Source organism: Pseudomonas sp. WC2, from assembly GCF_050586545.1.
Lineage (GTDB): Bacteria > Pseudomonadota > Gammaproteobacteria > Pseudomonadales > Pseudomonadaceae > Aquipseudomonas.
On the sequence record NZ_JBOBDR010000012.1, the window covers coordinates 1 to 57,671 of the forward strand.

At 60.2% G+C, this 57,671-nt stretch carries 46 protein-coding genes and 2 tRNA genes (1 of these 48 running past the window's edge); 31 read left to right on the forward strand and 17 right to left on the reverse strand.

Annotated features, from left to right (window positions below):
* Positions 1-91 precede the first annotated feature (91 nt).
* The 7 genes from ACQ4OE_RS15910 to ACQ4OE_RS15940 all read left to right on the forward strand — a co-directional run bounded on the left by ACQ4OE_RS15910 (position 92) and on the right by ACQ4OE_RS15940 (position 8,567).
* The gene (locus tag ACQ4OE_RS15910) at positions 92-700 is read left to right on the forward strand and encodes a YqiA/YcfP family alpha/beta fold hydrolase (RefSeq protein ID WP_430947176.1); all 609 of its coding nucleotides are present in this window, start codon (positions 92-94) and stop codon (positions 698-700) included.
* Between the two features lie 41 nt (positions 701-741).
* Entirely contained in the window at positions 742-2,649 is a 1,908-nt protein-coding gene (gene parE / locus ACQ4OE_RS15915) for a DNA topoisomerase IV subunit B (protein ID WP_122593833.1), read from the forward strand.
* Positions 2,649-3,638, forward strand: a complete 990-nt coding sequence (locus ACQ4OE_RS15920; protein WP_430947177.1) for an esterase-like activity of phytase family protein — start codon at positions 2,649-2,651, stop codon at positions 3,636-3,638. The genes parE and ACQ4OE_RS15920 overlap by 1 nt, the downstream gene beginning before the upstream one ends.
* Before the next feature lie 237 nt (positions 3,639-3,875).
* Positions 3,876-4,883 carry an esterase-like activity of phytase family protein gene (locus tag ACQ4OE_RS15925; RefSeq protein WP_430947297.1) on the forward strand — a complete coding sequence of 336 codons (1,008 nt, stop codon included), beginning with the start codon at positions 3,876-3,878 and terminating at the stop codon, positions 4,881-4,883.
* Positions 4,880-5,404: a retropepsin-like aspartic protease family protein gene (locus ACQ4OE_RS15930; RefSeq protein ID WP_430947178.1), complete on the forward strand. Its 525-nt coding sequence runs from the start codon at positions 4,880-4,882 to the stop codon at positions 5,402-5,404. Before ACQ4OE_RS15925 ends, ACQ4OE_RS15930 begins: the two co-directional genes overlap by 4 nt.
* A gap of 7 nt (positions 5,405-5,411) precedes the next feature.
* Entirely contained in the window at positions 5,412-7,676 is a 2,265-nt protein-coding gene (gene parC / locus ACQ4OE_RS15935) for a DNA topoisomerase IV subunit A (RefSeq protein ID WP_122593830.1), read from the forward strand.
* Between the two features lie 177 nt (positions 7,677-7,853).
* Positions 7,854-8,567, forward strand: coding sequence for a PqiC family protein (locus ACQ4OE_RS15940; protein ID WP_430947179.1), 714 nt, complete (start codon positions 7,854-7,856; stop codon positions 8,565-8,567).
* A 408-nt stretch (positions 8,568-8,975) separates the two neighbouring features.
* On the opposite strand, the gene ACQ4OE_RS15945 is transcribed toward ACQ4OE_RS15940, so the two are convergent.
* Complete coding sequence (locus tag ACQ4OE_RS15945; protein WP_430947180.1) at positions 8,976-10,490, reverse strand: AhpA/YtjB family protein; 1,515 nt, start codon at positions 10,488-10,490, stop codon at positions 8,976-8,978.
* Between the two features lie 134 nt (positions 10,491-10,624).
* On the opposite strand from ACQ4OE_RS15945, the gene serB reads away from it, so the two are divergent.
* Complete coding sequence (gene serB, locus ACQ4OE_RS15950; protein ID WP_034151661.1) at positions 10,625-11,839, forward strand: phosphoserine phosphatase SerB; 1,215 nt, start codon at positions 10,625-10,627, stop codon at positions 11,837-11,839.
* A 104-nt stretch (positions 11,840-11,943) separates the two neighbouring features.
* Here serB and ACQ4OE_RS15955 read toward each other — a convergent pair whose 3' ends face one another.
* The 4 genes from ACQ4OE_RS15955 to ACQ4OE_RS15970 form a co-directional block, all read right to left on the reverse strand.
* Positions 11,944-13,695, reverse strand: a complete 1,752-nt coding sequence (locus ACQ4OE_RS15955) for a molecular chaperone (RefSeq protein ID WP_430947181.1) — start codon at positions 13,693-13,695, stop codon at positions 11,944-11,946.
* A 69-nt stretch (positions 13,696-13,764) separates the two neighbouring features.
* Positions 13,765-14,625 (reverse strand): archaetidylserine decarboxylase, encoded by an 861-nt coding sequence (gene asd / locus ACQ4OE_RS15960; protein WP_007915786.1) that lies wholly within the window; start codon positions 14,623-14,625, stop codon positions 13,765-13,767.
* A gap of 18 nt (positions 14,626-14,643) precedes the next feature.
* Entirely contained in the window at positions 14,644-15,459 is an 816-nt protein-coding gene (rhdA, locus tag ACQ4OE_RS15965; protein WP_122593826.1) for a thiosulfate sulfurtransferase, read from the reverse strand.
* A gap of 42 nt (positions 15,460-15,501) precedes the next feature.
* The gene (locus ACQ4OE_RS15970; RefSeq protein WP_430947182.1) at positions 15,502-17,040 is read right to left on the reverse strand and encodes an HDOD domain-containing protein; all 1,539 of its coding nucleotides are present in this window, start codon (positions 17,038-17,040) and stop codon (positions 15,502-15,504) included.
* A gap of 166 nt (positions 17,041-17,206) precedes the next feature.
* Here ACQ4OE_RS15970 and motA point away from each other — a divergent pair, with 166 nt between their 5' ends.
* The gene (motA, locus tag ACQ4OE_RS15975; RefSeq protein ID WP_007915795.1) at positions 17,207-18,058 is read left to right on the forward strand and encodes a flagellar motor stator protein MotA; all 852 of its coding nucleotides are present in this window, start codon (positions 17,207-17,209) and stop codon (positions 18,056-18,058) included.
* A gap of 3 nt (positions 18,059-18,061) precedes the next feature.
* The gene (gene motB, locus ACQ4OE_RS15980; protein ID WP_430947183.1) at positions 18,062-19,138 is read left to right on the forward strand and encodes a flagellar motor protein MotB; all 1,077 of its coding nucleotides are present in this window, start codon (positions 18,062-18,064) and stop codon (positions 19,136-19,138) included.
* Positions 19,139-19,180: 42 nt separating this feature from the next.
* On the opposite strand, the gene ACQ4OE_RS15985 is transcribed toward motB, so the two are convergent.
* From ACQ4OE_RS15985 to rsgA, 4 genes are all read right to left on the reverse strand, one after another.
* A complete protein-coding gene (locus ACQ4OE_RS15985) occupies positions 19,181-19,666 on the reverse strand; it encodes a toll/interleukin-1 receptor domain-containing protein (protein ID WP_122593823.1) in 486 nt (161 codons plus the stop codon).
* Positions 19,666-20,625: a caspase family protein gene (locus ACQ4OE_RS15990; protein WP_430947184.1), complete on the reverse strand. Its 960-nt coding sequence runs from the start codon at positions 20,623-20,625 to the stop codon at positions 19,666-19,668. Before ACQ4OE_RS15990 ends, ACQ4OE_RS15985 begins: the two co-directional genes overlap by 1 nt.
* Positions 20,626-20,627: 2 nt before the next feature.
* Entirely contained in the window at positions 20,628-21,035 is a 408-nt protein-coding gene (locus ACQ4OE_RS15995) for a TIR domain-containing protein (protein WP_122593821.1), read from the reverse strand.
* 211 nt (positions 21,036-21,246) lie between these two features.
* Positions 21,247-22,278 carry a small ribosomal subunit biogenesis GTPase RsgA gene (gene rsgA / locus ACQ4OE_RS16000; protein ID WP_430947185.1) on the reverse strand — a complete coding sequence of 344 codons (1,032 nt, stop codon included), beginning with the start codon at positions 22,276-22,278 and terminating at the stop codon, positions 21,247-21,249.
* A gap of 106 nt (positions 22,279-22,384) precedes the next feature.
* Between rsgA and orn the strand changes: the two genes are divergently transcribed.
* Both orn and ACQ4OE_RS16010 read left to right on the forward strand, forming a co-directional pair.
* A complete protein-coding gene (gene orn, locus ACQ4OE_RS16005) occupies positions 22,385-22,927 on the forward strand; it encodes an oligoribonuclease (RefSeq protein ID WP_430947186.1) in 543 nt (180 codons plus the stop codon).
* An 85-nt stretch (positions 22,928-23,012) separates the two neighbouring features.
* The gene (locus tag ACQ4OE_RS16010) at positions 23,013-23,624 is read left to right on the forward strand and encodes a trimeric intracellular cation channel family protein (protein WP_095120635.1); all 612 of its coding nucleotides are present in this window, start codon (positions 23,013-23,015) and stop codon (positions 23,622-23,624) included.
* On the opposite strand, the gene queG is transcribed toward ACQ4OE_RS16010, so the two are convergent.
* The gene (queG, locus tag ACQ4OE_RS16015; protein ID WP_430947187.1) at positions 23,582-24,685 is read right to left on the reverse strand and encodes a tRNA epoxyqueuosine(34) reductase QueG; all 1,104 of its coding nucleotides are present in this window, start codon (positions 24,683-24,685) and stop codon (positions 23,582-23,584) included. The two genes, ACQ4OE_RS16010 and queG, sit on opposite strands and share 43 nt — an antisense overlap.
* Before the next feature lie 63 nt (positions 24,686-24,748).
* On the opposite strand from queG, the gene ACQ4OE_RS16020 reads away from it, so the two are divergent.
* From ACQ4OE_RS16020 to ACQ4OE_RS16075, 12 genes are all read left to right on the forward strand, one after another.
* Positions 24,749-26,248, forward strand: a complete 1,500-nt coding sequence (locus tag ACQ4OE_RS16020; RefSeq protein ID WP_430947188.1) for an NAD(P)H-hydrate dehydratase — start codon at positions 24,749-24,751, stop codon at positions 26,246-26,248.
* Positions 26,236-26,706 (forward strand): tRNA (adenosine(37)-N6)-threonylcarbamoyltransferase complex ATPase subunit type 1 TsaE, encoded by a 471-nt coding sequence (tsaE, locus tag ACQ4OE_RS16025; RefSeq protein ID WP_430947189.1) that lies wholly within the window; start codon positions 26,236-26,238, stop codon positions 26,704-26,706. Before ACQ4OE_RS16020 ends, tsaE begins: the two co-directional genes overlap by 13 nt.
* The gene (locus ACQ4OE_RS16030; RefSeq protein WP_430947190.1) at positions 26,707-28,137 is read left to right on the forward strand and encodes an N-acetylmuramoyl-L-alanine amidase; all 1,431 of its coding nucleotides are present in this window, start codon (positions 26,707-26,709) and stop codon (positions 28,135-28,137) included.
* A gap of 8 nt (positions 28,138-28,145) precedes the next feature.
* Positions 28,146-30,047, forward strand: a complete 1,902-nt coding sequence (gene mutL, locus ACQ4OE_RS16035; protein ID WP_430947298.1) for a DNA mismatch repair endonuclease MutL — start codon at positions 28,146-28,148, stop codon at positions 30,045-30,047.
* Positions 30,047-31,018: a tRNA (adenosine(37)-N6)-dimethylallyltransferase MiaA gene (gene miaA, locus ACQ4OE_RS16040; RefSeq protein ID WP_430947191.1), complete on the forward strand. Its 972-nt coding sequence runs from the start codon at positions 30,047-30,049 to the stop codon at positions 31,016-31,018. The genes mutL and miaA overlap by 1 nt, the downstream gene beginning before the upstream one ends.
* A gap of 95 nt (positions 31,019-31,113) precedes the next feature.
* Positions 31,114-31,374 (forward strand): RNA chaperone Hfq, encoded by a 261-nt coding sequence (hfq, locus tag ACQ4OE_RS16045; protein ID WP_007902656.1) that lies wholly within the window; start codon positions 31,114-31,116, stop codon positions 31,372-31,374.
* 12 nt (positions 31,375-31,386) lie between these two features.
* Entirely contained in the window at positions 31,387-32,688 is a 1,302-nt protein-coding gene (hflX, locus tag ACQ4OE_RS16050; protein ID WP_122593812.1) for a ribosome rescue GTPase HflX, read from the forward strand.
* A gap of 96 nt (positions 32,689-32,784) precedes the next feature.
* The gene (gene hflK / locus ACQ4OE_RS16055; RefSeq protein WP_430947192.1) at positions 32,785-33,960 is read left to right on the forward strand and encodes an FtsH protease activity modulator HflK; all 1,176 of its coding nucleotides are present in this window, start codon (positions 32,785-32,787) and stop codon (positions 33,958-33,960) included.
* Positions 33,960-34,829 carry a protease modulator HflC gene (gene hflC / locus ACQ4OE_RS16060; RefSeq protein WP_122593810.1) on the forward strand — a complete coding sequence of 290 codons (870 nt, stop codon included), beginning with the start codon at positions 33,960-33,962 and terminating at the stop codon, positions 34,827-34,829. Before hflK ends, hflC begins: the two co-directional genes overlap by 1 nt.
* Positions 34,830-35,142: 313 nt before the next feature.
* Entirely contained in the window at positions 35,143-36,330 is a 1,188-nt protein-coding gene (locus tag ACQ4OE_RS16065; protein WP_007915833.1) for an ATP phosphoribosyltransferase regulatory subunit, read from the forward strand.
* A 54-nt stretch (positions 36,331-36,384) separates the two neighbouring features.
* Positions 36,385-37,674 (forward strand): adenylosuccinate synthase, encoded by a 1,290-nt coding sequence (locus ACQ4OE_RS16070; RefSeq protein ID WP_430947193.1) that lies wholly within the window; start codon positions 36,385-36,387, stop codon positions 37,672-37,674.
* A gap of 139 nt (positions 37,675-37,813) precedes the next feature.
* Positions 37,814-39,748, forward strand: a complete 1,935-nt coding sequence (locus ACQ4OE_RS16075; protein WP_122594143.1) for a methyl-accepting chemotaxis protein — start codon at positions 37,814-37,816, stop codon at positions 39,746-39,748.
* A 91-nt stretch (positions 39,749-39,839) separates the two neighbouring features.
* Here ACQ4OE_RS16075 and ACQ4OE_RS16080 read toward each other — a convergent pair whose 3' ends face one another.
* From ACQ4OE_RS16080 to ACQ4OE_RS16100, 5 genes are all read right to left on the reverse strand, one after another.
* Positions 39,840-41,405: an ABC transporter permease gene (locus ACQ4OE_RS16080; RefSeq protein WP_430947194.1), complete on the reverse strand. Its 1,566-nt coding sequence runs from the start codon at positions 41,403-41,405 to the stop codon at positions 39,840-39,842.
* Positions 41,405-42,415, reverse strand: a complete 1,011-nt coding sequence (locus ACQ4OE_RS16085; RefSeq protein ID WP_430947195.1) for an extracellular solute-binding protein — start codon at positions 42,413-42,415, stop codon at positions 41,405-41,407. Before ACQ4OE_RS16085 ends, ACQ4OE_RS16080 begins: the two co-directional genes overlap by 1 nt.
* 12 nt (positions 42,416-42,427) lie before the next feature.
* Positions 42,428-42,586, reverse strand: coding sequence for a hypothetical protein (locus ACQ4OE_RS16090; protein ID WP_430947196.1), 159 nt, complete (start codon positions 42,584-42,586; stop codon positions 42,428-42,430).
* Positions 42,587-42,608: 22 nt separating this feature from the next.
* Positions 42,609-42,695: transfer RNA gene (locus tag ACQ4OE_RS16095), tRNA-Leu, on the reverse strand.
* Positions 42,696-42,875: 180 nt separating this feature from the next.
* Positions 42,876-42,962, reverse strand: a tRNA-Leu gene (locus tag ACQ4OE_RS16100).
* 224 nt (positions 42,963-43,186) lie between these two features.
* On the opposite strand from ACQ4OE_RS16100, the gene rnr reads away from it, so the two are divergent.
* From rnr to dnaB, 7 genes are all read left to right on the forward strand, one after another.
* Positions 43,187-45,817, forward strand: a complete 2,631-nt coding sequence (gene rnr / locus ACQ4OE_RS16105; RefSeq protein WP_430947197.1) for a ribonuclease R — start codon at positions 43,187-43,189, stop codon at positions 45,815-45,817.
* Complete coding sequence (gene rlmB, locus ACQ4OE_RS16110; protein WP_108224401.1) at positions 45,814-46,584, forward strand: 23S rRNA (guanosine(2251)-2'-O)-methyltransferase RlmB; 771 nt, start codon at positions 45,814-45,816, stop codon at positions 46,582-46,584. The genes rnr and rlmB overlap by 4 nt, the downstream gene beginning before the upstream one ends.
* A gap of 239 nt (positions 46,585-46,823) precedes the next feature.
* Complete coding sequence (gene rpsF / locus ACQ4OE_RS16115; RefSeq protein WP_003236224.1) at positions 46,824-47,246, forward strand: 30S ribosomal protein S6; 423 nt, start codon at positions 46,824-46,826, stop codon at positions 47,244-47,246.
* Between the two features lie 28 nt (positions 47,247-47,274).
* Positions 47,275-47,505: a 30S ribosomal protein S18 gene (gene rpsR / locus ACQ4OE_RS16120; protein WP_002551829.1), complete on the forward strand. Its 231-nt coding sequence runs from the start codon at positions 47,275-47,277 to the stop codon at positions 47,503-47,505.
* Between the two features lie 36 nt (positions 47,506-47,541).
* Complete coding sequence (locus tag ACQ4OE_RS16125) at positions 47,542-48,435, forward strand: hypothetical protein (protein WP_122593803.1); 894 nt, start codon at positions 47,542-47,544, stop codon at positions 48,433-48,435.
* Positions 48,436-48,454: 19 nt separating this feature from the next.
* Positions 48,455-48,901 (forward strand): 50S ribosomal protein L9, encoded by a 447-nt coding sequence (rplI, locus tag ACQ4OE_RS16130; RefSeq protein WP_003221136.1) that lies wholly within the window; start codon positions 48,455-48,457, stop codon positions 48,899-48,901.
* 120 nt (positions 48,902-49,021) lie between these two features.
* Positions 49,022-50,419 carry a replicative DNA helicase gene (gene dnaB, locus ACQ4OE_RS16135; RefSeq protein ID WP_122593802.1) on the forward strand — a complete coding sequence of 466 codons (1,398 nt, stop codon included), beginning with the start codon at positions 49,022-49,024 and terminating at the stop codon, positions 50,417-50,419.
* Positions 50,420-50,461: 42 nt separating this feature from the next.
* On the opposite strand, the gene ACQ4OE_RS16140 is transcribed toward dnaB, so the two are convergent.
* Positions 50,462-55,111, reverse strand: coding sequence for an NEL-type E3 ubiquitin ligase domain-containing protein (locus tag ACQ4OE_RS16140; RefSeq protein ID WP_430947198.1), 4,650 nt, complete (start codon positions 55,109-55,111; stop codon positions 50,462-50,464).
* Positions 55,112-55,202: 91 nt separating this feature from the next.
* Positions 55,203-57,671, reverse strand: partial view of a hypothetical protein gene (locus ACQ4OE_RS16145; RefSeq protein WP_430947199.1) — the 3' portion only. The gene runs 96 nt beyond the window's last position; only the last 2,469 of its 2,565 coding nucleotides appear in the window; the start codon falls outside the window, past its right edge — the gene reads right to left on this strand; it ends in the stop codon at positions 55,203-55,205.

Genomic DNA, 57,671 nt, shown 5'->3' on the forward strand with positions numbered 1-57,671 from the left:
ACAGGATGCAGGCAAGGGGCATTTGTATGGCCCATCCTGCCCTGACTCCCTGTAAACTCCGCTATCTTTCGCCGACACTCAGGGAGCTCAAATGTCCGGTTCGATCCTCTATATCCACGGTTTCAACAGCGCCCCGGCCTCGAAAAAGGCCTGTCAGCTGGTCGCGGTGATGGAGCGGCTGGGTTTGAGCGAGCAACTGCGGGTTCCGGCCCTGCATCACCATCCGCGCGAAGCCATCGGTCAGTTGGAGCAGGCAATCGCCGAGCTTGGCAGCCCATTGCTGGTGGGAAGCTCCCTCGGCGGCTACTATGCGACTCACCTGGCCGAGCGCCATGGCCTGAAAGCCCTGCTGGTCAACCCGGCGGTCAGCCCGCACCGGATGTTCGACGGCTATCTGGGCACGCAGAAAAACCTGTATACCGATGAAACCTGGGAATTGACCCACGACCACGTCACGGCCCTGGCCGAGCTGGAAGTGCCGGCGCCTCAGGATGCCCAGCGCTATCAGGTCTGGTTGCAGACCGGCGATGAAACACTGGATTATCGCCTCGCCCAGCAGTATTACCGCACCTGTGCCTTGCGCATTCAGGCCGGCGGCGACCACAGTTTCCAAGGCTTTGCCGGGCAATTGCCGGCGTTGCTGAGTTTTGCCGGCATTGGCGCCGATGTGTATCAGGCAATCGATTTCACCGCACTGTGAAGTCTTGCCCCTATTTCATGAATGACTGACGACGAGACCCTATGGCCACTCCCAGCGCTAGCTCTTATAACGCCGACGCCATCGAAGTCCTCTCGGGCCTCGACCCGGTGCGCAAACGCCCCGGCATGTACACCGACACCAGTCGGCCGAACCACCTCGCCCAGGAAGTCATCGACAACAGCGTCGACGAAGCCCTGGCCGGCCACGCCAAATCGGTGCAGGTCATCCTGCACGCCGATCACTCGCTGGAAGTCAGCGATGATGGCCGTGGCATGCCGGTCGACATCCACCCGGAAGAGGGCGTGTCGGGCGTCGAGCTGATCCTCACCAAGCTCCATGCGGGCGGCAAGTTTTCCAACAAGAATTACCAGTTCTCCGGCGGTCTGCACGGCGTGGGTATTTCTGTGGTCAACGCCTTGTCGACCGAAGTCCGTGTGCGCGTAAAGCGTGACGGCAACGAATACCAAATGACTTTCGCCGATGGCTACAAAGCCACTGAACTGGAAGTTGTCGGCACCGTCGGCAAGCGCAACACCGGCACCAGCGTTTACTTCGCGCCGGATCCGAAATACTTCGATTCACCGAAATTCTCCATCAGCCGCCTCAAGCACGTGCTCAAGGCCAAGGCCGTGTTGTGCCCGGGCCTGTTGGTCAGCTTCGAAGACAAAGGCACCGGCGAGAAAGTCGAATGGCATTACGAAGACGGCCTGCGCTCGTATCTGGTCGACGCCGTCAGCGAATTCGAACGCCTGCCGAACGAGCCGTTCTGCGGTGCTTTCGCCGGTAATAAAGAAGCGGTCGACTGGGCGCTGCTGTGGCTGCCCGAAGGTGGCGACGCGGTACAGGAAAGCTACGTCAACCTGATCCCGACGGCGCAGGGCGGTACCCACGTCAACGGTTTGCGTCAGGGCTTGCTCGATGCGATGCGTGAGTTCTGCGAGTTCCGCAGTCTGCTGCCGCGCGGCGTGAAGCTGGCGCCGGAAGACGTCTGGGAGCGCATCGCGTTCGTCCTGTCGATGAAAATGCAGGAGCCGCAATTCTCCGGCCAGACCAAAGAGCGACTGTCGTCCCGTGAAGCCGCGGCGTTCGTCTCCGGTGTGGTCAAAGACGCCTTCAGCCTGTGGCTCAACGCCAACCCGGAAACCGGTCTGGCCCTGGCCGAACTGGCGATCAACAACGCCGGTCGTCGTCTCAAGGCGAGCAAGAAAGTCGAGCGTAAACGCGTCACCCAAGGCCCGGCGTTGCCTGGCAAGCTGGCGGATTGCGCCGGGCAAGACCCGATGCGTTCCGAGCTGTTCCTCGTCGAAGGTGATTCCGCCGGTGGTTCCGCCAAACAAGCGCGGGACAAGGAGTTCCAGGCGATCCTGCCGTTGCGCGGCAAGATCCTCAACACCTGGGAAGTCGACGGCAGCGAAGTGCTGGCCAGCCAGGAAGTGCACAACATTGCCGTGGCCATCGGCGTCGATCCGGGCGCTGCAGACATGAGCCAATTGCGTTACGGCAAGATCTGCATCCTCGCCGACGCCGACTCCGATGGTCTGCACATCGCCACGCTGCTCTGCGCGTTGTTTGTCCAGCATTTCCGCCCGCTGGTGGATGCCGGTCACGTCTACGTCGCCATGCCGCCGCTGTACCGCATCGACTTGGGCAAAGAGATTTACTACGCCCTCGACGAAGCCGAGCGCGACGGCATTCTCGACCGCCTGGTCGCCGAGAAGAAACGCGGCAAACCGCAGGTCACCCGATTCAAAGGTCTGGGTGAAATGAACCCGCCGCAGCTGCGTGAAACCACCATGGACCCGAACACGCGGCGTCTGGTGCAACTGACGCTGGGCGAAGACTTCGCCCAAACCTCGGAAATGATGGACATGCTGCTGGCGAAGAAACGCGCCGGCGACCGCAAGACCTGGCTCGAATCCAAAGGCAACCTCGCTGAGGTGCTGGCCTGATGCGGTTTGGCTGGGCCTTGGTGGGTGCGTTACTGCTGACCTCCGTTTCGGCGCTTGCCGAGCCGGTGCAGGAATTGCGCGTGCTTTCCGAGCATCCGGTCGAGGGCATGCGCGGCGGGAACCTGTCCGGGCTGGCCATGTGTGGCAAAGAGTTGTGGACGGTGTCGGACCGCGATGACGACCAGATCTATCGGCTCAATACCGCCGATCAGGTCTGGCAGGCCGAGGCCGTGCACATCGACGTGCCGCTGGTGCCGGACACCGGTTTGCCGTGGGGCTTGCGTTCGCGCAACTGGGCGGCGTCGTTCGTGCGCGGTGGCGATCTGGATTTCGAAGGCATCAGCTGCGACAGCGCTGGCAATCGCTACATTGTCAGCGAAGGCCATGCGGCGGTCTTGCAGGTGCCGGTCAGCGGCCCGGCCAACTGGCTGAAGATCTCGCCGATGATGGTGCGCGAAGCGCGGGCCAGCGGCCTGCTTCTGCATTTCAACGCGATATTCGAAGGCTTGGCGATCAACCCGGCGGGCGATCAGCTGTGGCTGGCCGCCGAGCGGCAAAGCCGCGGCTTGCTGCTGATCAAGCGCCAGCAAACGGTGTGGGATTGCGACGGTCGCTGCGTGCTGCTCAGTGAGGGCGGCAAAGAGATGCAACCGCCGCAGTTTCCCCACGCCAAAGCGGTCGATAAGGATTTTTCCGACATTTCATTGTTCAACGGCAAATTGTTTACCCTGGAACGCAACGCGTTCCAGATTTGCCGTCGCGATGCGCAGACCGTCAAGGTCGAGCAGTGCTGGTCGTATGCTGCCGAACTGTTGCAGGCCAACCGTCGCTACTCGCAGAACTATGGGCTGGAAGAGGCGCTGATCGTTGACGCTGACGGTGCGTGGATTGGTGTCGACAACAATTTTGGCCCGCGTGCCGACGGTGAGATTCGCCCGGTCGTCTGGCGCTTCGCTGCGCCTGACGGTGGCTGGAGTGCCAAGCACTAGGGGGGCAGGTCTTTCGCTGGGGAGTGTTCGGCAGTTTGTGAGCAGTTTGAGCAACAGCTGTAATACTGTGATGACTTAAAGGTTTGCTGCGCTGGTCAGTTAGAGGAGTCTTGGCCGTGATGCGCAGGCAATGAAGCTCTGAAGCAATGCTGTCGAGAAAGTAGTGTGTTCGTTGAATTCCGGCATGTCGTGCAACGCTCAGGGAAACTTGAAACGCCGACTGCGAGAGATTCAATGATGAAACTCAACCTCTTTACTGCGGTTTTTTTGCTTGTCTGGAGTTCAGTGGGACTGGCTGCAGACCCTGAGCTGAGGATGCTCTCAGAGCACCCGGTGGATGGGATGCGTGGGGGTAATCTGTCCGGGCTAGCCAAGTGTGGTGGGGATCTGTGGACAATATCGGATCGAGATGATGATCAGATCTACAAGCTCGATACACGAGCCACAGAGTGGAAGGCGGAGGCTGTTCTGATTGATATTCCACCGGTTCCTCAAGACTCCGGGCGCACACTGGCGATGAAGACTCAAAGTTTTTTTCGATCGCTTGTAGGTAACGGAGCGTTGGACTTTGAAGGCATCACCTGTGACTCTGGCCAGAACCGTTACATTCTCAGTGAAACGTATTCAGCCATTCTCAAGATCTCACCCACGGGAGGGACGGCTTGGTTACCTATCTCGTCGCGGATGCTGACTACGGTGCGGGACGCCGGACTGGCCACGCACGCCAATGCGTTGTTTGAGGGGTTGGTGGTTACCGGCCTTCTTGGCAGTGAAATCTGGTTGGCTGGAGAGCGGCAAAAACGAGGGTTGGTAAAAATCAAGCGCCGACTTGCTGTTCCCGTTGATTACACGTGGTATTGCTTTATCGGTTGTGTGTTGATGGCCGAGGAAGGGCTGGCGCCGCAGCCACCCCAGTTTCCAGGTTCCAGATTGGTAGAACGGGATTTTTCTGATATTGCGCTGTTCAATAAAAAGTTGTTTCTGCTGGATCGCAACGCTTTCAAAGTCTGTCGCCATGAAATGCTGACAGGCCAGCAAGAGCGTTGCTGGTCATTCGCGGCTGATGCGTTGGTGCCGCACCGCCAGTACTCATCTCGCCACGGTCTCACCGAAGCGTTACTGGTCGATGCTGATGGGGCATGGATCGGTGTCGACAATAATTTCGCAACGCGCGCCGATGGCGAGTCCCGCCCGGTCGTATGGCGTTTTGCTGCTCCCGAAGGTGGCTGGGATGGCAATCCTTGAGTCAGCAACCTCCAGGTAAGCGCGCCGGACGGGTATTGATGATTCTGGCCTGGTGCGCGGCGCTGTTTCTGGCCACGCGGTTTTTCGGCCAGTGGGAGCAACGCCAGCAGAATCCGAACGTCGTGGTCAGTTCGCAGCAGGGCGAAGGTTTTATTGAAGTGAAACTGACCGGCAACGCCCAAGGGCATTTTGTCGCCAGCGGTCAGATCAACGGTGAGCCGGTAGAGTTCATGCTCGACACTGGCGCCACTGACGTGGCGATCCCGGCGGATCTGGCCAAGCGTTTGAAGCTGGAAGAAGGCTTCGGCGTGACCCTGAGCACGGCCAACGGCTTGAGCCAGGGTTATCGAACCAAAATTGCCCGCCTGCAACTGGGCGACATCGTGCTGCGGGATGTCCGCGCACTGGTGGCGCCGGGGCTGCATGGCGATCAGGTGCTGCTCGGCATGAGCGCCCTGAACAAACTTGAATTTACTCAGCGCGGTGGCACCATGCTGCTGCGCCAGACAACGAACCGATGAGGCCTGCATGAGCAACCCCCTTGATCTCAGCCTGGACGGTGTAGAACGCCGCTCGTTGGCCGACTTCACCGAAAGTGCCTACCTCAACTACTCCATGTACGTGATCATGGACCGTGCCTTGCCGCATATCGGCGACGGTCTGAAACCGGTACAGCGTCGCATTATTTATGCGATGAGCGAGTTGGGCCTGGACGCCGATTCCAAGCACAAGAAATCGGCGCGTACCGTTGGTGACGTGCTCGGTAAGTTCCACCCGCACGGCGACTCGGCGTGCTACGAAGCGATGGTGTTGATGGCCCAGCCATTCAGCTATCGCTACACGCTGGTCGACGGCCAGGGTAACTGGGGTGCGCCGGACGATCCGAAGTCCTTCGCCGCCATGCGTTACACCGAAGCACGTTTGTCGCGTTATTCCGAAGTGCTGCTCAGCGAACTGGGCCAGGGCACTGCCGACTGGGGGCCGAACTTTGACGGCACGCTGCAGGAGCCGCTGGTGCTGCCGGCGCGCCTGCCGAACATTCTGCTCAACGGCACCACCGGCATCGCCGTGGGCATGGCCACCGACGTGCCGCCGCACAACCTGCGCGAAGTTGCCACCGCGTGCGTGCGCCTGCTCGATGAGCCGAAAGCCACGGTCGAACAGCTCTGCGAACACATTCAGGGTCCGGACTATCCCACCGAAGCGGAAATCATCACGCCGCGCGCCGACCTGCTGAAAATGTACGAAACCGGCAAGGGCTCGGTGCGCATGCGTGCCGTGTACCACGTCGAGGACGGCGACATCATCGTCACCGCGCTGCCGCACCAGGTTTCCGGTGCCAAGGTGTTGGAGCAGATCGCCGCGCTGATGCAGGCGAAACCGTCGAAAGCCCCGCAGATCGCGGATCTGCGTGACGAATCCGACCACGAAAACCCGTGCCGTATCGTGATCATTCCGGTCAACAGCCGCGTCGATCATGAAGCGCTGATGCAGCACTTGTTCGCCAGCACCGAGCTGGAGTCGACCTACCGGGTCAACGTCAACATTATCGGTCTGGACGGCAAGCCGCAGCTGAAAAACCTGCGTGCCTTGCTGGTCGAATGGCTGGAATTCCGCGTGCAGACCGTGCGTCGCCGCCTGCAATTCCGCCTCGACAAGGTCGAGCGTCGCCTGCACCTGTTGGACGGTTTGTTGATCGCTTACCTCAATCTGGATGAAGTGATTCACATCATCCGAACCGAGGAGCACCCGAAAGCCAAGCTGATCGAGCGTTTCGCCCTCAGCGAGATTCAGGCCGACTACATCCTCGACACCCGTCTGCGTCAGTTGGCGCGACTGGAAGAGATGAAGCTGCGCGACGAGCAGGACGAACTGCTCAAGGAACAAGCCAAGCTGCAAGCGTTGCTGGGCAGCGAAGCCAAGCTGAAGAAGCTGGTGCGTACCGAGCTGATCAAAGATGCCGAAACCTATGGCGATGACCGCCGTTCGCCGATCGTTGAACGTGCCGAAGCCAAAGCGCTGACCGAACACGATCTGCTGCCGAACGAGAAAGTTACCGTGGTGCTGTCGGAAAAAGGCTGGATCCGTTCCGCCAAAGGCCACGACATCGATGCCACCGGCCTGTCGTACAAGGCTGGGGACGGCTTCAAGACCTCGGCGGCGGGGCGCTCCAACCAGTCTGCCGTGGTAATCGACTCTACTGGCCGCAGCTATTCGGTCGCCGCGCACACCTTGCCGTCGGCGCGTGGCCAGGGCGAACCGTTGACCGGTCGTCTGACGCCGCCACCGGGCGCGACCTTCGAATGCGTGCTGATGCCGGAGGACGATGCGTTGTACGTGATCGCTTCCGACGCCGGTTACGGTTTCGTGGTCAAAGGCGAAGATTTGCAAGCCAAGAACAAGGCCGGTAAGGCGCTGTTGAGCCTGCCGAACAACGCCAAGGTGATCGCCCCGCGTCCGGTGACTGATCGAGAGAATGATTTGCTTGCCGCCGTGACAAGCGAGGGGCGTATGCTGGTCTTCAATATCAGTGATTTGCCGCAGTTGGCGAAGGGCAAAGGCAACAAGATCATCGGTGTTCCGGGTGACCGAGTCGCCAGCCGTGAAGAGTTTGTCACGGACATTGCTGTGATCCCTGCAGGTGCCACGCTGATCCTGCAAGCGGGTAAACGCCCTTACAAACTGAAAGCCGAAGACCTCGAACACTACAAAGGTGAGCGTGGACGTCGCGGGAATAAACTCCCGAGGGGCTTTCAGCGGGTCGATGCGCTGCTCGTCGAAAACCTCAATTAAGCGTCCTAGAGCGCTCGATCTACGATTTAACGCGTAGATCGACGCTTTGGCGCTGGAGTCGGAACGCATATTCACGGATGATATGGCCTTTCCAAGCGCCGGCGTGGCCGAGCGTTCTTCATATTTATTGAGTATTTTCACTGTGGTCAGCCTTGTGGCGGCCACCTGGACGGGATGATGACTGCGCTGCGCCTTCCACTTATTTTGTTACTCGCTGGCGTTCTCGGCCTGGCGGGTTGCAGTGTTCACCAGCCGGTGTCGCTGTATCAACTGGACAGCGGAAGTCCGGTTCAGCCTGCGCAAAGCGCGGGCATGGCGGTTTTGTTGGGCCCGGTGGTTGTCGCCGACTACCTGCAACGTGAAACCCTGCTGCAACGTCAACCCGACGGCAGCCTGCAGGCAGCGACCGATGGTCGTTGGGCCGGCAGCCTTTCGTCGGATATCGATCAGCTGCTGATGCGTCAGGTTGCGGGTCATCTGGACAGCCAACGTGTCGTGCTGGCGCCGGCCACAACCGGGTTCACCCCGGATGTGCAGGTGCTGCTGACCATCACGCGTCTCGATTCCGGTGCCAAACAGCCGGCGATTCTGGATGCGCAGTGGCGTCTGATCGATCGCCGTGGTCAGGTGCGCGATAACCGCATCGTTCATCTGCAAGAGCTGCATGCCGGCAGCACCGCTTCGCAGGTTCAGGCGCAGGGGATTCTGTTGCAGCGTCTGGCCGAGCAGTTGTCGGTAGCTTTGAAGCCGCTGGCCAATCAACCGCCAGTGGCCGAAGCACCGCGTAAAGCGGCAGCGAAACCGGCAGCGCCGGCGGCGGAAGCCGAGAAGCAGCCGAAGATTCCGATGGCTTCGCCGATTCGTACGGATATGGAAGTGTTCCGCTTCTAGGTCTGGATCGAGTCAGAACAGAGCCCGCCTTGTGCGGGTTTTGTTGTGTCTGGGGGCTAGAAGATCAACAGCCCCTCACCCCAGCCCTCTCCCAGAGGAAGAGGGAGCCGACCGTGGTGTCTGGCGTCATACGTCGACCTGAAAGAACCTGGCGATTATGGATTCGGTAGAACAGGGGCGGACTGGGGGGTGTCTTGCGTCATATGTTGACCTGACAGAGCCTGGCGATTATGGATTCACAGCTGGCCGTTCAAGTCGGTGGAGCTCTCCAATATCCCCCAGTCAGTTCCCTCTCCCTCTGGGAGAGGGATAGGCGGGCGGCGTTCCGATGAGGGGCTTTTCAGTCATCCACAAAAAAGCCCGCAGACAATCACTCGTCTGCGGGCTTCTGTGTTTCAGGTCTAAGGCTTACGCCCGACGCTCATGCATCCGCGCCAGTTGCCGTTCCAGCATCGACGGATAAGGCTCCATCAACCGCTCTACACAGCAAGCGCCCTCAGGGCTGGCGATCGGGCGGATACGCGCACGCTGACGGATCAGCGCGTCATCGCTGATCTTGCGCTCAACCAGCAGCAGGTTGCGGCTGTGTTGCGACAAGGCCAGTGCATCCTGGGCCGAATCGGTCAGCAGCAGATCAATCTGGCTCAGGCCAAACAGTTCATCACCCAAAGTCAGGCCCAGCTGCAATTGCAGGGTGATGCCGCTGTCGGCGACTTCAATCTGCAACTGATGACCCAACGCCCGCAGCAGCTCACCGCAGCAGATCGCATTGGTCAGGTAATCGTCGCCGCTGTCTTCGGTGTGGAACAGCATCAGCGTGCTGCCATCGTTCAGGGTTTCGATTTCGCCCTGGTACAGCGAGGCGGCCTGATCGAGGCAATCGCGATAACGCTCCAGCAATTCTTCCAGACGCGCACGGGGCAGGCGCCGCAGTTGTTCCTGCGAGCCGAGTTGCACCGCGAGCACGGCGCTGTGCTGCGGCACGCTTGGGGTGGCCTTGCGGGCTACCGGTTGCGGGGCGGCGTCCAGCGATTCGTCGCGCAGATCGGCAAACGCATCGTCGTCTTCATCGTCTTCAACGGTGCTGACCACGTGGCGCGGCGCCGGCTTCTGCGCGGCCAGCGGACGGCTTTCATCGAAGCTCGGATCGCGCAGATTGCGCACCTCGAACTCCGGTTCGTCGTCTTCTTCCTCTTCGAACTCGGGTTCCGGCTCAGGTTTGGGCGCAGGTTCCGGGGCGAAGTCGGCGTGCAGTTGCCGCGCCAGATCGCCGATCTCGTCCTGACGATCGGTGCCCGGCGTATGTTCATCGATACGGCGCAGCCAGACGCGCAATTGCAGCAGCGGCGTCGACAGGTGGCGGCCCATGCGCAGGCTCAGGGCCAGCGACAGCGCCAGCAGAATCCCGCTGAGAATGCCCATGCTTTGCAGGCTGATGGTCATTGGCTGCTGGAACTGATCCATGTCCAGGCTGATGCGCAGTTGCCCGGCGGTCACGTCCTGAAAGGTGATCTTGCTCTCGTACATGCCTTCGGCTTCGCCCAGCAGGCTGTGCTTGGGCCGCTGACCGGACTCGGCGAGGATGCGGTTATCCACGCTGTAGATCGCCGCGTGGGCGACCAGTTTGTTCTTGGTCAGGTTGTTGAGCAGCACGTTGAGGCTGAGGATGTCGTTGGACACCAACAGCTCCGTGGCCGAGGTCGCGGTCTGCGTGGTCAGGCTTTCGCCCAGCGCATCGGCCTGCTGGTGCATGGCCTGCTTGAATTGCAGGCCCATCACGCAGGCATAGATCACCAGGGCCAGAGCGACCAGGATCACGTTATGGCTGGCAATGCGCAATGCAATCGGTACACGGCGATGACGCAGTGCACGGAAGATCAGCAGGAAGAAGTTATCGGTTTTAACTGGCGTGGGCCGGTTCACTGAGCTCGGCTCTTTTGTCCGTGAAGTTGACGCGCAGTATAGCGACAGGCCCTAGACCGGCAAAGCGCTCGCGGTGCCCGATGGTCACTGAAAGTGGGTAGAATGCGGTTTTTTTCCAGTTGCGGGGGTGCGCGTTGCGCGAAATCGTCCTGATTAACATCACGGGAGTCGACCGTCCGGGTCTGACGGCAGCCATTACCGGCGTTCTGGCACAAGGTGGTGTGAACATCCTCGACATCGGTCAGGCCGTGATCCACGACACCCTGTCGTTCGGCATTCTGGTTGAAATTCCCGATTCCGAGCAGGGTAAAGCCGTGCTCAAGGACATCCTGTTCAAGGGCTACGAGCTCGACCAGCAGGTTCGGTTCACCCCGGTGTCCGAAGAGGATTACCAGCAATGGGTGGGCAATCAGGGCAAGAAACGCCACATCGTTACCTTGCTGACGCGCAAGGTGACCGCCGGCCAATTGCAGGCCGTCAGCTCGATCACCGCCAAATATGGTCTGAACATCGACCACATCGACCGTCTGTCGGGTCGCATGCCGTTGGACACCCCGGCGGACAAGGGCAAGGGTTGCATCGAGTTCTCCGTGCGTGGCGAAGCGGCTGATCCACAGGCGTTGCGCGCCGAATTCCTCAGCGTTGCCCAAGAGCTGAACGTCGACATCGCCTTCCAGGAAGATTCGCTGTTCCGGCGCAATCGTCGTCTGGCGGTGTTCGACATGGACTCGACGCTGATCGAAGCCGAAGTCATCGACGAATTGGCCAAGGCTGCCGGGGTTGGCGAGCAAGTGTCGGAAATCACCGAGCGGGCGATGGCTGGCGAACTGGATTTCCGCGCCAGTTTCAAAGAGCGTCTGGCCTTGCTCAAAGGTCTGGACGTCAGCGTGCTGGATTCGATTGGCGCTTCGCTGCGCCTGACCGAGGGCGCCGAAACGCTATTCGCCGAACTCAAGCGATTGGGTTACAAGACTGCGATCCTGTCCGGCGGCTTCACTTACTTCGCCAAGCAATTGCAGGCCAAACTCGGCATCGACTACGTGTTCGCCAACGAACTGGAAGTGGTCGACGGCAAGTGCACCGGCGTGGCGATCGAGCCGATTGTCGACGCCCAGCGCAAGGCTGATCTGTTGAAAGAGCTGGCGCACAAGGAAGGTTTGCGTCTGGAGCAGACCATCGCCGTGGGCGACGGCGCGAATGACCTGCCAATGCTGGCGATTGCCGGGCTGGGCGTAGCGTTCCGTGCCAAGCCGTTGGTCAAGCAATCGGCGAAGCAGGCGATCTCGACGTTGGGTCTGGATGGCGTGCTGTATCTGCTGGGCTTTCGCGATCGTGACGGGCAGCTCTGAGTTCTCTATCGCCTGACCTGGCCTCATCGCGAGCAGGCTCGCTCCCACATTTGAAATGCATTTAACTGTGGGAGCGAGCCTGCTCGCGAAGGGCGCGCCTCGGTCTAGAGCGATTTCCACAACGAATCAAAATCCTCCTCGCTCGCGCCATTCTGCGCGGTCTCCAGCGAGCGGTAAGCAAACTGATTGAAACTGTGCGTACTTGATACCCGCCGATCCAGCCCGGCGCGGTGTTCTTCGCCTTGGGTGTTGATCAGCACTTTGCTGCCTTCCTGAAAGGGCAGGCGCGGCGCGAGTAACGTGGCCGGCACATCGATCGCACTGATCTCCGGCAGTAACAAACCGCGCAAATACTGGCTGTGATCGTCCCGCGAGCGCACCAGTTGCAGGCCGCACGGCTGCGCATGCGGCGCCACCAGTTCGATGCCCATTTGCGTGCCGCCGCCGCGCACCTGACGAATCCAGCGGATCACCGCAATGCTCCAGCCCAGACTGGCGCTGTCCTGAATGCCGAGCATTTCCCCGGACTGCAACTGCGCAGGTACCTCATCTGGCCACGCCAGACAATAACCGCCGGGGCTGTGGTTGATCACCGGCAAGGCGTAGGTCGGGTAATGCGGCGTGCGGTCGGGGCTGTTGTCGTCCTCGACCAATTGGTCGTACTGGATTTCTTCGTAGGGCAAAAACTCATCGTTGCTCTGCGGCGCCGCATCGAACGCCTGGCTCCAGCTGTCCTTTTCACCTTGGGCCACGGCGTTGCTGAAATTCGCCGCTCGGGCAACGGGATGCTTGAGCATATCGCTGAAACTGCGCTCGCCACCGAGATAGAAGTGCAGGGCACTCATACCGACGCAGACGATCAGACTGCCCTGTCCCACGGTGCGCTGGAAACTGCGTTCCGCCGCCTCGCCCCACGTGGCATGCAAGTGTTGCAGGGTGTCGAAACTGAGCCCCGTCGGGATCGGCAAAGGCGTCGAGGTGTCCTGATGCTGCAAGTGCGCTTCGAGGGTGTTCACCAGCGGTTGCGGATCAAAGCCGAGCAATCCGGCCTGCTGCTCGCTGCGAAACATGTTGCGATATCGCGGCCCGGCATCGATGTCTGCGCTGACCGCAAACAAGCCATCGTCGGAACGCGCAGGGTGCAATTTGAGCAAGGCACTCCACGGTTCAAGCACTTCGGCGAGGCGAGCGATCTGGTTCTGCCGCAGCTGATTGCAGCGCGCGCTGCCCAGCAGCAGGGCGGCGATGTAGGTCTGTTCCGGACTCAACTCCGTGGTCAGACTGGCCAGGTCGTCATGCACCCGCCGCTGTTGCAACTGCAATTCACACGCTGTGCGGTATAGCTGATGAAGTTCGAACCACAGGTGGTCCGGCGGCGAACTGTACAGTTGCGTGGCGCGCACCAGTTGTCCCTTGAGGGCGTGAGTCGCGCGTTGCAGGGCGGTGCCGAGCAACGCCGCGCGATCCTTGCTGTATTTCGGCGCAATGCGCAGCACGATCTGTTTGTAGCCGATCGCCAGATGACTTTGCAGCGCCTGACACAGATTACTGATTTTGCGCGAGCGTTCGTCGAGCATGATCGCCTGATGCAGAAAGTGCCGCTCCAGATGCTGGCAGACGAAGTAAACCTCGGGGCGCAGCAGTTCCAGCAACTGCAGACGATTGTCGCTGGGGGTGAGCAATTGATTGAGTTCGCCCAGGCCTTGATACAGCAGGCGGGCGGTTTCGCCGATATTGGCCTTGGGCAGGCCGGCGATCCAGCGCTTGAGGTCGCGCGGCGTCGCTTCGCAAAACGACAGGCGCGGCTGACTCGGGGTCGGCGCACGTAGCGTTGGGGCGGATATGGTTTGGCTCATGCCAAAAACCATAGCAGCAAATAGGGCAATTTGCGGGAACAGCGCCAGGCTGCTCCCGCAAAGCCTGCTTTACGCTTTTGGCAGTGCCAGGCCTTGGCCCATCTGCACGGGCGAACCGGCAGCGAGTTCTTCAGCCCATTTCACTTGATCCGGGCCGAACAGCACGATGGCGGTCGAGCCCAGTTTGAAGCGGCCCAATTCAGCACCTTTCTCCAAGTGGATCGGCGCACGTGCGGCTTCGTCGTAGCGGAAGGTTTTCAGCTCACGCTTCGGCGGCGTGACCAGACCGGCCCACACGGTTTCGATCGAAGCGACGATCATCGCGCCGACCAGCACCACAGCCATCGGGCCGCGCTCGGTGTCAAAGATGCACGCCACGCGCTCGTTGCGAGCGAACAGTTCCGGGACGTTTTCCGCGGTGGTCTGGTTGACCGAGAAGATCCGGCCCGGGATGTAGACCATTTCGCGCAGGGTGCCGGCCAGCGGCATGTGCACGCGGTGGTAGTCCTTCGGCGACAGGTAAATGGTGGCGAAGTCGCCGCCCATGAACGGCGCCGCGTTGGCCGCATCACCGCCGAGCAGTTCGAGCACGCTGAAGCTGTGGCCCTTGGCCTGGAACACGCGGCCGTGTTCGATCGGGCCGAGCTGGCTGACCGCACCGTCGGCCGGGCTGAGGATCGCGCCCGGGGTTTCGTCCAGTGGACGTGCGCCGTCTTTCAGGGCGCGAGTGAAGAACGCGTTGAAGTGCTCGTAAGCGGTCAGGTCTTCGACCAGTGCTTGCGACATGTCCACTTGATAACGCTTGGCGAACCACTGGGTGAACGCATTCTTGAACCAGCGCACGCGGCACTCGGCAACGCAGCCGGCCAGGCGCGACAGCAGGTGATGCGGCAGCAGGTACTGACTGAGGATAAACAGACGCTCTTTCATTAGTTGTCCTTAAAAACCTTAAATCTCGACAGGCGTGTCAGGGTGGTTGCCCCATTCGCCCCAGGAACCGGCGTAGCCCTTGACCCGCGGATAACCGAGGGACTTGGCCACCAGATAAGTGAAGCCCGACCGGTGATGGGTCTGGCAGTGGGTAATGATTTCTTTGTCCTTGGTGATCCCGAGGTCTTCGAGGATCTGCGGCATGTCGGTACGGATCCGCAGCTGACGCGCCTTGTCCATGCCCGCCGTCCATTCAAAGTTGACCGCGCCGGGGATGTGCCCGGCCTTGGCGGCCAGCACTTTCTCGCCGGAGTATTCCAGCGGCCCGCGCGCATCCCAGATCGCCAGATCGGCAGCACCGAGACGGCTTTGCAGGTATTCGCGGGTCGCGGTCGGCTCGTCGTGCAGGGTCAGCGGCAAAGGCCCGCCGATGGCTGCCGGCACCTGGATCGACATCGGCATGCCATCCGCCAGCCATGCTGGCAGACCACCGTCTATATAGTGGTACTTGTCGTGACCGATCACGTCGAGCAGCCAGATAAAGCGTCCGGCCCAGCCGCCGCCTTCATCGTCATAGACGACGTAGACCGCGTCCTTGCGATGGCCCAGCTCACCGAACAGCGCTTCCAGATCGGCTTTGGCGGGCATCAGGCCCGGCGCCGGCGGTTGGCCGAGCTGGGTGCGTTTCGGGTCGACAAAGCGTGCGCCGGGGATATGGCCCTCGGTGTAACGCGCAGGACTGGTCAGGTCCACCAGAATCAGTTCGCCGGACTCCAGGCGCGGGAGCAGGTCGCTCGGTTCGATGACGAGCGGCAAGCCAGAGAAGTCAGACATGTGAGGTCTCCAGAGCACAAAGGGGAGGATTGTAGCGCAGCCTCATCGGCCACGGCTGCTAAAGCTGTGCAGGGCTTTTTCAATGCACTGCGCGGTTTTGCCAAAGGCTTGCACGGTGATGTCGGCGAACGGCCCGCCGCCCTGATCGGCGACGACGATCATGATCACCCGGCCATTGTTGACCAATGAACGCAGGAACAGGTGCTCACCGCGAAACAGCGTGCGCAGGCTCGGCGGCAGCAGGGCGGAAAACTGGGCGTTGTTGTCTGGATTGATGCGCACCTGTGCCTGTTGCGCGAGCAGGCGCTGCAGCACGCTGCTCTGGCCGACGGCGAACGTCAGCGCCGCGGCTTCTTTTGGCAAACCGTAAGTTTGCTGTACGCGCAGACTGGTTTGAGTGCGATCGGCCATCAGGATCATCACCCGGCGCATGCCGCTGGCGGCCAAGGCATCGCGGGCGGCGACGGTCAGGCTCATCGCATTGGTGAAGCGGCTTGGCTCGGCAAGCAGCTCGGCGCATTGCTTGCGCCATTGTCCCAGGTCTTCAGTGGAGGGCGCAGCGGCCGGCAACATGCCTGCCGGCAAGCGCCGCGTGCCCCACGGCCACAGCAGCGAAACCGCCGGGTGCCACAGATCCGGCATCGCATGGTAACGGGCGCTGTAGGCGGCTTGCTGGTGCAGTTGTTGCTGCACTTCATCCATCGAAATCTGCAGATACAGGCTGGTCAGGTACTGCCAGCGCTCGCTGTGCGGACTGTCCCAGGCTTGTTGCGCCGACAGCGCCAGACCGTTGGCCAGCAGCACGGTGTTGGCCGGCTGATTGAGCCAGCGGCGCAGGGTCGGGTCATCGTCGAGGCGGTTTTGCTGGCGCAGCGGGTGTTCGCTGTCGCGGGCGATGCGCAGCACTTTAACCAGCTCGCGCTGTTCGCTGAGCAGCAGTTTGTAACCCTGCTGCACCCAGATCGGCAGATGCCAGGCCTCGACCAGCCCTTCAGCGATTTTCAGCAGGCGCACACCGAACAACTGCTTTTCGACCATGCGCGCCGATTCGCCCTTGTGGATAACCCGCAACTCCCATTCTTCGAGCAACTGCGGAAAGGTCAGCGCCATTGGCCACAGCGGCGAGAGAAACAACAGGCTGCCCCAATGAATGTCCTGCCACAGCCGCGCCAGCCGACTGGCGAAAAAACCGTTGGCCTGTTGCGTCGCGTGCTGGCTGATCATTTGCAACTGGCGCAGGGCCTTGGGGATTTGCATCTGCGGTTGGGCAGGCAGGCGCGCGAGCAATTCTTCGGTGCGGGCAAGGCCCAGACGGTTGATGGCGACCTCGAGATTTTCCGCCGGCGCGGCCATGGTGCCGTGGGTGTGACGATTCGCCTCACGGATGATGCTCAAGGCCAGCGCCGGGCTGTCCTGCATCAGGTCGGCGATGTCGCGCAGAGAACTGCGGTTATCGCGGATGGCCCGGCAGACTTTGTCGTGAGCCTCTTGCGGCACGGGCAATAGGACGCTGTCGAGCAGCTTGACCCAACCGGCGAGGGTGGTCGGTTTTGCGTGTGGGACGTTCGTTTCATTAGCCATGTCTGGACGGGATCTTCACTGACTGTAGACGCGCCCGGCATGGGCTAAATTGGCTTTTCGCCTGAACTGGCTATAGTCTGGCGCAGTTTTGCCGATAAGTAGAAGAAGAGATTTTTTAACTTCCGAATATGACCTTGAACCCGACTTAAATAAGTACTTTCTACCTATGGCTAAAATTATCGGCATCATCGTCGTATTCGCGAGCGTGCTCGGCGGATACGTGCTCTCCCACGGCAAAATTGCCGCCCTGATCCAGCCTTTCGAGGTGTTGATCATCGGTGGTGCGGCACTGGGTGCATTCCTCCAGGCCAACCCCGGCTACATGACCATGCACGTGCTCAAGAAATCCCTGAGCATGTTCAGCTCGCGCTTCAGCCACACCTTCTATCTTGAAGTGCTTGGCCTGATCTACGAGATCCTCAACAAGAGCCGCCGCGAAGGCATGATGGCCATCGAAGGCGACATCGAAGACGCCGCCGCGAGCCCGATTTTCGCCAAGTACCCGGCGGTGCTGAAAGACGAGCGCATGACCGCGTTCATCTGCGATTACCTGCGCATCATGTCGTCCGGCAACATGGCCCCGCACGAGCTGGAAGGCTTGTTCGACATGGAGTTGTACAGCCTTAAGGAAGACCTCGAACACCCATCGCATGCAGTGAACGGCATTGCCGACGCCATGCCGGGTTTCGGTATCGTCGCGGCGGTACTCGGTATCGTGGTGACCATGGCCTCGCTGGGTGAGGGCGATCAGAAGTCCATCGGCCTGCACGTGGGTGCGGCACTGGTGGGTACCTTCTTCGGTATTCTCGCGGCGTACGGTTTCTTCGGCCCATTGGCGCATTCCCTGGCCCACGATGCCAAGGAAGAACTGAACGTCTACGAAGCCATCAAGGCCTCGCTGGTCGCTTCGGCTTCCGGCATGCCGCCATCGCTGGCGGTCGAGTTCGGTCGCAAGGTGCTCTACCCGGCCCACCGTCCAAGCTTTGCCGAGCTGGAACAAGCCGTTCGCGGTCGCTAAGTCATGGAAAATAATCAGCCGATTATCATCAAGCGCGTCAAGCGCATAGCCGGCGGGCATCACGGCGGGGCGTGGAAAATCGCCTTCGCCGACTTCGCCACGGCGATGATGGCGTTCTTCCTGGTGTTGTGGCTGTTGTCCACCGCGACGCCTGAGCAGAAGATCGCCATCGCCGGTTACTTCAAAGACCCGGTCGGCTTTTCCGAAAGCGGCACGCCGTACATTATCGATTTGGGCGGCACGCCGACCCTGGCGCCGGAAAACACCCTCAACCCTGAGGTGAAATCCCAGCCGCAACCGGACAAGGTCACCGTCGACACCGAACAAGTCGAAGGCATGGCCGAGCAGGTCGAGAAGGAACGTCTGGAGCTGCTCCTGCAAGAACTGCAAAACAAGGTCGACGAAAACCCGCAACTGCAGAAATTCAAGGATCAGATCCTCTTCGAGATCACGCCGAACGGCTTGCGCATCCAGATCATGGACGCCGAGAACCGGCCGATGTTCGACTCCGGTTCGGCACGCCTGAAGCCGTACTTCGAAGACATCCTGCTGGCCATGGCCGACACCATCAAAGCGGTGCCGAACAAGATCAGTATCAGTGGCCACACCGACGCCAAGCCTTATATCGGCACTGGCGACTACGGCAACTGGGAGCTTTCGGCCAACCGTGCCAACGCCGCACGTCGTGCCTTGGTTGCCGGCAGCTATCCGGATGCACAGGTAGCGCGGGTCGTCGGTTACGCCTCGTCGGCGCTGTTCGACCGGGAAAACCCGTTCAACCCGGTCAACCGTCGCATCGACATCGTCGTGCTGACCAAGAAGGCCCAAGCGGCCATCGAAGGTGCGCAAGGTGCAGACGCTGCGACGCCAGCGGATCAAGGCCAGAACGGCGCCGCTCCGGCGACGCCGGTTGACCCGAACGCACTGCCGGCGGATCAGCAACCGGTGCCTGCACACGAGTTGCGCGAACGCTTGAACCTGTTCGACGACGCCGCACCGAAACCGGCGGCACCGGGGAGTGCGGCGCCAGCGCCAGCCACTCCGCCAGCCACTGCCCCGGCCCCCGCGCCGAAGCAGTGACCGACAAAAAAGCCGACAGCGATGTCGGCTTTTTTGTGCCTGTCAGAACCCGCGCCGGATCCGATTCTTCAGTTGTTCGTGGAACACTTCGGCATTGCGTTTATAGGTGCCACTGAAGGATTCGTTACTCGAATCCAGCACAATCGAGCGCTTGCTCGACACCTCTTCACGATACGCGTCGATAAAGAAATTCAGATCACTGTCCGTGCTCAGCTTCGGCCACTTGTCCAGGTACAACGGCAATTCCGCCGGGCCGGTCTTGAACGAGCAGATCCGGCGGTTGCTGATGGTCGCTTCGCCAATTTCGAATGGCACCCACCACGACAATGCAGTCTTTTCCGACACCACCGCCAGCAGGTGCGTGCATTCGGTGATGTTGCGGGTGATGACCCCGGTGATGTCGTCAGTGGTTTGTGATTCCGGGTCGAGCACGTCGAGGTAGGTTTTGATGTTGGCCTGGATCAGGCGGCTGTTGATGGCGATCGCGTGCGCGCGATCCATGTGGCGGTAGCTGATAAAGACGGGCATCAGAAATGTCCTTTGATTGCGAGTTCGCGGTAGTAGGCGCCGAGGGCGGTGAGGCGGCAGCCGGTGGAGTTGATCGCCGCGTAATACATATGCTCGGCGTCGACCGGCTCGATCAGACTGTGGCGGTTGCACTTTTGCAGTTGCGCGAAGATCTCGCCGTGCTCCGGATCGAAGCTGGCTTCGGTCGGCTCGTAGCTGGGATCGAGCGGGTAGGTCGATTCGGCTTCGGCGAACCATTCGGGCAGTTTGCGCAGGATCTCCTTCGGGATCAGCGGCGAGACTTCCCGCAGGGAAATGAACTGCGAGACATTGGTCTTGAACACCGGACGTTGTTCCCAGGCGTCGAGTGCGTTATCGACAAAGGAATACAGACTGCCGGGCGTGATCTTGCCGAGAATGTTCGCCGCGCCGCCGTGCAGGGCTTGGAGCAGCAGCCCGGTGAATACACCGTGCTGCGCGCCCTCCATCGCCGGTTCTTCCTTTTTGCACGCGGTCAGAATGGTCATGCCTTCGCCGACCATGCTGCTTTCGCTGCGCAAGGCCCGCACCTCACCGGCGGCGCCGCTTTGGCAGCAATCGAGGATGATCACTTTGTTTTTGATGCGCGTGGCTTTGCTCGCCCAATTGAGAATATCGCTGATGCGGATGCCGTCCTTGGTGCTGCGATAATCCTGGGGCAGCAACATGCCTTCGTCATTGTCGTTATCGAAGCCGCCATGGCCGGCGAAGTACAGCAGGGCGACGTTGCAGTCGCCGGAAAACAGCTCGCGGATCTGGTCTTCGAGCATCTCCCGACCCAAGTGATCCTCAGCGGACGTCAGCACGATGTTCTTGAAATTTGGATCGCCATTGGCGTCGGTTTTCAACACCGAAGCCATGGCCATGGCGTCGTTGCTGCAGCCGCTCAGGCGCGAAATGTGTTTGTAGTCGTTGATCCCTATAAACAGTCCCTTGCGCATGATCAGGCCGCCGTGTGCAGGCGGATCGCGCCGACGATGCTGTTGGTGTTCCACGCGCATTCGGCGTGTGCGGCGTTACGCACTACCGTGGAAATCCGCTCGGCACCGAAGGGTTTCACCGCAATGATCACCTTGCCCAAACGCTTGGCGATCTCGATTTCCTTGTTGATCCACTTGCTGTAAGTCGAATACATGCCCGCCATGATCAGCACCGCCGAACACGGGCGAATCTTGTTCTCGATGGCTTCTTCAAGCTGCCTGTCGTTCAGCGCGCCCATGATCGGGTTGTGTGTCGGCACGGAAAAATTCTTGTAGGTGAAGGTCGGATGAGCACTGAGCAGGCGCACCAGATTGTCGTGGGCGTGGGAGTAGTTCCACGAATGGCTGATGAACAAATGGTAGGTTTGCATGGGGTTCCTCGGAGGTCGCGGGATGCGAGAGAGGAATCCGATGGTAGGCCTCTGGAGAGCGCCTACAAGGGCTGCTCGGCAAACCAGAAATGCCCTGCAAGCAGACGTGCAAAGTCCTACAGGAAAGACCGATGTTTAACAGGAGGGAGGTTTTGTCAGGCGAGATCCGACATCCGGCAGCACCTGGGGAAGGTGCCGCCGGCGCAGATGTTTAGTAACCGTTTTCCGGCAGGCTGGCGATGATCGAGCGGTAGCTGTTCATCCGTTGCTGCTGCACGCGGCCGTCTTCGAGTGCCTTGAGCAGCGCACAACCCGGTTCGCGGTCGTGCTTGCAGTCGCGGAAACGGCAAGTGCCGAGCAAATCATTGAACTCGATGAAACCGGCTTCAACGTCGGCACGGCTGACGTGGCCGAGGCCGAATTCACGAATACCCGGGGAGTCGATCAGTTCGCCACCGCCGGGGAAGTGGAACAGCCGCGCGGTGGTCGTGGTGTGCGTGCCCTGACCGGACAGTTCGGACAACGGCCCGACGCGGGTTTCGACTTCAGGCAGCAGGCTGTTGACCAGCGACGACTTGCCGACGCCGGACTGGCCGACGAACACGCTGATGCGCCCGTCGAGCTGCTGTTGCAGTTGTTCCATGCCGTTGCCGTGGTGCGCCGACACTTCCAGCACCGGATAACCGAGCGTGCGGTACACCGCCAGCAACGCGTTGAGCGCCGGGGCGTTCTGCTCGTCGATCAGGTCGAATTTGTTCAGCAACAACAACGGACGGATGCCAGCGTGTTCGGCGGCGACCAGATAGCGGTCGATCAGGTTGGCATGCGGCTCGGGCAACGGGGCGAAGACGATGACGATCATGTCAACGTTGGCCGCTACCGGCTTCAACTGGCCGCGGCTGTCCGGACGGCACAGTTCGGTGGTGCGCGGCAATTGCGCGACGATCACACCGATGCCTTGGTTGCCGGCACGCCAGACGACGGTGTCGCCGGTGACCAGTGCTGGCAGGTTGGCGCGCAAGTGGCAGCGGAAGACCTGGCCGGCCTGATCACCGTCAGTGGCCTCAACCTCGACCTGCACACCGAAGTGGGCGATCACCAGGCCGGTCTGTTCCGGGCCCAGGTCGCCGCCCTCAAGGGCTTCGACAGCCGAGGACTCGCGTTTGGCGGCGCGTGCGGCGCGCTCGCCTTGAATTTTTTCGATGCGCCAGTTTTGACGACGATTGAGTTGGCGTTTGGCCATGGGTGTTCCGTCTGAAGAATGCAGCGATTAGGTAAAACGGCCGCGAGTTTAGCACGCCCGGCCACCGGCCTAGGCTAAACTGCGCGCATTGCCTAGGAGCCCAAATATGCAAAACCCGCAGAATCTGATCTGGATCGACCTGGAAATGACCGGTCTGGACCCGGACAACGACGTCATCATCGAAATGGCCACTATCGTCACCGACAGCGACCTGAATACATTGGCCGAAGGTCCGGTGATCGCCATCCATCACAGCGACGAAGTGCTCGCGCGCATGGACGAGTGGAATACCCGCACCCACGGCAACTCTGGCCTGACCCAGCGCGTGCGCGACAGCCGCATCAGCATGGCCGAAGCCGAAGCCGAGACCATCGCATTCCTGGAAAAATGGGTGCCGAAGGGCAAGTCGCCGATCTGCGGCAACAGCATCTGCCAGGATCGTCGCTTCCTTTATACCCACATGAAAGGGCTGGAAAGCTACTTCCACTATCGCAATCTTGACGTCTCCACGCTCAAGGAACTGGCCGCACGCTGGGCGCCGGACGTACGCGAAAGCTTCAGGAAGGGCAGCACCCACTTGGCGCTGGACGACATTCGCGAATCGATCGCCGAGCTGCAGCATTATCGCAAGCACTTCATCAAGTTCTGATGCGGCGTGAGTAAGGGGGGCTCGTCCCCTTTTGGTGCCGTCGCGAAATGGCTAGACTGCGCGCCTTCCTGCCTGGATCGCCACCATGTTGCTGATGCTCTATCTGATCGCCATCACCGCTGAAGCCATGACTGGCGCGCTGTCTGCCGGCCGACGCGGCATGGACTGGTTTGGTGTGGTGCTGATCGCCTGCGTCACGGCGTTGGGCGGCGGTTCGGTGCGCGATGTGCTGCTCGGGCACTACCCGCTGACGTGGGTAAAACACCCGGAATACCTGGTGCTGACCTCGGTCGCAGCTATGTTCACCGTGTTCACCGCACGCTGGATGCGTCATTTGCGCTCGCTGTTTCTGGTGCTCGACGCCGTCGGCCTGGTGGCGTTCACGCTGATCGGCTGCATGACCGCGCTGGAGATGGGCCACGGCATGCTGGTCGCGTCGGTCAGCGGCGTGATCACGGGCGTGTTCGGCGGCATCCTCCGGGACATCTTCTGCAACGACATTCCGCTGATCTTCCGCCGAGAGCTATACGCCAGCGTCTCGTTCGCGGCGGCGTGGTGCTACATGCTTTGCCTGTATCTGAATGTGCCGAGCGAGCAGGCGATTTTGATCACGTTGTTCGGCGGCTTTCTATTGCGCCTGTTGGCGATCCGTTTTCACTGGGAAATGCCCAAGTTCGTGTACAACGACGCGCCTTGACGTTCAGCATGCTGCTTCAATGCCCACTCGACGTGTTCTTGCACCAGCTCTGAAGGATAGTTGCGCCGCGCCTTCAAGGCTTCCAGCACCGGAATGCTCGACGGCGCGTTACCCAGTCCAACCGCCAGATTGCGCAACCACCGCTCATACCCGGCGCGGCGCAGCGGCGAGCCTTCGGTGCTGCTGAGAAACTTTTCTTCATCCCACAAAAACAGCTCGGCCAGTTCAGCATTGTCGAGATTGTGCCGTGGCTTGAAGTCGCTTTCGCCGGAAGGTTTGGCGAAACGGTTCCACGGGCAGACGATCTGGCAGTCGTCGCAGCCGAACACGCGGTTGCCGATCAGCGGTCGCAAATCTTCGGGGATCGCGTTTTTCAATTCGATGGTCAGGTAGGAAATGCAGCGGCGCGCGTCCAGCACGTAGGGGCCGACGAATGCGTTGGTCGGGCAGATATCGAGGCACGCAGTGCAGCGGCCGCAGTGTTCGGTGATGTGTGGCTCATCCACCGGCAACGGTAGATCGACAAACAGTTCGCTCAGGAAGAAATAACTGCCAGCCTTGCGGTTGAGTACCAGGGTGTTTTTGCCGATCCAGCCCAGCCCGGCCTGCTCGGCGATGGCTTTTTCCAGCACTGGCGCGCTGTCGACAAAGGCACGGAAACCGAACGGGCCGATCTCGGCCTGAATCTTGTCGGCCAATTGTTGCACGCGTTTACGGATCAATTTGTGGTAATCGCGGCCCAAGGCATAACGCGATACGTAGGCTTTTTCCGGTTGCGCCAAACGCTTGGCCATTTCGGTATCGCCCGGCAAGTAGTCCATGCGCAGCGAAACCACGCGCAACGTGCCCGGCACCAATTCTTCCGGGTGCGAGCGTTTGCTGCCGTGGGCGCCCATGTAATCCATCTCGCCGTGGTAGCCGGCGGCGAGCCAGCGCTGCAGATGCTGCTCATGCTCGGCCAGATCCAGGCCGCTGATGCCGACTTGCTGAAAGCCCAGCTCGCGGCCCCAATCCTTGATCGATTGGGCGAGGGCGGGCAGGTCTGTGGTGATGGCGGACATGAGGCGAGAGAAACCGGAGCTGAGGTGCGTATAATTCTGCCAGACATCGGAGCCCGAAGACGCATGCCGCACACGAAAGATGAATTACCCGACGCGCTGTATGGCGCCGCACAGGTGCGCGAACTTGATGCGCGGCTGATCGCCGCCGGCACGCCTGGCTTCGAATTGATGCAGCGAGCCGCTCATGCGACATGGCGCGCGCTGGTTCGGCAATGGCCGTCGGCGACCGAACTGACGGTGCTGGCCGGGCATGGCAACAACGCGGGTGATGGTTATATGGTCGCGGCGATGGCGCAGCGGGCCGGCTGGAAGGTGCAAGTATTAGCGGTCGGCGATCCGCAACGTTTGCTGGGCGATGCGCTGTTGGCCCATGCCGAGGCGTTGGCTGAGGGTGTCGCGGTGCAAGGCTGGCGAGCTCAGAGCGAACTGCGCGGGGTCATCCTCGATGCCTTGCTCGGCACTGGCCTGAACGGTGAGGTGCGCGAGCCTTACGTCTCGGCAATCAACGCCATCAACGGCAGCGGGTTGCCGGTCACGGCCGTCGATATTCCTTCTGGATTAAGCGCTGACACTGGGCACATGCTCGGTGTCGCCGTGCGGGCCGATCTGACGGTGACCTTTATCGGTTTGAAAATTGGTCTGTTCACCGGTGACGCGGCGGACCATGTCGGCCAATTGGTATTTAACGATCTGCAGGCCAGTGCCGACATCTATCGTGACATTCCTGTCATCGCCCGACGGCTCAACACGGCTAACCTTCCGAGATTGGCGGCGCGAGCTCCAACGTCGCACAAGGGCCGGTTCGGCCATGTGCTACTGATCGGCGGCGATCACGGGTTTGGCGGGGCAATTCTGCTCAGCACCGAAACGGCCCTGCGCAGCGGCGCGGGCATGGTGTCGCTGGCAACCCGTCCTGAACATATTCCGGCAGCGCTGACGCGAGTGCCGGAAGCCATGGCGCTCGGAACCTCGTCGGCCAATCAGTTGATGGGTTTGCTGGAGAAAGTTTCTGTGCTGGTGGTGGGGCCGGGGTTGGGGCAAGCCAGTTGGGGGCGGGCGCTGTTGTCAGCTGCCGCCAATGCCGCGCTGCCGCAAGTCTGGGACGCTGACGCGTTGAACCTGTTGGCCAGTGGCCTGGTCGAGTTGCCCAAGGATTGCGTGATCACGCCGCATCCGGGCGAAGCGGCGCGGTTGCTGGAAGTGAGCACGGCGCAAGTGCAGGCTGATCGTCCGGCCGCCGCGTTGGCATTGAGCAAGAAATATGCGGCGGTTGTCGTGCTCAAAGGCGCCGGCAGCCTGATCGCTCATCCCGATGGACGTCTGGCCCTGTGTCACCAAGGTCATCCGGCCATGGCGACCGCCGGGCTGGGTGATGTGCTGGCCGGCTTGACCGGCGCACTGCTGGCGCAAGGCATGGACGGCTTCGAGGCCGCTTGCCTGGCGGTTTGGCTGCACGCCAATGCCGGCATGCAACAAGGGAATTTGGGCCGTGGGCTGGCGGCCAGTGATCTGATTCCAGTCATTCGTCAGTTGTTGGAGGAGCAAACACCGTGTCTGAAGTAACCCTGTACCTGGCCGATGAACAGGCCATGAGCGACTTTGGTGCACGGATCGCCCGCGTGACCCAGGGCCATGGTCTGATTTTCCTTGAAGGCAATCTGGGGATGGGCAAAACCACGTTGTCGCGAGGGATCATTCGCGGGTTGGGCCACGTCGGTGCGGTAAAAAGTCCGACCTTCACGTTGGTCGAGCCCTACGAGATCGGTGACGTCCGCGCCTTCCACTTCGACCTTTATCGACTGGTCGATCCGGAAGAACTGGAGTTCCTAGGCATCCGCGACTATTTCGAAGACGATGCGATGTGCCTGATCGAATGGCCCGATAAAGGTGCAGGCTTTTTGCCAAAGCCTGACCTGACCATTACCATTAGCCCGCAAGACAGCGGGCGTTCGCTGAAAATTTTCTCCCAGGGCTCGCGTGGCGAGGCCTGGTGTGCCGCTTTGGCGTTGGAATCCAATTAGATGATGGGGTTAGGTATGCGCTTTCGCGCGATGGTAGCTGCCGCTGGACTGATGTTGATGGCAGTAACTGTCAACGCTGTGGCCGATTCAAAGGTCAACAGCGTGCGCCTGTGGCGTGCGCCGGATAACACGCGACTGGTCTTCGACCTGAGCGGCCCGGTGCAGCACAGCGTTTTCACCCTGACCGCGCCGGATCGGCTGGTGATCGACATCAATGGTGCCACCCTCGGTGCGCCGCTGAACGTGCAGACCGCGAACACGCCGATCACTGCGATGCGCTCGGCCCAGCGTACGCCGACCGACCTGCGGGTGGTCATCGATCTGAAAAAAGCCGTCACCCCGAAAAGCTTCTCGCTGGCGCCGAACGCGCAGTACGGCAACCGCTTGGTGGTCGATCTGTTCGACAACGCGGCCGACGCCGCGCCGCCGCCTGCGCCAAGCCCGAAAGTCGCGACGGTGCCGGCAGTGCCGGTAACGCCGACCGAACCTTCGATCAAGTTGCCGCCAGCCCCGGCGGGCAAACGCGACATCATTGTGGTGATCGACGCCGGTCACGGTGGCGAAGACCCGGGTGCGTCCGGCTCGCGCGGTCAGCGTGAGAAAGACGTGGTGCTGCAAATCGCCCGCGAATTGCAGCGTCAGGTCAACGGCATGAAAGGCTTCCGCGCCGAACTGACCCGCACCGGCGACTATTTCATCCCGCTGCGTGGCCGTACCGAAATCGCCCGCAAGAAGGGCGCCGACCTGTTCGTTTCGATTCATGCTGACGCCGCACCGTCTGCGGCAGCCTTCGGTGCCTCGGTGTTTGCCCTGTCTGATCGTGGCGCCACGTCGGAGACTGCCCGTTGGCTGGCGGACAGCGAAAACCGTTCCGACTTGATCGGCGGTGCCGGCAACGTCAGCCTCGATGACAAGGACCGCATGCTCGCGGGTGTGCTGCTCGACCTGTCGATGACTGCGTCGCTGACCTCCAGCCTCAACGTTGGCCAGAAAGTCCTGACCAACATCGGTCGCGTGACGCCGCTGCACAAACAGCGCGTGGAGCAGGCCGGGTTCATGGTGTTGAAGTCGCCGGACATCCCGTCGATCCTGGTTGAAACCGGGTTCATTTCCAACGCCAACGAAGCGAACAAGCTCTCGGCCTCGGGCCACCAGCAAGCGCTGGCGCGTTCGATCAGCAGCGGCGTGCGCCAGTTCTTCCAGCAGAACCCGCCACCGGGCACCTACATCGCCTGGCTGCGTGATTCCGGCAAGATCGCCCAAGGCCCGCGCGACCATCGCGTCGGCCCGGGCGAAACCCTGGCGATGATCGGTGTTCGCTATCAGGTGTCGCCGGCCACATTGCGCAGCGCGAACAACCTGAAAAGCGATGAGCTGAAAGTCGGCCAGCACCTGACCATTCCTGGCACCGAACTGGCGTCCAAAGAATGAACGAAGTGTTGAGCGCCGCCGCCCGCATCGAACTGCTCAGCCCACGGCTGGCGAACCAGATTGCCGCCGGTGAGGTGGTTGAACGCCCGGCTTCGGTGATCAAGGAGTTGCTGGAAAACAGCCTCGACTCCGGCGCCAAGCGCATCGATGTCGATGTCGAGCAGGGCGGCGTCAAGCTGCTGCGGGTGCGTGATGACGGCAGCGGTATTTCCGCCGATGACCTGCCGCTGGCCCTGGCTCGTCACGCCACCAGCAAGATTCGTAATCTGGAAGACCTCGAACAGGTGATGAGCCTTGGTTTTCGGGGTGAAGCACTGGCGTCGATCAGCTCCGTGGCGCGTCTGACCCTGACCTCGCGCACCCGTGGTGCCGATCAGGCTTGGCAAGTCGAGACCGAAGGCCGTGACATGGCGCCTCGGGTTCAGCCAGCAGCGCATCCGGTCGGCACGTCGGTGGAAGTCCGCGACCTGTTCTTCAATACCCCGGCGCGGCGCAAATTCCTCAAGACTGAAAAAACCGAATTCGATCACCTGCAAGAAGTGATCAAGCGTTTGGCGCTGGCGCGTTTCGACGTGGCGTTCCATCTGCGCCACAACGGCAAGACCATCCTCAGCCTGCACGAGGCTCATGATGATGCGGCTCGTGCCCGGCGTGTGGCGGCGATCTGCGGTTCGGGTTTCCTTGAGCAGGCGCTGCCGATCGAGATCGAACGCAACGGCTTGCACCTGTGGGGCTGGGTCGGTTTGCCGACCTTCAACCGCAGTCAGGCTGATTTGCAGTATTTCTTTGTGAATGGCCGTGCGGTGCGCGACAAACTGGTCGCCCACGCCGTACGTCAGGCCTATCGCGACGTGCTGTTCAACGGCCGTCACCCGACGTTTGCGCTGTTTTTCGAGGTGGATCCGGCGGCGGTCGACGTCAACGTGCACCCGACCAAACACGAAGTTCGCTTCCGTGACGGGCGCATGGTGCATGACTTCCTTTATGGCACGCTGCACCGCGCCTTGGGCGATGTGCGTCCTGAAGATCAGCTCGCCGCTTCAGTCACCACCGCCGTCGTCCGCCCAACCGGGCTCGATGCCGGTGAGTTCGGCCCGCAGGGTGAAATGCGTCTGGCGGCCAATGCGCTGCTGGAGCAACCGCAGGCGCAACCGGCGTTCAATACCTCGTCCGGGGCCAGCGCTGGCGGCGCTTATCAGTATCAATACACGCCGCGGCCGCAGTCGGCGGTGCCGCCGGCTGCGGAGGCGCAAGCCGCCTATCGCGAGTTTTTCGCGCCGCTGCCTGAGGCCAATGCCAACGCATTGCCGGCCGGTCAGGAAGACATTCCGCCGCTCGGTTACGCGCTGGCGCAGCTCAAAGGCATCTACATTTTGTCCGAGAACGCTCAAGGCCTTGTGCTGGTGGACATGCACGCCGCCCACGAGCGGATCATGTATGAACGCTTGAAGATCGCCATGGCCAGCGAAGGCTTGAGCGGCCAGCCGCTGCTGGTGCCGGAGTCGCTAGCGGTCAGTCAGCGCGAGGCCGATTGTGCTGAAGAACACGCAGCATGGTTCCAACGCCTGGGCTTCGAATTGCAGCGTCTGGGTCCGGAAACCCTGGCGATTCGGCAGATTCCAGCCTTGCTCAAGCAGGCTGAAGCCAACCGTCTGGTCGGCGATGTACTGTCGGATCTGATGGAATACGGCACCAGCGACCGGATTCAGGCGCATCTCAACGAATTGCTTGGCACCATGGCCTGCCACGGCGCGATCCGCGCAAATCGGCGCCTGGCGCTGCCGGAAATGAACGGCCTGCTGCGTGACATGGAAAACACCGAGCGCAGCGGTCAATGCAACCATGGCCGACCGACCTGGACCCAACTGGGCCTGGACGATCTGGACAAACTGTTCTTGCGCGGTCGTTGATGAGCCAGCCCCCTCCAGCGATTTTCCTGATGGGCCCGACCGCTGCGGGCAAAACCGATCTGGCCATTGAGCTGACCAAGGTCCTGCCGTGTGAGTTGATCAGTGTCGATTCGGCACTGGTCTATCGCGGCATGGACATCGGCACCGCCAAGCCTTCGAAAGAACTGCTGGCCGACTATCCGCACCGCTTGATCGACATCCTTGATCCGGCGGAGGCCTATTCGGCTGCAGATTTCCGTCGCGATGCGCTGCAAGCAATGGCCGAAATCACCGCACGCGGAAAAATCCCGCTGCTGGTGGGCGGCACGATGCTTTATTACAAGGCGTTGGTCGACGGCCTGGCGGACATGCCGGCAGCCGATCCGGCCGTGCGTGCGCAGATCGAAGAAGAGGCTGCCCGCCTTGGCTGGCAAGCCTTGCACGATCAACTGGCAGTGATCGATCCGGTGTCCGCTGCACGGATTCATCCGAACGATCCGCAGCGCTTGAGTCGCGCGCTGGAAGTTTATCGAGTCAGCGGTCAGAGCATGACCGAGTTGCGCCAGCAACAATCTGCGCAAAGTACTGAAGCAGCCGCTTCGGGACTGCAACAATTGCCCTATACTGTCGCGAACTTGGCCATTGCCCCGGCAAATCGCCAGGTCCTGCACGAGCGCATTAAACAAAGATTCACAAATATGCTGGAACAGGGGTTCATTGACGAGGTCGTAGCCCTGCGTAAAAGAAGTGACCTGCATTCCGGGTTGCCGTCTATACGTGCGGTAGGCTACCGCCAAGTCTGGGATTATCTGGATGGCACGCTGTCGTTAGCTGAAATGCAGGAACGGGGCATCATTGCCACGCGTCAATTGGCCAAACGCCAGTTCACCTGGCTGCGCAGCTGGGAAGATCTGCACTGGCTGGACAGTCTTGATTGCGACAATCTGCCGCGCGCCTTGAAATACCTTGGGACCATCTCCATATTGAGCTGAGTCCTTGCAATTGCCGTCTATCCTTGGGGGTGTGACGGCCAAAGCCATCTGAATTACCTATTTTTTATTATTGAATCCTTAAAGGAGTGCGGCACATGTCAAAAGGGCATTCGCTACAAGACCCTTACTTGAATACTTTACGTAAAGAGAAAGTTGGGGTTTCCATCTATCTGGTCAACGGTATCAAACTGCAAGGCACGATCGAGTCGTTCGACCAGTTCGTGATCCTGCTGAAAAATACCGTGAGCCAAATGGTTTACAAACACGCTATCTCGACAGTAGTGCCGGTTCGTCCAATTCGTCTGCCTAGCGCAACCGAATCCGAAGCAGGTGACGCTGAGCCAGGTAACGCCTGATAGGAGTCTCCTTTGTTCTTTGAGCGCCACGGTGGTGGTGAACGAGTCATCCTCGTTCACTTGGATGGACAGGACCCTGAGGCGCGCGAAGATCCGCAGGAGTTTCAGGAATTGGCTAATTCGGCGGGTGCCGAGACCGTTGCGTTTTTTAACGTGCCGCGTCATCGGCCAACCGCCAAATTCCTGATCGGCAGCGGCAAGGTCGAGGAGTTGCGCGACCTGGTCAAGGCTGAAGAAGCCGATCTGGTGATTTTCAATCACATCCTCACGCCCAGTCAGGAACGTAACCTCGAACGTGTTTTCGAGTGTCGCGTGATCGACCGTACGGGTCTGATTCTCGATATTTTTGCCCAGCGCGCCCGTACCCATGAAGGCAAGCTCCAGGTTGAACTGGCCCAGCTTGACCACATGAGCACCCGGCTGGTTCGCGGCTGGACTCACCTTGAACGTCAAGGTGGCGGCATCGGCATGCGCGGCCCGGGTGAAACCCAACTTGAAACCGACCGGCGTTTGTTGCGGGTCCGCCTGCGCCAGATCAAGGGCCGGCTCGAGAAGGTGCGCAGCCAGCGCGAGCAATCGCGTCGCGGCCGATCCCGTGCGGACATCCCTACCGTTTCTCTGGTGGGCTATACCAACGCCGGGAAATCCACGCTGTTCAATAACGTGACCAAATCCGACGTCTACGCGGCTGACCAATTGTTCGCCACGCTGGATCCGACCCTGCGCCGTCTCGACATTGACGACCTGGGGCCGATTGTCCTGGCTGACACGGTAGGTTTCATTCGGCACTTGCCGCACAAGCTGGTCGAGGCATTTCGGTCTACGCTCGAAGAGTCGAGCAATTCCGACTTGCTGTTGCACGTGATCGATGCGGCAGAGCCGGATCGCATGTTGCAGATTGAACAGGTGATGGTGGTGCTGGGCGAGATTGGCGCCCAGGACTTGCCGATCCTCGAGGTCTATAACAAACTCGATTTGCTCGAAGGCGTTGAACCGCAGATCCAGCGCGATGAAAACGGCAAGCCTCAGCGGGTCTGGTTGTCGGCGCGAGATGGCAGCGGTCTGGAATTGCTTGAACAAGCCATCGCCGAGTTGCTCGGCAGTGATTTGTTTATCGGTACCTTGCGCTTGCCGCAACGATTCGCTCGACTGCGTGCGCAGTTCTTCGAACTCGGTGCGGTGCAGAAAGAAGAACACGACGAAGAAGGCATCAGTTTGCTGGCCGTTCGTTTGCCCCGGGTCGAGTTGAATCGACTGGTAAGCCGCGAAGGATTGCAGCCGATGGAATTCATCGAGCAACACACTTTGCAATAAAAGCCTGAAAAAGCGGTTGTGTCGTAACGGCAGGCATTCTGTAGCATTGGTCGGCGCGCCGTGGGTGCGTCTTTGCTTTATCAGATGGAGAGCGCTATGGCTTGGAATGAGCCGGGTGGCAACTCGAATAATCAGGATCCTTGGGGTGGCAAGCGCCGCAATAACGGCGACCGCAAGGGGCCACCAGATCTCGACGAGGCCTTCCGAAAGCTGCAGGAAAGCCTGAACGGGTTGTTCGGTGGTGGTAAAAAACGCGGTGGTGATGATGGCGGTGGCTCGGGCAGGAGTGGTGGCGGCTTCGGCGGTCTGCTCGGCATCGGCCTCGTCGTGCTGGCGGCTGTCTGGCTGTACAGCGCGGTTTACGTAGTGGACGAGCAGGAGCAGGCCGTAGTGCTGCGCTTCGGCAAGTACTACGAGACTGTCGGCCCGGGTCTGAACATCTACTTCCCGCCGATCGACAAGAAGTACATGGAAAACGTCACGCGTGAGCGTGCCTACACCAAGCAGGGCCAGATGCTGACCGAAGACGAGAACATCGTCGAAGTGCCGCTGACCGTGCAGTACAAGATCAGCAACCTGCAGGACTTCGTGCTGAACGTCGATCAGCCGGAAATCAGCCTGCAGCATGCGACCGACAGCGCCCTGCGCCACGTGGTGGGTTCGACCGCCATGGACCAGGTGCTGACCGAAGGTCGTGAATTGATGGCCAGCGAAATCAAGGAGCGTCTGCAACGCTTCCTCGATACCTACCGCACCGGTATCACCGTGACCCAGGTCAACGTACAGAGCGCAGCGGCACCGCGTGAAGTGCAGGAAGCCTTCGATGACGTGATCCGCGCCCGTGAAGACGAGCAGCGTTCGCGCAACCAGGCGGAAACCTACGCCAACGGCGTCGTGCCGGAAGCCCGTGGTCAGGCCCAGCGCATCCTCGAAGATGCCAACGGTTATCGCGACGAAACGGTCTCGCGCGCCAAGGGTGAGGCTGATCGCTTTACCAAACTGGTCGCCGAGTATCGCAAGGCACCTGAAGTCACCCGCCAGCGTCTGTACCTGGACACCATGCAGGAAGTCTTCAGCAACACCAGCAAGGTACTCGTGACCGGCAACAAGAACGGCCAGAGCAACCTGTTGTATTTGCCGTTGGACAAGATGATTCAGAACAATCCGGGTAGCAGTGGGCCGGTGACCGGTTCGGCCGCCGCCAGCAACAACACGGATGTCACGCCGCACGTCACTGACCTGCCGCAGTCGCGCACAAGGGAGACCCGCTGATGAGCAATAAATCGCTGATCGCCCTGATCGTTGGCGTCGTTGTGGTACTGGTTGGCTGGAACTGCTTCTACATCGTCGCTCAGACCGAGCGTGCGGTGCTGCTGCAATTCGGTCGTGTGGTTCAGGCCGATGTTCAGCCAGGCCTGCATGTGAGGGTGCCATTCGTTAACCAGGTGCGTAAATTCGACGCGCGCCTGATGACGCTGGATGCACCGACACAGCGCTTCCTGACCCTGGAAAAGAAAGCCGTGATGGTCGATGCCTACGCCAAGTGGCGCGTGAAAGATGCCGAGCGCTTCTACACCGCGACTTCCGGCCTCAAGCAAATCGCCGACGAGCGTCTATCCCGTCGTCTGGAATCCGGTCTGCGTGACCAGTTCGGTAAACGCACCCTGCACGAAGTGGTGTCGGGCGAGCGTGATGCGTTGATGGCTGACATTACCGCGTCGCTGAACAAGATGGCGGAAAAAGAACTGGGTATCGAAGTTGTCGATGTCCGGGTCAAGGCCATCGACCTGCCGAAAGAAGTAAACCGCAGCGTGTTCGAACGTATGAGCACCGAGCGTGAGCGTGAAGCTCGCGAGCACCGCGCCAAGGGTAACGAGCTGGCCGAAGGCATCCGTGCCGACGCCGACCGTCAACGCCGCGTGCTGCTGGCTGAAGCCTATCGTGAATCCGAAGAGGTTCGCGGTGACGGTGACGCCCAGGCCGCTGCGATTTATTCCAAGGCCTACGGCCAGGATCAGGAGTTCTACGGTTTCTACCGTAGCCTGCGCGCCTACCGTGAAAGCTTCGCGAACAAATCCGACGTCATGGTCCTCGACCCAAGCAGCGACTTCTTCCACTACCTGGAAAAAGCCAAGCCTTGATACGACGTTGACCTGAAACACTCCGCCCGGCGGCTAAAACCTCGGGCGGGGTGATCCTTTGGGAAAACGTGTGTATGATGCGGCAGCCGGGAAATTCCCGGCTTTTTTGCGTCTGCACGTTTGATTGCTGTTTTTTGTTGCAGACATCGGGTTGAATGGCCCGAGAGTAATTCGAGGAAAGTGATGGGCGAAGCCGGTAACAGGCCTTTCGCCGCGTCGTTCATGCGCGTGCGTTTTGAACGGACCGGTCATTTTCTGCTTCACTCAAGGCTCGCCCGCAGGCTGGCCGCCCGGATCAAAGGGGAATGGCGTAATGGCAACGGTAGACCGCTGGCTGCTGCCAGATGGCATCGAAGAAGTACTGCCACCGGAAGCGGCGCGCATTGAAGTCGCGCGTCGTCAGGTGTTGGATCTGTTCCAGAGCTGGGGTTACGAGTTCGTCGTGACTCCCCATATCGAGTACCTGGAATCCCTGCTGACCGGCGCGGGCCAGGACCTGGACCTGCGGACCTTCAAGGTCATCGACCCGCAGTCGGGCCGGCAGATGGGTTTCCGTGCCGACATCACGCCGCAAGTAGCGCGCATTGATGCGCACACCCTGCGTCGCGAAGGCCCGAGTCGTCTGTGCTATGCCGGCAGCGTGCTGCACGCCCAACCGCGTGCATTGTCGTCCTCGCGCAGCCCGATCCAGCTGGGCGCCGAGTTGTACGGCGACGCCAGCCCGAGCAGCGACGTTGAAGTGATCAGCCTGATGCTGGCCATGCTGCAGCTGGCCGATGTGCCGGATGTGCACATGGATCTTGGTCATGTCGGCATCTACCGTGGTCTGGCGCGTGCTGCCGGTCTGTCCGGTGAAGTCGAGCAGCAGTTGTTTGACGCGTTGCAACGCAAGGCCATCGATGAGGTCATTACCTTGACCGAAGGCCTGCCGGCCGACCTGTCCGGCATGCTGCGCGCGCTGGTTGATCTGTGCGGAGGCCGTGAAGTGTTGAGTGCTGCCCGCGAGCGTCTGGCCAATGCGCCGGCGCCAGTTCTGGCGGCACTGGAAGATTTGCTGGCGATCGCCGAGCGTCTGTCGGCGCGCTTCCCGGAGCTGCCGCTGTACTTCGATCTGGGCGAGCTGCGCGGCTACCACTACCACACCGGTGTGGTGTTCGCGGTGTTCGTACCGGGCGTTGGCCAGTCCATCGCTCAGGGCGGTCGCTACGACGACATCGGCGCCGACTTTGGTCGCGCCCGTCCGGCGACAGGCTTCTCCACCGATTTGAAAACCCTGGTGACCCTGGGGCGTGCTGAGATCGAGCTACCGTCTGGCGGTATCTGGATGCCTGACAGTACGGATGCGGCACTCTGGCAGCAGGTTTGCCAGTTGCGCAGTGAGGGTCAGCGTGTCGTTCAGGCGTTGCCTGGACAACCTTTGGCCGCCGCCCGTGATGCGGACTGCGACCGGCAATTGATTCAGCAGAACGGGCTTTGGCAAGTATCGCCACTGGCTTCTTGAGTTTTCCTGCCGGCCATCGCCGGCACCAAGTTTGCGCGAATGAGGACAAGTGTTATGGGTAAGAATGTCGTAGTCCTGGGCACCCAATGGGGTGATGAGGGCAAAGGCAAGATCGTTGATCTGCTGACCGAACATGCTGCCGCCGTAGTGCGCTACCAAGGTGGCCACAACGCTGGTCACACGCTGGTGATCGACGGCGAAAAAACCGTCCTGCACCTGATCCCGTCGGGCGTGTTGCGTGAAGGCGTGCAGTGCCTGATCGGCAATGGCGTGGTGGTTGCACCTGACGCCTTGCTGCGCGAGATCATCAAGCTGGAAGAGAAAGGCGTACCGGTGCGTGAGCGTCTGCGTATCAGCCCGTCCTGCCCGCTGATCCTGTCCTTCCACGTGGCGCTGGACCAGGCCCGTGAAAAAGCCCGTGGCGAGCTGAAGATCGGTACCACCGGTCGCGGCATTGGCCCGGCTTACGAAGACAAGGTTGCTCGTCGTGGCCTGCGTGTTGGCGACCTGCTGAACATGCCGCGCTTCGAAGACAAACTGCGTGAACTGGTGGATTACCACAACTTCATGCTGGTTGGTTACTACAAAGAGCCGGCCATCGAGTTCGAGAAAACCCTGGCCGAGTGCAAGGAATACGCTGAGCTGCTGAAGCCCTTGATGCTCGACGTCACTGCCGAACTGCACGACCTGCGTCGCGCCGGCAAAGACATCATGTTCGAAGGCGCGCAGGGTTCGCTGCTCGACATCGACCACGGTACCTACCCGTACGTGACCAGTTCCAACACCACCGCTGGCGGCGTTGCGACCGGTTCGGGCGTTGGCCCGATGTTCCTTGATTACATCCTGGGCATCACCAAGGCGTACACCACTCGCGTCGGTTCGGGTCCATTCCCGACTGAGCTGTTTGATGACGTGGGTGCGCACCTGGCCAAGCAAGGTCACGAGTTCGGTGCTACCACCGGCCGTGCCCGTCGTTGCGGCTGGTTCGACGCCGTTATCCTGCGTCGCGCTATCGATGTGAACAGCATCTCGGGCATCTGCCTGACCAAGCTGGACGTACTCGACGGTCTGGAAACGATCAACATCTGCGTCGGCTACAAAGATGCCGAAGGCAATGCCGTTGCTCCGACCGATGCTGACAGCTACGTAGGCCTGCAGCCTGTGTACGAAGAAGTGCCAGGCTGGAGCGAATCGACCGTGGGCGCCAAGACCCTGGAAGAGCTGCCAGCTAACGCTCGCGCTTACATCAAACGCGTTGAAGCGTTGATCGGCGCGCCGATCGACATTATTTCGACGGGCCCGGACCGCAACGAAACCATCGTTCTGCGTCATCCGTTCGCTTGATAAGTCGTTGATGTAAAAAACAAAGGCCCCTTAATCGGGGCCTTTGTCGTTTATGCCTGTTGGACGGCATGACCTTTGCTGTGAATCTTCCTACAAGAGTGCCATCAAATTAATGGCGTCAGAAGTAGAGGTATTCACAGTGTCGGCCGTTCTCTCACTGTTACAAAGCCGTTTGTTGCGCCCAGTGTTCGTTACCCTTGGTATCGCCCTTTTGGTGCAAGTGTTGGTGGCCGTCGCCCTGACACGGAGCACCGTCACGGCGCTGGAAGCTGATTTGGCTGTGCGCCTCGGTGCCGATAGCCAGAAACTCTCGGGCGAACTGGAGCAGGCCGGGCGAGAAGTCACTTCAAGCCTCGATAACCTGTCCTCGAGTACCCGGCAGCGTCTGACCGCTGGTTTGTCTGCGCGTTTGAAGGATGAGCAAGCGCAGCTGCGTGCGACGCTAGAAAAGGATCTGAAGGATTCGGCTAATGATATGGCTCAGTTGCTCGCCTCGGTGGCGCCGCGCGCCATGTGGGATAGCGACGTGCCGACCCTGTCCGAGTTCGCTCGCCGCGCCCAGCGCAATCCCAACGTGCTGTTCGTGGTCTACGACGACGCGACTGGCCAGCACCTGACCCGTTATCTCAATCGCGAAAACCCGATCAACAAGGCCTTGCTGGAAAAGGGCCAAGGCGAGCGCGCGCTGGATAAAGTGCTGGATGCGGCGAAGAACGATCCGTCGGTCTACTACCTCGAAGCCTCGATCAATCCGAACGGCGTGGAAATCGGCAAGGTACTGATGGGCGTTTCCACGGCCTCGGTGGAAACCGATCTGGCCGCGCTGGACAAGCGCTTCTCGGCGCTGATCGCGAGCAGCGATCAACTGGTCGGCGACAGCCTTCAAGGTGCCGCCGCCGATAGCGCCAAAGCCATGCAGGCGCGTCTGCAATCGGCACAATCCACCGCCGCCGAAATGAAAGCCAACACGGCCAGCACCGTTCAAGAGGCCGCCGCGACCCTGCGCTGGAGAATCGGTCTGGGCTTGGCGCTGGTCGGCTGCGGCGTGCTGCTGTTGCTGGCCGTGGTGTTGGGCCATCGCGTGGTCAATCGGTTGAAGATGCTCAATGCCGCGATGGATGATCTGGCGGCGGGCGAGGGCGATCTGACCAAGCGCGTGCAGATCAACAGCAAGGACGAGATCGGCGACATGGCGTCGGCAGTCAATCGCTTTGTCGATAAGTTGCAGCCGATCGTGCGCGAGGCGGGCGATGTCGCTCAGCGCACCGGCGTCGAGATTGGCGCAATGACTTTACGCAACGCCGGTGCCGATGCGGCTGCCGGCATGCAGCGTGACGAAGTTGCTGAAAGCCTGCGCGCATTGTCGCAAATGGCTGATGAGGCGCAGTCGGAAAGTCACGCGATGCAGGCGGCGTTGAAGCAGGTGGTGGATATTCGTCAGGCCACGGATGAAAACACTCGCACGTCGGCCAAGGTCGGCAATTTGATCGAGGCACTGGCGGGGCAGGTTGATACGGGGGCGAAAGTCATCGAGCGGCTGGCGCAGCAGAGTGAGCAGATCGAAGTGGTGTTGACGGTGATTCACGGGATTGCCGAACAGACCAATTTGCTGGCACTCAACGCCGCTATCGAGGCCGCGCGCGCTGGCGAAACCGGGCGTGGTTTTGCCGTAGTGGCGGATGAAGTTCGTGCGTTGGCGAGCAAGACGCAAAGCTCCACGGGCGATATTCAGGCGCACATCGTCGCGTTGCAGCAGGGCGCGCGTGAGGCGGTAGAGGCGATCGGTCAGGCCGGACGTCAGGCCAGCGAAGGGCTGCTGGTGTTGCGTGACAGCGCGCGATTGCAGCAATCAGTGCAGGCTTCGGTCGAGCAGGTGCATGCGGCGATTGGTCTGGCGACACAAGCCGCTGCGCATCAGGCGCAGGGTGCACAGGCTGTGCGCGGGCGGGTCGAGACGATTCATGCCCAGGCCGAGAAAGCGGCGCAGGCGGTGGTGGAAACCACGGCGAGTGGCAAGGTGCTGGATGGGTTGGCCGCGCAGCTCAAAGCGAGTCTGGGGCAGTTCAGGGCCTAGCGTTATCCGGAAGGGCCTCTTCGCGAGCAAGCTCGCTCCCACATTGGAATGCATTTCCGTGTGGGAGCGAGCCTGCTCGCGAAAGCAGGCATCAGCGGCTCAGATACATCCGCGTCGTCAGCAGATACACCGGCAACCCCGATACCAAAATCAACAACGCCGCATAAGGCGCCGCTGCCGCAAACTCGACATTCGCGGTATGCGCCCATACCTCGGTCGCCAATGTGTTGAGTCCGGTCGGACTGAGCAGCAGCGTCGCCGTCAATTCCTTCATCGCATCCAGAAACACCAACGCAAACGCCGCGCCCAATGCCGGGAAGATGATCGGCAGCGTCACTCGGCAAAACGCCGTAAACGACGAAGCGCCCAGCGTGCGTGCGGCCTCTTCCAGTTGTGGCGCAGCCTTGTTCAGCGCAGTGCGAATCGGTGCCTGAGCCAGCGGCAGAAACAACAGCGCATAGGCAATCAGCAGCAGTCCCGACGTCTGGTACAGCGCCGGCACGTAATGCAGGGCGAAATACACCAGCGTCAGCGCAATCACCAAACCCGGCAAGGCATGCAGCAGATACGGCAAGCGTTCGGCCCAGATCGCCAATTGGCCTTTGTAACGCACCACCAGCAACCCGACAGGCACCGCCAGCACCAGACACAGCGCCGCACCGCCGAGCGACAACGCCAACGAGGACAGCAGCGCTTCGGTAATCGCCGCCACCGGGAATGCCGCCGACGAACCGACCGCGAGCCAGTATGCCAACATCCCCAACGGAATCCCGCTGCCGACAATCGTCAGCATCAGGCAGTACAGCTGACCGACTACCGCCCATGGCCCAAGCCGAACCTGTTCCGCGCGGCGCGCCGCACCTTGCCCGGTGCGCACATGCCGGCCTTTGCCGCGCACGCGCAGCTCCAGCCACAACAGCACCAGACACAACGCCAGCAACACGGCCGAGAGCATCGCCGCGTTGGCGTTGCTGAATTCCAGTTCGAATTGCTGGTAGATCGCCGTGGTGAAGGTCTGCAGGCCGATGATCGACAGTGCACCAAATTCCACCAGCATGTGCAGGGCAATCAGCAGCGAGCCCGCGAGCAGCGACGGCCAGAGCAACGGCAGGGTGACGCGGAAAAACACGCCCCAGCGGTTCTGCCCAAGGGTGCGCGCGGATTCTTCCAGCGATGGGTCAAGATTGCGCAGGGTCGCCGCCACCGGCAGAAAGATCAGCGGATACTTCGATAGGCTCATCACCAGAATCGCCCCGCCAAGGCCTTCGAACTGTGCGCTCAAAGACACCCAGGTGAAGCTGCTGACAAACGCCGGCACCGCGAACGGCAGGCACAAAATCACGCCCCACAGGCGGCGTCCCGGCAGATTGCTGCGTTCCAGCAGCCAAGCCAGCGACAAACCGATCACGCCGCAAGTGAGGGTTACGCCGACCATCAATGCCAGCGTGTTGCGCAGCAGGCCAAACACATACGGGCGCCACAACAAGTGCAGCGCCTCGGCCCAGCCCGCTTGCCAGGCTTTGAGCCCGACGTAGGCCAGCGGCAACAGGCTCATCACCACCAGTAGCAAGACCGGCAGCACCAGCCAGATTGACGGCCGCTTGCGCTTCGGTACGTAACCCCCGCGCGCGGCGGGGGCGGATAACGATGCGTCCATCAGTTCAAGCCAACTTCACGTTCCAGCTCCAGCGCTTCTTCGGCATTACCCAGATCGGCTGGCGTGACGTTCGGCGCTTCCAGTTCGCTGAACGGCTTGAGCCCGCGATCCGATTCCATGCCTTTGTGCAGCGGGTATTCGGCGGTGGTCTGAGTGATCACGCGCTGACCTTCTTCGCTAGCCATGTAGGCGAGGAATTGCTGGGCTTCTTTCGGATGTTTGCTGGATTTCAGTACGGCAGCGCTGGATACAGTGATCAAGCCGCCAGCGTCACCGCCGGTGAAGTAGTGCAGTTTCGAGTCGAGTTTGCCTTTCTCGCGCTGCAGGGCGAACCAGTAGTAGTTGTTCACCAAGACTGTGGCAACTTCGCCGTTTTCCACGGCTTTGAGCGCAACCATGTTGTTGCTGTAGGTCTTGCCAAACGCGCGCAGGCCGGTCAGCCATTCTTCGGCGGCGTCGCGACCGTGCATTTTGATAATCGCTACGGCCTGTTCCTGGAACGCGCCGCTGGTCGGTACGAAGCCGACTTTGCCCTGCCATTGCGGATCGGAGAACTCCATCACCGATTTCGGCAGGTCTTTCTCATCGACCAGTTTCGGGTTGTAGGCCACCACCCGAACCCGCGCAGTTACGCCGATCCACGTGCCGTTACCGGCGACATATTTTTCCGGCAGAACGGCCAGGGTGGCGTTATCAGTCTTGGCCAGCAGGCCCAGTTCGCCAAGGTTGTTCAGCGGCGGCGACTCTTCGGTGTAGATCACGTCGGCGGGGGAGAGGTCGCCTTCTTCGATGATCTGGCTGGCGAGCTGGTTGCTGCTGCCCTTGCGCACGTTGACGTGAATGCCGGTCTTGGCTTCGAAGGCTTTGGCGATCGCGTCGCCGACTTCCTTGTGCTGGCCGTTGTAGAGAGTCAGGGAAACCGCATCGGCAGCCTGGGTGAGGGGAGTGGCGAGCGCCAGGCCGAGAAGGGTAAAGGTCAAGCCTCGGCGCAGGGTATTTCGAAACGTCATTCGCAGGGTTCCTCACTGTCGCATTGCAAAAACTTGCAACAATGATAAACGATATTGTTTCTCAAGTGCGCCTTGCGGTGGGGCTGGCGTTTTGATAGGCGCGGTAGTGATTGATTTTTCTGGAACCCAGAAACGCAAAAACCCGCTTTCGCGGGTTTCTGTGAAATCCAAGGTCGTAACCTTGAATTTGAATTGGTGCCCAGAAGAAGACTCGAACTTCCACGACCTTGCGGTCACCAGCACCTGAAGCTGGCGTGTCTACCAATTTCACCATCTGGGCAATCATCGCTAGCGTTGCCGCTGTTGATGTGGCGCACTATACGGAGCGCATTTTGATCTGTAAACCCCTGATTTAATTTTAATAAATCAGTTTTAAGAAAGCCCGGGCTTAGAATGCAAAAAACCCGCTTTCGCGGGTTTTGTGTGAGTCTTGAAACTGATCTAGTCTCAAACTCTAAATTGGTGCCCAGAAGAAGACTCGAACTTCCACGACCTTGCGGTCACCAGCACCTGAAGCTGGCGTGTCTACCAATTTCACCATCTGGGCAGTATCAACAACGCTTGCGTCGTCGATGGCGCGCACTATACGGAGCGTCTTTTTAACTGTAAACCCCTGTCAGCAAAAAATATGATTTTTTTTACCGGCGGTGGTCAAAACGGCTTTCGGGCGTCGAAACAGGCCCTCAGTTGGGCCTTATATAGTCGGAAATTTCCCGTTTCATGACGCCTATGCCAAACTAACCCGCATATAGACAAGGTGAAAACTCTCTAATGGCCGATTGGCAGTCCCTCGATCCCGAGGCCGCTCGTGAAGCGGAAAAATATGAAAACCCTATTCCTAGCCGCGAACTGATCCTGGCGCATCTCGCCGATCGGGGTTCGCCTGCTGCCCGCGAGCAACTGGTGGAAGAGTTTGGTCTGACCACAGAAGACCAGATCGAAGCCTTGCGCCGCCGCCTTCGCGCCATGGAGCGCGACGCTCAACTGATCTACACCCGCCGTGGCACGTACGCGCCGGTCGACAAGCTCGACCTGATCCTCGGTCGCATCAGCGGTCACCGTGACGGTTTCGGCTTCCTGGTGCCTGATGACGGCAGCGATGACCTGTTCATGAGCCCGGCGCAAATGCGTCTGGTGTTCGACGGTGACCGTGCGCTGGCCCGTGTTTCCGGCCTCGACCGTCGCGGTCGCCGCGAAGGCGTGATCGTCGAAGTGGTTTCGCGTGCTCACGAAACCATCGTCGGTCGCTACTTTGAAGAGGGCGGCATCGGCTTCGTCGTTGCAGACAACCCGAAGATCCAGCAAGAAGTGCTGGTCACCCCGGGCCGTAATGCCAACGCCCAGATCGGTCAGTTCGTCGAGGTGAAAATCACCCACTGGCCAACGCCGCGCTTCCAGCCGCAAGGCGATGTGGTTGAAGTGGTCGGGAACTACATGGCGCCGGGCATGGAAATCGATGTTGCCCTGCGCGCCTACGATATCCCGCACGTCTGGCCTGAAGCCGTTTTGAAAGAAGCGGCCAAGCTCAAGCCGGAAGTCGAAGAGAAAGACAAAGAGAAGCGCGTCGATCTGCGCCATCTGCCGTTCGTCACCATCGACGGCGAAGATGCCCGCGACTTCGACGATGCGGTTTACTGCGAAGCCAAACCTGGCAAGTTGCGCCTGTTCTCCGGCGGCTGGAAGTTGTACGTGGCCATTGCTGACGTCTCCAGCTACGTGAAGATCGGTTCGGCGTTGGACAATGAATCTCAGGTTCGCGGCAACTCGGTGTACTTCCCCGAGCGCGTAGTGCCGATGCTGCCTGAACAACTGTCGAACGGCCTGTGCTCGCTGAACCCTCACGTCGATCGTCTGGCCATGGTTTGCGAGATGACCATCTCCAAGTCCGGCGAAATGACCGACTACTGCTTCTATGAAGCGGTGATCCATTCCCACGCTCGTCTGACGTACAACAAAGTCAGCGCGATGCTGGAAACGCCGAAACTTACAGAGGCGCGCCAGCTTCGCGGCGAGTACAACGACGTTCTGCCGCACCTCAAGCAGCTCTATGCGCTGTACAAGGTTCTGCTGGCTGCTCGTCACGTCCGTGGCGCGATCGATTTCGAAACGCAGGAAACCCGGATCATCTTCGGGGCTGAGCGCAAGATTGCCGAGATCCGTCCAACCGTTCGTAACGATGCGCACAAGCTGATCGAGGAGTGCATGCTGGCGGCCAACGTGGCCACCGCTGAATTCCTGAAGAAGCACGAAATACCCGCGTTGTATCGTGTTCACAACGGCCCGCCGCCGGAGCGTCTGGAAAAACTGCGCGCCTTCCTTGGCGAGCTCGGGCTGTCCCTGCACAAAGGCAAGGACGGTCCGTCGCCGAAGGACTATCAGGCCTTGCTGGCGAGCATCAAGGATCGTCCGGATTTCCACCTGATCCAGACCGTCATGCTGCGTTCGCTGAGCCAAGCGGTGTACAGCGCTGACAATCAGGGCCACTTCGGCCTGAATTATGAAGCCTATACCCACTTCACCTCGCCGATCCGTCGCTATCCGGACCTGCTGACGCACCGCGCGATCCGCAGCGTGATCCATTCGAAACAGGACACCCCGCACGTTCGTCGTGCCGGTGCGATGACCATTCCGAAGGCGCGTATTTACCCGTACGACGAGGCGGCGCTGGAACAACTCGGCGAGCAATGCTCGATGAGCGAACGCCGTGCCGATGAGGCGACCCGCGACGTCGTGAACTGGCTCAAGTGCGAGTTCATGAAAGATCGCGTGGGCGAGTCGTTCCCGGGCGTGATCACCGCGGTGACCGGCTTTGGTTTGTTCGTCGAGCTGACCGATATCTACGTCGAAGGCCTGGTGCACGTCACCGCGCTGCCGGGCGATTACTACCACTTCGATCCTGTGCATCACCGCTTGGCGGGCGAGCGCACCGGTCGCAGCTTCCGTCTCGGCGATACCGTTGAAGTGCGCGTCATGCGCGTTGACCTCGACGAGCGCAAGATCGACTTCGAGATGGCAGAAAAAACCATCAGCGCGCCGATCGGCCGCAAAAAGCGCGGTGCTGAAACTGCTGCGCCTGCTGCCAAAACCTCGGAAGAGAAGGCTCCAGCGAAAACCGCTGGTCGTCGTCCGGCCAAGGAAAAGGCTGCTGAAGCCTACCGCCCAAGCGACGCCGTGGCGAAAAACGCCGAGTTGCGCAAAAGCCGTGAAATGAAGAAAGCGCTGCTTTCTGACGCCAAAAACGGTGGTAAAGCGGCGTCCGGGGGAAAGACCGGACGGTCGGCGCCTGAAAAGGCCTCCGGCGGCAAACCAGCCAAACCGAGCAAACACCGCAAAGGCCCGCCAAAAGCGGGTTCGGCTCCAGCCAAAAGTGGCGGGGCCCGTAAACCGAAGGCGAAGTCATGAGTCAGTTGGAAAAAATCTACGGCGTTCACGCGGTAGAAGCGTTGCTGCGTCACCACCCGAAACGCGTCAAGCAGATCTGGCTGGCTGAAAGCCGCAACGATCCGCGCGTGCAGACGCTGGTTGAGCTGGCCAACGAAAACCGTGTTCAGGTTGGTCAGGCTGAGCGCCGCGAAATGGACGCTTGGGTTGAAGGCGTGCACCAAGGCGTGGTCGCAGAAGTTAGCCCTAGCCAGGTCTGGGGCGAAGCGATGCTCGACGAATTGCTCGATCGCACCGAAGGCGCGCCACTGTTGCTGGTGCTCGACGGCGTCACCGATCCGCACAACCTCGGCGCGTGCCTGCGCTCGGCCGATGCGGCCGGCGCGCTGGCAGTGATCGTGCCGAAGGACAAGTCGGCGACCCTGACGCCGGTCGTGCGTAAAGTCGCTTGCGGCGCGGCGGAAGTGATTCCATTGGTTGCGGTGACTAACCTCGCGCGCACCCTGGAAAAACTTCAGCAGCGCGGTCTGTGGATTGTCGGTACGGCGGGTGAGGCCGAGGTCAGCATCTATGACCAGGACCTGACCGGCCCGACCATCCTGATCATGGGCGCCGAAGGCAAGGGCATGCGTCGCTTGACCCGCGAGCACTGCGACTATCTGGTGAAACTGCCGATGGCCGGTAGCGTCAGCAGCCTCAACGTTTCGGTGGCCACCGGTGTTTGCCTGTTCGAAGCTCAGCGCCAGCGTGGTGCGAAAGCCAAGGCGAGCGCTTCGCGCAAGCCATAAGCTTATAGCTGCAAGCCTCAAGCTAAAAGCGGACCCGCTTGCAGCTTGAGGCTCGATGCTTACAGCTGTTGTTCAAATAATCACCAATTGCCTTGCACCTCTTCTGTCCCTTCTCTACAATTGCGCCCCTTGCTGTGACGGCAGGCACGCATGTGCCCCGCGCCAGCAAGTCCATAAGTGTCATTCACTCCTTGTCTGACCGTTTTTGAGCGGCAGGCTACAACCCGTAAGGAGCATTCATGCGTCATTACGAAATCATCTTTTTGGTCCACCCGGATCAAAGCGAGCAAGTCGGCGGCATGGTTGAGCGTTACACCAAGCTGATCGAAGAAGACGGCGGCAAAATCCACCGTCTGGAAGATTGGGGCCGTCGTCAACTGGCCTACGCAATCAACAATGTTCACAAGGCTCACTACGTGATGCTGAACGTTGAGTGCACTGGCAAGGCCCTGGCCGAGCTGGAAGACAACTTCCGCTACAACGATGCAGTGATCCGTAACCTGGTCATCCGTCGCGAAGAAGCCGTTACTGGCCAATCCGAGATGCTCAAGGCTGAAGAAAACCGCAGTGAGCGCCGTGAGCGTCGCGACCGTCCTGAGCACGAAGGCGCTGATAGCGCTGATAGTGATGACAGCGACAACAGCGATAACGCTGACGAGTAATCCACGGACCTTTTAAGGAGCCTATCAAATGGCACGTTTCTTCCGTCGTCGTAAATTCTGCCGCTTCACCGCTGAAGACGTGAAGGAGATCGATTACAAAGATCTCAACACTCTGAAAGCCTACGTATCCGAGACCGGCAAAATCGTTCCAAGCCGCATCACCGGTACCAAAGCTCGTTATCAGCGTCAGCTGGCCACCGCTATCAAGCGCGCCCGCTTCCTGGCCCTGCTGGCCTACACCGACAGCCACGGCCGCTGAGACCGGGCAGTCGACAAGTAGCAAAGGATTGAATGCATGCGTGCCTTAGCTGAGTTCATCATGCGAGGCCGTATGCAGGCCACTCTCGTGGTGGCCGGATGTGCAACATTGCCGTTGTTGTATTGGTTGGGTGCTGCCGCCGGGAGCCTTGTGCTCCTGCGGCGCGGATTGACGGACGCCCTCGGTGTTCTGTCGCTGGGACTGCTGCCAGCCTTGATCTGGTGGCTGTATGCCGATGACCCACGGGCACTTCTGGTGCTGCTGGGGTCTTCGGGACTCGCGTTGGTTTTGCGCGCGAGTGAATCCTGGGTCCGTACGCTGCTGGTCAGCGTAGTGATTGGCGTGGTGTTTTCAGTGGTGCTCGGGGCTGCATTTGCGGCCCAGATCGAGATGCTCGCGCAGGCCTTGATAAAGGTCATGCCGGCGCTTCTCGGTGAGACTTACAAGCAATTGTCGGTCGAAGAGCAAGCGCGTTTCGCGTCCCTGATTGCACCCGTCCTGACCGGACTGATTGCGGCGTTGTTGCAGATCGTCAGCGTGCTGAGCCTGATTATCGGGCGTCATTGGCAGGCGTTGTTGTACAACCCGGGTGGTTTTGGTCGCGAGTTTCGCGCCATCCGGATCCCGCTGGGGCCGGCGATGTTACTGCTGGCGTTGATGCTTCTGGGCCCGAATCTCGGTGCACAGATGGCCATGTTGACGCCGTTGTGCAGTGTACCGCTGGTGTTCGCCGGACTTGCCCTGATTCATGGGCTGGTCGGGCAGAAGCGACTGGCCGGTTTCTGGCTGGTGGGGTTGTACGTCACGCTGTTGCTGTTCATGCAGCTGCTCTATCCGTTGCTCGTGGTTCTGGCCATTGTCGACAGCCTGATTGATTTTCGCGGTCGTCACGTGTCGAAAGACACCGATAACGCGAACGGTGAAGGTTAAAAGTTAAGAGGATTTCCACATGCAACTGATCCTTCTGGAAAAAATCGCCAACCTGGGCAACCTGGGCGACAAAGTAAACGTTAAGGCTGGTTACGGCCGTAACTACCTGCTGCCTTTCGGCAAAGCTACCGCTGCGACCGCTGCCAACCTGGCTGCGTTCGAAGAGCGTCGTGCTGAGCTGGAAAAAGCTGCCGCAGACCGTAAGGCATCGGCTGAAAGCCGTGCTGCCCAACTGGCCGAGCTGGAAGTGACCATCACTGCCACCGCTGGCGACGAAGGCAAGCTGTTCGGTTCGATCGGTACTCACGACATCGCTGACGCACTGACCGCTTCCGGCGTTGAAGTGCAGAAGAGCGAAGTTCGTCTGCCGAACGGCACCATCCGCAACGTGGGTGAATTCGACGTGGCTGTGCACCTGCACGCCGAAGTTGAAGCCACCGTACGCGTTGTCGTGGTAGCAGCTTAAGCAACACCTGATCGGCTGGCGGCTTGCCCGTCAGACGGTTAACATCGGGCACGATCCTGTTTACAGGTCGTGCCCTTTGTCTTTCTGAATTCCCTGCTTTTCACTAACACTCAAGTGGCCATGAACGATATTTCCGCTCCCGAGCAATACGATCTGCAAACCGCTGCCCTGAAGGTGCCGCCGCATTCCATCGAGGCCGAACAGGCTGTACTCGGTGGTCTGATGCTGGACAACAACGCCTGGGAACGCGTGCTTGATCAAGTCTCTGATGGCGATTTCTATCGACATGACCACCGTCTGATCTTCCGTGCGATCGCCAAACTGGCTGATCAGAACTCGCCGATCGACGTCGTGACCCTTGCCGAACAACTCGACAAGGAAGGTCAGACCTCGCAAGTCGGCGGCCTCGGTTACCTTGGCGAACTGGCGAAAAACACGCCGTCCGTCGCCAACATCAAGGCCTATGCGCAAATCGTCCGTCAGCGGGCGACGTTGCGCCAATTGATCGGCATCAGCACCGAAATCGCCGACAGTGCCTTCAACCCGGAAGGGCGTACCGCCGAGGAAATCCTCGACGAAGCCGAGCGACAGATCTTCGCGATCGCCGAGGCCCGGCCGAAAACCGGTGGCCCGGTGGGTGTGAACGAGTTGCTGACCAAGGCCATCGATCGCATCGATACGCTGTTCAACACCGACGAAGCCATTACCGGCCTGTCCACTGGCTACACCGACCTCGATGAGAAGACCAGCGGCCTGCAACCGGCTGACTTGATCATCGTCGCCGGTCGTCCGTCGATGGGTAAAACCACCTTCGCGATGAACCTGGTGGAAAACGCCGTACTGCGCAGCGACAAGGCTGTTCTGGTGTATTCCCTCGAGATGCCAGGCGAATCGCTGGTCATGCGTATGCTGTCGTCTCTTGGCCGGATCGACCAGACCAAGGTACGTTCCGGTCAGTTGGAAGATGACGACTGGCCGCGCCTGACCTCGGCGGTCAACCTGCTCAATGACCGCAAGCTGTTCATCGACGACACCGCCGGTATCAGCCCGTCGGAAATGCGTGCGCGTACCCGGCGCTTGGCCCGTGAACACGGTGACATCGGTCTGATCATGATCGACTACCTTCAGTTGATGCAGATTCCAGGTTCCGGCGGCGATAACCGCACCAACGAAATTTCTGAAATCTCGCGTTCCTTGAAAGCCCTGGCCAAGGAATTCAACTGCCCGGTGGTGGCTCTGTCGCAGCTCAACCGTTCCCTCGAGCAGCGACCGAACAAACGTCCGATCAACTCCGACCTCCGGGAATCCGGAGCGATCGAGCAGGACGCCGACGTGATCATGTTCGTTTACCGCGACGAGGTGTATCACCCGGAAACCGAGCACAAAGGCATCGCTGAAATCATCATCGGCAAGCAGCGTAACGGCCCGATCGGTTTTATCCGTTTGGCGTTCATCGGCAAGTACACCCGCTTCGAAAACCTCGCACCGGGCAGTTATAACTTCGACGACGACGAGTGATAGCTGGCCGAAATCATTCGGCCAGCCTTGGTTTACCTCCTGTTATTTACCTTTGGCAGCGGATGTCTTTTGCTCAACGAGTTCCTGACGCGTCAGGGTCTCGGTCAGTGTTGCTTCCTCAATCACCAGTGATGCCTGCAGCGATTTGGATTGCGCTTCGTAATCGGCTTGAGAGAGTTTTTGCTCCGCGTACGCATCGTCCAGCGCTGCTTGCTTGTCTTGAAACGGCTGGCGCTGGGTTTCGAATTGCGCACGGTGTTTGTGGGTAATGAATTCCTGCCAGAACTCTCTGGACACCAATGCCTGAAACTCCTCCGGCGAATTGTCCATCGCCTTGACGGTTGCGTAGGCGCCATCCAGATCGGCCTTCGACACATTGACCAATTGGGTAAACGCGGCGCGCTCCGGCTGTCCGGGCAATTGCAGGCGATCCTTGAGGCCGTGGCGATAAGCCAGGCGGATTTCCACCTCCTCGTGAACCAAGTGTTCATGTTCACCAGCCCCTCGATCACCTCGCTCGGCGCGCGCCTTTGCCTCGCGTCCGGCGATGTCGGCGGAGGCGATTTTGTCCACTTCATGTAAACGGAACAGGCCTCTGGACAGTTCAGTCAATTGGGCGCCTTGGGTCAGATCCGTCGCCTGGGCGTGGGCGAAGTAGATCATCGTCCGGGTTTCCAGATTGGCGAACGTGAAGGCTGCGCGATCACAGCACGCCGCTGCGCCCGCCCGGTCGAACAACTCCCGGCGCAGGCTTTCCGATTGCGGGGAGTTTTCAGTGATGCTGTCGATAACCTTCCAGACGCGACGTTGCAGGTCGGCCTGGCTTCCCGGATCCTGCAATAACAGCCCCAGCGTATTGAAGAACCCATCCGAACCCGCCTCGCTGCGCAGCAATTGCCATTGCGCTTTCCTGGCCGTTATCTGCTCGGCAGACAAACCCACCGCCCAGCGGCTCATCGGATCGCCAATCGGGACTCTGACGACGGCGGAGGTTTCTCGACGCGTAGAGGTGAGCACCAGATTGTTGGGTCCTGGCAGTGTTATTGCCCTCTCGGTCAGGCGATTGCTGAATTGAGTCACTCGGGCGAGGGTCTCATCCGACAAAGGATTATTGGTGATGTCGGTGATGTTGGTCAGACGCACGGCATGGGCCAGACGTTCGTTCGCCGGCGCGATGACCGCGTCGGGAATCTCGGTGATGCGGTTGTGACTCAGGTCGACGTAGGCCAACAAGAGCTGATCGGTCAGGCCGCCAGGGAATGTCTCAAGACCATTATGGGCAAGGCTGAGCATGCGTAAATCAGCCATTTGGCTGAAGTCCGGAATGTTGCCCAGTCGAATATTGCGCGATAGAAACAGCGCCCGCAGCGTCGTTCGCTCGGAGAGAATCCGGGCGCTGTCGGCGGTCAGGGATATCTCGTTGCTTTGCAGAAACAGGCGAGTCAGCGCATGCATTTCGCCGATGGCCGGGGGCAATTCGCGCAATTTGTTGTCTGACAAATCCAGCCAGCGCACATGGCGGAAGTGAGTCAGAAAACCCTCGGGAGACGTTTGAAGGTTCATCTTTTTCAGCTTCAGTGAGCCAACATGACTGAAGTCCACACGGATGTCCGGCAGGGTTTCCAGTGTCAGATTGCTGAGATCCAGTTCCAGGCCGATCGTCGTACCGTCACTCGCACGCATTTGCGCAGTTTCCTGCCGCCAGCAAGCCAGAATTCGGTTTCTGGCTTCAGCTCGATCTTCACGGAACCCGTGCCTGAGCTGAATTTGAGTCGCGTGAGTGTAGTTCTGACGGGTGCCTCCGCCGCCAGTGAAGACCCAGTTGTCGAGCTGACCTTTCAATAAGCTGAACTCTTGTTCGAGGGTAATCAGCTTGGCCAGGGCGGTATCCGGCTCAATGCCCCACATAATGTTGCGGCACTCCTCGATGCTTTTGTGTGGGTACAAGCGCCGGTAACGTTGCGCCGGGGCGTTTTCACTATCGAATCCGGCGCTCTTGCCCGGCATTACCAGTTCGGGATGGTTCAAAGTGAGACGGCGCCAGTACGCATCGAAGATTTTCCAGTAATCGGCGGGAAAGTTGTTGCGCTCGAGCAGGGTTGCGCCGTTGCGTCGTGCCATCGATTCAAGTTTTTCCGGCGCAGGATTGAGGCAGGCTTCAGGTACTGCTTTCAAATGGTTGTGGCTCAGATTGAGATACAACCAAGGGGTGTTTTCCTGCAGGCCCTTGGGCCAGTCACTGATTCCGGTATGACTGAGGTCCAGATAGTCCAGCCCGGCCATGGCGCTGAAGTCAGGTAAAACCTTGAGTGGATTTTTCGCCAGATCAATGCGCGTCAGATGTTTGAGGGCGCCCAGAGTTGTCGCGCTCTGCTGATCGAGTTGAAGTTTATTTTCCTGCAGATCCAGCGTCTTCAGCTTGCTCATTTCAGCGACCTTGGGCGGAAGCTGCTCGAGGGTGGAGTTGTTGATCTTCAAGGTTTCCAGGTTGGCAAAGCCGGACAGAAACGCGTCAGCGTCAACCGTCCATTCGACGCTATCGAGGTGTAACTCACGCACATGACTGAAGTCCGCGGACAGCAGCGGCAGCACACTGGTTTGGGCTCGGGTGCTCCACCTGTTGTGGAATCCGAGGGTCAATGTGCTTTCGCGTTTGTCCAGCCAGCATCGCCTGATGGCTTTCGCGGCATTGACGGCCAGTTCACGTTCGCCACGAGGCAGCGCCTCTTTTGCCATGAGGAAACTGTGCAGATCGGCGTCCAGTTTCTCGAGTGCGCGCTGACGATTGGCCATTTGTGTGCCGGCGTCGTCCATGTCCAGAAGGTATTTTTTCGCGGCAGTCACGTCCATGTCGGTATGCAACGTCCGCGCGCGGAACACGTCGGGGAGATTCTTTTCCAGCCTGAAGAGGTCATGGTTGACGGTGGCGGCCAGAGTCGGATGGTTGCGTTCAACTCGCTGCCAGAAGCGCTCAAAGTGCTTCCAGTAACCTTCCGGGAACGGGTTGTGTTCCAACAGGATATGGCGATTGATCCCGGCGATCGCTTCGAGTCGGGCATCGGTGGGATTCAGGTAAGCCGAAGGCACTTCGTTGATCTGATTGCTACGCAGGTCGACAAGGTCCAGCTGAGTCAGCTTGTCCAGCCATTGCGGCCACTCTGCGATACCCGTTTCGCTGAGATCCAGTTTGCGCAGACCCGGCATGCTGGCGCAATCGGGTAGCGTACCCAGCGGGTTTTTCGCCAGGACCAGGCTTTCCAGGCGATTGAGCGCGCTTAGCGTGCCTGCGCTGGCAGCGTCCAGTCGCAAACCGTTGGCGCGCAGATCCAGAACCTTGAGGTTGGGCATCTTGCCAATGGCGGGTGGGAGTTCCTTGAGCGCCGAACGGCTGATGACCAGCGTTTCCAGACCGGTGAAGCCGTTGAGGAAGGTCTCCGCCCCCGTGCTCCATGCCGCGAGGTCGAGTTCTAGCGAACGCACATGGCTGAAATCCGCAGTCAGTGCCGGCAGCTTTACGTTCTCCGCAGGCAGCTTCAGCTTTGGCTCGGTCTGACGCCGCCAGCAGCGCTTGATGTCGTGGGCGATCAATTTGGTCTGCGTCTTTGAGACCGCAGGGATCTGGGCGTGGGTTTGAGTCCAGTCCTGCAAGTCCTTTTTCAGGGTTTTGTACTCGGCCTCTTTGCGGGTCAGTGCGCCCGAGACATCGTCACCCAATGACTGCAGATAGCGGGCGATCTGGGTATCGTCGAAACCCGGATACAGTTTTTGTACACGTGGCTCAGGACGATTCGGTCGATGCACGAAAGCGGCGAAACGGTCGACCAGGCTTTGTCGGATTGACCGTGGTCGCTCACCTCGGCGCATCCCGCCTTGCCCTTCGACATTGACGCCGACCCAGCCATCTTGAGGATCCATCGCGATCGGCTCCGAACGTCCGGGGCGCGTGGCGACATACGTATTGTCGGTGTCCGCGGCCACTGGATCATCGGACCGGACAATGCGCATCACCGGCACTTGCGGCGATGAAGCGTCGCGATCATGCAACACCTGATAAGCCCGCTCACGGATCGTCACGTAGAGTTTTTCGTCGTGGCGAAACAGCCCTTGGCTGTCGGGTTCGACCTCGGAGAAATCCAGCGCCGTGCGGAATGCTTCCAGGCGTGTGTCGGACAGCGGGAAGATGATCGACTCAAGGTCGCTGCGCGGATGCCACAAGCCGCTGTCCGGATCACGGGTCAGCAACGGTCCCGAGGCAACCTGCTCGCTTTGCAGTTTTGCACGGTACAGACCGGTTTGAGGATCCCGGGCGATGTGCACGGTGTCACCGTCCGACAGGTCGACAAACTGGCGGCCCTTCAATGTTCGCACGCCTTGCGCATCGGCAGCCGGTAGCGCCGCGATGGCAGGCACCCGGTAGCGCTCCAGCGAAGGCGCTGAGGTATGCGGAGTGAGTGCTGTGCCGCTCGGCAGCTCACTGATCGTGACCTGAGGAGCCGGCAAAATGGCGTCAGGATCGTTGGCGATGGCAATCCTGTCGAGCTCCGGCAACAGGTGTGGTCGCGGAGTGGGGGTGAGATCGAAGTCGACGCGGATCGGGCGATCCGGAATCAGGTGCGGGAGATCCACCGTTGCGTCCGGTCGGGTGTGGATATCGACGGTCGTGGTGCCGTGGATCGATGGTTTCTTTTTCATGTGCGTCCTTGCAGGGGCGCCTCGTCGGCGCCCGCGAACGGGTGCAGACAAGGCAGTCGGCATCATTGCCTGTTGAATACGTCGGCGATTTTCAAACCGCCAGATCGAAGATTTTTTGCGCGGTTCTACCATCGAAGGTTTCGCGCCAGATGGCGACATGGGGCAGCCCGGCCTGCTCATCCCGGCGCTGTGCGGCGGAGCCGCGTCCGGCCTGTTCCAGGGTTTTCAGGTGGCCGCCCCGAACCGTGAAGTTCAGTGCGGGGCTGTCCGTCTTGTCGTAGTGGAAATGCGCTTCCCACAGCGGCTCAGCGCTAACGCGATCCTTGATGACATACACGTCGATAAAGGATTTGTGCTTGCCTTTGCCCTGAGGCTTGCGCTCAACCGTGCGGGTGGCGCTGAGTTCGCCGTGATCGAGCAGATAGTTCAGGCGCAGGATGTCCAGCATTTCGCGGTTTTTGTACAGGCGGATCAGCGCCTGTTGGCCCGCATCGTTGAGGTGTTGGCTGGCAGCGGTAAGGCGCCCGATCAGCCCGGAGATGCTGGCGTCAGTGGTCGCCTCTTGGGTTTCGCCCAGCCATTTCGCCAACTGATCGAGCCGTTCGCTCCGCGCGCCGAGGAACTCGACAATGTTGGTCGGATTGGCTTTCTGTTGCTCTTGGGCCAGTGCCTTGCGCAGATGATCATCAATCAGCCCCAGTGCCTGATGGGCATCGCTGATCAGCTGCGCTTTGCCCGGGATCGAGCGGGTGACGGTGACCGGGCGCCATTGCCCTTGGCGCTTTTCATAGCGCAGCGGTGGATCGTTGGGTTTGTATGGATCGGCAACCCTGATGATGACGCTGCCGTCCGCCGCCGTTTCGGCGTCGCCGACCAAGAGTTTGTCTGCGCCGTGCTCACGGGTGCGAAACATTCTGCGTGGTACGACCGGCGGCGAGTCCTTGGGCTGCGCCGGCAAAAAGTCGAAGTCGATGTCCTGATCGAAAGCGGGTAGTTCGCTGTTGCTTTTGAGTTGTTGATAGATTTCGGTCAGTTGCTTTTCGATTCGGACTTCAAAGGACTCGAGCAGAGGGATCATCTGCTGGATGTATTGCACCTTTTCGGCGGGCTCGGTTTCCTGCAACCGTTCGAAGAGGCTCTTCTCCCGGCCGACGTGCTCCAGGAAAACCCGCAGGACTAGCGGATTGGCCGGTGTCGCGGCGCCTCTCAGGTCTTCCATGGCATGCATCGCCCAGACTGAATTCAGGCCGACTTCGGGCAATGTATTCAGGTCGCCCGTCAACAGATGCAGGTAGCAGTGGAATTTGTTGATGTTGATTTTTTCAACGTCAGGCAGGGCTGCGCTGAGTGTTTCAAGATCGTGGTCAGCGTCACGAAAGCTTTTTTTGATCTGGTCGATGACGACTTGGCGCTCTTGCAGCACCAACAGCTTTTTATCCAGATGCAGCAGTTTTTGCTTGCTGGCTTCCAGCGTCTCCTGTCGGATGGTCGGGGCCGCCCGCATGTCCATGGTCGCCATGAGTTTGCCGAGATAATCGACCCGCAGCATCTGTTGCTCGAACAACTCTTTCTTGTAGAGACCGCCGGCCTTCAGGTACACCAGCCAATCCTTGTGATCGACGTACATCTGCACCAGATCGGCCTGCAACCGGATGTGCTTGCGCACGTGCACCTCGAGGGCCACCAGGGCCGCGGTTTTGGCCGGCGCGTTGTCTTCAAAGGCAAAGGAACGGTCGCGTAGATCATTGAAGCGCGCGGTGGAGCGGATCAGATCTTCACTGGCCTGCCTGATCGGCTCGTAGCGTTGCAGCATCAGACCCACGCCGTCCTTCGTCGAAGCGTTCCGGTGCATGCCGCCCACCAGACCAAGCAGAATGCACACCCACACATCGCGGGAGTTGCGGGTAATGCTCAGGCTCTCACCGCTGCGACTGGCGTGATAAACGTTGTCACTGTCGTTGGCCACCGGGTCTTTGCTGTTGACGATCCGCCAGACTTTGCGCCCCGGCGAGGACGCTTCGACATCGCGCATGACTTGATAGGCCTGATGGTTGATCAGCGCGTAGAGCTTGCCTTCGAGCCGATAGAGGTCATCGCCATCGAGCCGGGCTCCATTGAGGTCGAGATCGGCGCGAAACGATTCCAGTCGTGCAGCACTCAAGGGAAACGTCGCCGGGATGTCCTCGTTCAGGGCGAACCAGTGCTTGCTGTGTGGATCCTGCAGGAGCAGCGGACCGGAGGCCGTCGCTTCTTTCGGCAGCTTGGCGCGATACAAACCGCTGCGCGGATCGAAGCCGATGTGCACGATGCCGTCGGGTACATCGACAAACTGCCGGCCCTTTGCGCTGCGCAAGCCCTCGGCGTCAGGCGCGGGCAGATTGCTGGTGGCGGTGAGGCGATAGTCCCTCAGCGCACGTTGTGCGGCGACAGTCGCTGTCGTGGACGCCGGCATCTCGCTGACCGTGACGGACGGCGCGGGCGTGATGGCATCCAGATCCGCCATCTGCGCCGTGCTGTCAGGCTGGCGCGGCGGTATCGCGATCTTCGGCAAGTCGACGTG

Bases quoted from the DNA above. Each gene is read 5' to 3' on its own strand.
- ACQ4OE_RS15970 (WP_430947182.1), bottom strand. From the start codon at position 17,040: ATGGCTAATGAAACGAACGTCCCACACGCAAAACCGACCACCCTCGCC.
- ACQ4OE_RS16140 (WP_430947198.1), bottom strand. From the start codon at position 55,111: ATGAAAAAGAAACCATCGATCCACGGCACCACGACCGTCGATATCCAC.
- ACQ4OE_RS15995 (WP_122593821.1), bottom strand. From the start codon at position 21,035: ATGCAAACCTACCATTTGTTCATCAGCCATTCGTGGAACTACTCCCAC.
- rpsR (WP_002551829.1), top strand. From the start codon at position 47,275: ATGGCACGTTTCTTCCGTCGTCGTAAATTCTGCCGCTTCACCGCTGAA.
- ACQ4OE_RS16085 (WP_430947195.1), bottom strand. From the start codon at position 42,415: ATGACGTTTCGAAATACCCTGCGCCGAGGCTTGACCTTTACCCTTCTC.
- ACQ4OE_RS15985 (WP_122593823.1), bottom strand. From the start codon at position 19,666: ATGCCCGTCTTTATCAGCTACCGCCACATGGATCGCGCGCACGCGATC.
- ACQ4OE_RS15940 (WP_430947179.1), top strand. From the start codon at position 7,854: ATGACTGCGCTGCGCCTTCCACTTATTTTGTTACTCGCTGGCGTTCTC.
- ACQ4OE_RS15990 (WP_430947184.1), bottom strand. From the start codon at position 20,625: ATGCGCAAGGGACTGTTTATAGGGATCAACGACTACAAACACATTTCG.
- rhdA (WP_122593826.1), bottom strand. From the start codon at position 15,459: ATGTCTGACTTCTCTGGCTTGCCGCTCGTCATCGAACCGAGCGACCTG.
- ACQ4OE_RS16125 (WP_122593803.1), top strand. From the start codon at position 47,542: ATGCGTGCCTTAGCTGAGTTCATCATGCGAGGCCGTATGCAGGCCACT.
- ACQ4OE_RS16020 (WP_430947188.1), top strand. From the start codon at position 24,749: ATGCCGCACACGAAAGATGAATTACCCGACGCGCTGTATGGCGCCGCA.
- ACQ4OE_RS16080 (WP_430947194.1), bottom strand. From the start codon at position 41,405: ATGGACGCATCGTTATCCGCCCCCGCCGCGCGCGGGGGTTACGTACCG.
- motA (WP_007915795.1), top strand. From the start codon at position 17,207: ATGGCTAAAATTATCGGCATCATCGTCGTATTCGCGAGCGTGCTCGGC.
- asd (WP_007915786.1), bottom strand. From the start codon at position 14,625: ATGAAAGAGCGTCTGTTTATCCTCAGTCAGTACCTGCTGCCGCATCAC.
- hflC (WP_122593810.1), top strand. From the start codon at position 33,960: ATGAGCAATAAATCGCTGATCGCCCTGATCGTTGGCGTCGTTGTGGTA.
- miaA (WP_430947191.1), top strand. From the start codon at position 30,047: ATGAGCCAGCCCCCTCCAGCGATTTTCCTGATGGGCCCGACCGCTGCG.
- hfq (WP_007902656.1), top strand. From the start codon at position 31,114: ATGTCAAAAGGGCATTCGCTACAAGACCCTTACTTGAATACTTTACGT.
- rpsF (WP_003236224.1), top strand. From the start codon at position 46,824: ATGCGTCATTACGAAATCATCTTTTTGGTCCACCCGGATCAAAGCGAG.
- ACQ4OE_RS15910 (WP_430947176.1), top strand. From the start codon at position 92: ATGTCCGGTTCGATCCTCTATATCCACGGTTTCAACAGCGCCCCGGCC.
- ACQ4OE_RS15955 (WP_430947181.1), bottom strand. From the start codon at position 13,695: ATGAGCCAAACCATATCCGCCCCAACGCTACGTGCGCCGACCCCGAGT.
- hflK (WP_430947192.1), top strand. From the start codon at position 32,785: ATGGCTTGGAATGAGCCGGGTGGCAACTCGAATAATCAGGATCCTTGG.
- queG (WP_430947187.1), bottom strand. From the start codon at position 24,685: ATGTCCGCCATCACCACAGACCTGCCCGCCCTCGCCCAATCGATCAAG.
- ACQ4OE_RS16070 (WP_430947193.1), top strand. From the start codon at position 36,385: ATGGGTAAGAATGTCGTAGTCCTGGGCACCCAATGGGGTGATGAGGGC.
- rsgA (WP_430947185.1), bottom strand. From the start codon at position 22,278: ATGGCCAAACGCCAACTCAATCGTCGTCAAAACTGGCGCATCGAAAAA.
- rplI (WP_003221136.1), top strand. From the start codon at position 48,455: ATGCAACTGATCCTTCTGGAAAAAATCGCCAACCTGGGCAACCTGGGC.
- ACQ4OE_RS15920 (WP_430947177.1), top strand. From the start codon at position 2,649: ATGCGGTTTGGCTGGGCCTTGGTGGGTGCGTTACTGCTGACCTCCGTT.
- rlmB (WP_108224401.1), top strand. From the start codon at position 45,814: ATGAGTCAGTTGGAAAAAATCTACGGCGTTCACGCGGTAGAAGCGTTG.
- orn (WP_430947186.1), top strand. From the start codon at position 22,385: ATGCAAAACCCGCAGAATCTGATCTGGATCGACCTGGAAATGACCGGT.
- motB (WP_430947183.1), top strand. From the start codon at position 18,062: ATGGAAAATAATCAGCCGATTATCATCAAGCGCGTCAAGCGCATAGCC.
- parC (WP_122593830.1), top strand. From the start codon at position 5,412: ATGAGCAACCCCCTTGATCTCAGCCTGGACGGTGTAGAACGCCGCTCG.
- ACQ4OE_RS16065 (WP_007915833.1), top strand. From the start codon at position 35,143: ATGGCAACGGTAGACCGCTGGCTGCTGCCAGATGGCATCGAAGAAGTA.
- ACQ4OE_RS15925 (WP_430947297.1), top strand. From the start codon at position 3,876: ATGAAACTCAACCTCTTTACTGCGGTTTTTTTGCTTGTCTGGAGTTCA.
- dnaB (WP_122593802.1), top strand. From the start codon at position 49,022: ATGAACGATATTTCCGCTCCCGAGCAATACGATCTGCAAACCGCTGCC.
- ACQ4OE_RS16030 (WP_430947190.1), top strand. From the start codon at position 26,707: ATGATGGGGTTAGGTATGCGCTTTCGCGCGATGGTAGCTGCCGCTGGA.
- parE (WP_122593833.1), top strand. From the start codon at position 742: ATGGCCACTCCCAGCGCTAGCTCTTATAACGCCGACGCCATCGAAGTC.
- ACQ4OE_RS16010 (WP_095120635.1), top strand. From the start codon at position 23,013: ATGTTGCTGATGCTCTATCTGATCGCCATCACCGCTGAAGCCATGACT.
- rnr (WP_430947197.1), top strand. From the start codon at position 43,187: ATGGCCGATTGGCAGTCCCTCGATCCCGAGGCCGCTCGTGAAGCGGAA.